At 61.8% G+C, this 56523-nt stretch carries 52 protein-coding genes (1 of these 52 only partly in view); 23 read left to right on the top strand and 29 right to left on the bottom strand.

Annotation, left to right across the window (positions count from 1 at the left end):
- From ABM562_RS13090 to rpsU, 4 genes are all read right to left on the bottom strand, one after another.
- On the bottom strand, positions 1-2372 hold the 5' portion of the coding sequence (locus tag ABM562_RS13090; RefSeq protein ID WP_115085019.1) for an EAL domain-containing protein. It extends 1372 nt beyond the left edge of the window; 2372 of the gene's 3744 nt are visible here — the first part of the coding sequence; its start codon is at positions 2370-2372; its stop codon lies beyond the left edge, outside the window.
- Positions 2373-2500: 128 nt separating this feature from the next.
- Entirely contained in the window at positions 2501-4348 is a 1848-nt protein-coding gene (gene rpoD / locus ABM562_RS13085; RefSeq protein ID WP_115085020.1) for an RNA polymerase sigma factor RpoD, read from the bottom strand.
- A 67-nt stretch (positions 4349-4415) separates the two neighbouring features.
- On the bottom strand, positions 4416-6386 hold the full coding sequence (gene dnaG / locus ABM562_RS13080; RefSeq protein WP_115085021.1) for a DNA primase: 1971 nt from the start codon (positions 6384-6386) through the stop codon (positions 4416-4418).
- 304 nt (positions 6387-6690) lie between these two features.
- The gene (rpsU, locus tag ABM562_RS13075) at positions 6691-6906 is read right to left on the bottom strand and encodes a 30S ribosomal protein S21 (RefSeq protein WP_002551877.1); all 216 of its coding nucleotides are present in this window, start codon (positions 6904-6906) and stop codon (positions 6691-6693) included.
- A gap of 201 nt (positions 6907-7107) precedes the next feature.
- Between rpsU and tsaD the strand changes: the two genes are divergently transcribed.
- On the top strand, positions 7108-8133 hold the full coding sequence (tsaD, locus tag ABM562_RS13070; protein WP_115085022.1) for a tRNA (adenosine(37)-N6)-threonylcarbamoyltransferase complex transferase subunit TsaD: 1026 nt from the start codon (positions 7108-7110) through the stop codon (positions 8131-8133).
- Between the two features lie 26 nt (positions 8134-8159).
- Here the strand turns inward: tsaD and plsY are convergent, their stop codons facing one another.
- Positions 8160-8729 carry a glycerol-3-phosphate 1-O-acyltransferase PlsY gene (gene plsY, locus ABM562_RS13065; protein WP_166675631.1) on the bottom strand — a complete coding sequence of 190 codons (570 nt, stop codon included), beginning with the start codon at positions 8727-8729 and terminating at the stop codon, positions 8160-8162.
- A 74-nt stretch (positions 8730-8803) separates the two neighbouring features.
- Between plsY and folB the strand changes: the two genes are divergently transcribed.
- A complete protein-coding gene (gene folB / locus ABM562_RS13060; protein WP_115085024.1) occupies positions 8804-9157 on the top strand; it encodes a dihydroneopterin aldolase in 354 nt (117 codons plus the stop codon).
- Complete coding sequence (folK, locus tag ABM562_RS13055) at positions 9148-9657, top strand: 2-amino-4-hydroxy-6-hydroxymethyldihydropteridine diphosphokinase (protein ID WP_115085025.1); 510 nt, start codon at positions 9148-9150, stop codon at positions 9655-9657. The genes folB and folK overlap by 10 nt, the downstream gene beginning before the upstream one ends.
- A gap of 87 nt (positions 9658-9744) precedes the next feature.
- Here folK and ABM562_RS13050 read toward each other — a convergent pair whose 3' ends face one another.
- From ABM562_RS13050 to ABM562_RS13000, 11 genes are all read right to left on the bottom strand, one after another.
- A complete protein-coding gene (locus ABM562_RS13050; protein ID WP_460422259.1) occupies positions 9745-10974 on the bottom strand; it encodes a multifunctional CCA addition/repair protein in 1230 nt (409 codons plus the stop codon).
- Positions 10975-11029: 55 nt separating this feature from the next.
- Positions 11030-12592, bottom strand: coding sequence for a SpoVR family protein (locus ABM562_RS13045; protein WP_038998436.1), 1563 nt, complete (start codon positions 12590-12592; stop codon positions 11030-11032).
- A complete protein-coding gene (locus ABM562_RS13040) occupies positions 12589-13860 on the bottom strand; it encodes a YeaH/YhbH family protein (RefSeq protein ID WP_460422257.1) in 1272 nt (423 codons plus the stop codon). The genes ABM562_RS13045 and ABM562_RS13040 overlap by 4 nt, the downstream gene beginning before the upstream one ends.
- 135 nt (positions 13861-13995) lie before the next feature.
- Positions 13996-15918, bottom strand: a complete 1923-nt coding sequence (locus ABM562_RS13035) for a PrkA family serine protein kinase (protein WP_028942155.1) — start codon at positions 15916-15918, stop codon at positions 13996-13998.
- A gap of 281 nt (positions 15919-16199) precedes the next feature.
- Complete coding sequence (glpE, locus tag ABM562_RS13030; RefSeq protein WP_460422255.1) at positions 16200-16529, bottom strand: thiosulfate sulfurtransferase GlpE; 330 nt, start codon at positions 16527-16529, stop codon at positions 16200-16202.
- A gap of 14 nt (positions 16530-16543) precedes the next feature.
- The gene (locus ABM562_RS13025; RefSeq protein ID WP_115085029.1) at positions 16544-17419 is read right to left on the bottom strand and encodes a symmetrical bis(5'-nucleosyl)-tetraphosphatase; all 876 of its coding nucleotides are present in this window, start codon (positions 17417-17419) and stop codon (positions 16544-16546) included.
- The gene (gene apaG, locus ABM562_RS13020) at positions 17419-17799 is read right to left on the bottom strand and encodes a Co2+/Mg2+ efflux protein ApaG (protein ID WP_115085030.1); all 381 of its coding nucleotides are present in this window, start codon (positions 17797-17799) and stop codon (positions 17419-17421) included. The genes ABM562_RS13025 and apaG overlap by 1 nt, the downstream gene beginning before the upstream one ends.
- Before the next feature lie 104 nt (positions 17800-17903).
- A complete protein-coding gene (rsmA, locus tag ABM562_RS13015) occupies positions 17904-18710 on the bottom strand; it encodes a 16S rRNA (adenine(1518)-N(6)/adenine(1519)-N(6))-dimethyltransferase RsmA (RefSeq protein WP_115085031.1) in 807 nt (268 codons plus the stop codon).
- Positions 18707-19696 (bottom strand): 4-hydroxythreonine-4-phosphate dehydrogenase PdxA, encoded by a 990-nt coding sequence (gene pdxA / locus ABM562_RS13010; protein ID WP_115085032.1) that lies wholly within the window; start codon positions 19694-19696, stop codon positions 18707-18709. Before pdxA ends, rsmA begins: the two co-directional genes overlap by 4 nt.
- Positions 19693-21012 (bottom strand): peptidylprolyl isomerase, encoded by a 1320-nt coding sequence (locus ABM562_RS13005; protein WP_115085033.1) that lies wholly within the window; start codon positions 21010-21012, stop codon positions 19693-19695. Before ABM562_RS13005 ends, pdxA begins: the two co-directional genes overlap by 4 nt.
- Positions 20993-23803, bottom strand: a complete 2811-nt coding sequence (locus ABM562_RS13000) for an LPS-assembly protein LptD (RefSeq protein WP_346617701.1) — start codon at positions 23801-23803, stop codon at positions 20993-20995. Before ABM562_RS13000 ends, ABM562_RS13005 begins: the two co-directional genes overlap by 20 nt.
- Before the next feature lie 130 nt (positions 23804-23933).
- Between ABM562_RS13000 and ABM562_RS12995 the strand changes: the two genes are divergently transcribed.
- The 3 genes from ABM562_RS12995 to ABM562_RS12985 are packed head-to-tail and all read left to right on the top strand — an operon-like array spanning position 23934 to position 26393.
- On the top strand, positions 23934-24959 hold the full coding sequence (locus ABM562_RS12995; protein ID WP_115085035.1) for an aminoglycoside phosphotransferase family protein: 1026 nt from the start codon (positions 23934-23936) through the stop codon (positions 24957-24959).
- Complete coding sequence (gene murU / locus ABM562_RS12990; RefSeq protein ID WP_115085036.1) at positions 24956-25627, top strand: N-acetylmuramate alpha-1-phosphate uridylyltransferase MurU; 672 nt, start codon at positions 24956-24958, stop codon at positions 25625-25627. Before ABM562_RS12995 ends, murU begins: the two co-directional genes overlap by 4 nt.
- Position 25628: 1 nt before the next feature.
- Positions 25629-26393 carry a TerB family tellurite resistance protein gene (locus tag ABM562_RS12985; protein WP_115085037.1) on the top strand — a complete coding sequence of 255 codons (765 nt, stop codon included), beginning with the start codon at positions 25629-25631 and terminating at the stop codon, positions 26391-26393.
- Here ABM562_RS12985 and ABM562_RS12980 read toward each other — a convergent pair.
- The gene (locus tag ABM562_RS12980; RefSeq protein ID WP_460422252.1) at positions 26390-27394 is read right to left on the bottom strand and encodes an alpha/beta hydrolase family protein; all 1005 of its coding nucleotides are present in this window, start codon (positions 27392-27394) and stop codon (positions 26390-26392) included. The genes ABM562_RS12985 and ABM562_RS12980 overlap by 4 nt on opposite strands.
- A 94-nt stretch (positions 27395-27488) precedes the next feature.
- Between ABM562_RS12980 and ABM562_RS12975 the strand changes: the two genes are divergently transcribed.
- The 9 genes from ABM562_RS12975 (at position 27489) to trpE (ending at position 38334) form a co-directional block, all read left to right on the top strand.
- A complete protein-coding gene (locus tag ABM562_RS12975; protein WP_460422250.1) occupies positions 27489-29879 on the top strand; it encodes a PAS domain-containing sensor histidine kinase in 2391 nt (796 codons plus the stop codon).
- A gap of 9 nt (positions 29880-29888) precedes the next feature.
- Entirely contained in the window at positions 29889-30518 is a 630-nt protein-coding gene (locus ABM562_RS12970; protein WP_115085040.1) for a response regulator, read from the top strand.
- A 280-nt stretch (positions 30519-30798) separates the two neighbouring features.
- Positions 30799-31923 (top strand): ABC transporter ATP-binding protein, encoded by a 1125-nt coding sequence (locus ABM562_RS12965; RefSeq protein WP_038998451.1) that lies wholly within the window; start codon positions 30799-30801, stop codon positions 31921-31923.
- Between the two features lie 40 nt (positions 31924-31963).
- The gene (locus tag ABM562_RS12960) at positions 31964-32998 is read left to right on the top strand and encodes an ABC transporter substrate-binding protein (RefSeq protein WP_010221457.1); all 1035 of its coding nucleotides are present in this window, start codon (positions 31964-31966) and stop codon (positions 32996-32998) included.
- Positions 32999-33062: 64 nt separating this feature from the next.
- Positions 33063-34310 carry an ABC transporter permease gene (locus tag ABM562_RS12955; RefSeq protein WP_036995062.1) on the top strand — a complete coding sequence of 416 codons (1248 nt, stop codon included), beginning with the start codon at positions 33063-33065 and terminating at the stop codon, positions 34308-34310.
- An 11-nt stretch (positions 34311-34321) separates the two neighbouring features.
- Entirely contained in the window at positions 34322-35149 is an 828-nt protein-coding gene (locus ABM562_RS12950; protein ID WP_010221459.1) for an ABC transporter permease, read from the top strand.
- Positions 35150-35293: 144 nt separating this feature from the next.
- Positions 35294-35968 (top strand): ribulose-phosphate 3-epimerase, encoded by a 675-nt coding sequence (gene rpe / locus ABM562_RS12945; protein ID WP_115085041.1) that lies wholly within the window; start codon positions 35294-35296, stop codon positions 35966-35968.
- A complete protein-coding gene (locus ABM562_RS12940; protein ID WP_115085042.1) occupies positions 35965-36783 on the top strand; it encodes a phosphoglycolate phosphatase in 819 nt (272 codons plus the stop codon). The genes rpe and ABM562_RS12940 overlap by 4 nt, the downstream gene beginning before the upstream one ends.
- Positions 36784-36852: 69 nt before the next feature.
- A complete protein-coding gene (gene trpE, locus ABM562_RS12935) occupies positions 36853-38334 on the top strand; it encodes an anthranilate synthase component I (protein ID WP_115085043.1) in 1482 nt (493 codons plus the stop codon).
- 45 nt (positions 38335-38379) lie between these two features.
- Here the strand turns inward: trpE and estP are convergent, their stop codons facing one another.
- Complete coding sequence (estP, locus tag ABM562_RS12930; protein WP_460422246.1) at positions 38380-40302, bottom strand: esterase EstP; 1923 nt, start codon at positions 40300-40302, stop codon at positions 38380-38382.
- Between the two features lie 404 nt (positions 40303-40706).
- Between estP and ABM562_RS12925 the strand changes: the two genes are divergently transcribed.
- Genes ABM562_RS12925 through ABM562_RS12910 form a run of 4 tightly spaced genes read left to right on the top strand, consistent with a single transcriptional unit; the run spans position 40707 to position 43950 of the window.
- On the top strand, positions 40707-41300 hold the full coding sequence (locus tag ABM562_RS12925; protein WP_115085045.1) for an aminodeoxychorismate/anthranilate synthase component II: 594 nt from the start codon (positions 40707-40709) through the stop codon (positions 41298-41300).
- Positions 41301-41309: 9 nt separating this feature from the next.
- On the top strand, positions 41310-42359 hold the full coding sequence (trpD, locus tag ABM562_RS12920) for an anthranilate phosphoribosyltransferase (RefSeq protein WP_115085046.1): 1050 nt from the start codon (positions 41310-41312) through the stop codon (positions 42357-42359).
- Complete coding sequence (trpC, locus tag ABM562_RS12915; protein ID WP_115085047.1) at positions 42356-43192, top strand: indole-3-glycerol phosphate synthase TrpC; 837 nt, start codon at positions 42356-42358, stop codon at positions 43190-43192. The genes trpD and trpC overlap by 4 nt, the downstream gene beginning before the upstream one ends.
- Positions 43193-43245: 53 nt before the next feature.
- Positions 43246-43950, top strand: coding sequence for a lipoate--protein ligase family protein (locus ABM562_RS12910; protein ID WP_115085048.1), 705 nt, complete (start codon positions 43246-43248; stop codon positions 43948-43950).
- On the opposite strand, the gene crp is transcribed toward ABM562_RS12910, so the two are convergent.
- Positions 43947-44591 carry a cAMP-activated global transcriptional regulator CRP gene (crp, locus tag ABM562_RS12905; RefSeq protein WP_115085049.1) on the bottom strand — a complete coding sequence of 215 codons (645 nt, stop codon included), beginning with the start codon at positions 44589-44591 and terminating at the stop codon, positions 43947-43949. The genes ABM562_RS12910 and crp overlap by 4 nt on opposite strands.
- Before the next feature lie 192 nt (positions 44592-44783).
- On the opposite strand from crp, the gene ABM562_RS12900 reads away from it, so the two are divergent.
- The gene (locus ABM562_RS12900; RefSeq protein WP_115085050.1) at positions 44784-45206 is read left to right on the top strand and encodes an OsmC family protein; all 423 of its coding nucleotides are present in this window, start codon (positions 44784-44786) and stop codon (positions 45204-45206) included.
- Between the two features lie 48 nt (positions 45207-45254).
- Here the strand turns inward: ABM562_RS12900 and ABM562_RS12895 are convergent, their stop codons facing one another.
- The 8 genes from ABM562_RS12895 to hemJ form a co-directional block, all read right to left on the bottom strand.
- Positions 45255-45674 carry a hypothetical protein gene (locus tag ABM562_RS12895; protein WP_115085051.1) on the bottom strand — a complete coding sequence of 140 codons (420 nt, stop codon included), beginning with the start codon at positions 45672-45674 and terminating at the stop codon, positions 45255-45257.
- Positions 45674-46714 (bottom strand): DUF2157 domain-containing protein, encoded by a 1041-nt coding sequence (locus tag ABM562_RS12890; protein ID WP_233674567.1) that lies wholly within the window; start codon positions 46712-46714, stop codon positions 45674-45676. The genes ABM562_RS12895 and ABM562_RS12890 overlap by 1 nt, the downstream gene beginning before the upstream one ends.
- Before the next feature lie 8 nt (positions 46715-46722).
- Entirely contained in the window at positions 46723-47370 is a 648-nt protein-coding gene (gene coq7 / locus ABM562_RS12885; protein WP_038998467.1) for a 2-polyprenyl-3-methyl-6-methoxy-1,4-benzoquinone monooxygenase, read from the bottom strand.
- A gap of 65 nt (positions 47371-47435) precedes the next feature.
- Complete coding sequence (locus tag ABM562_RS12880; RefSeq protein ID WP_038998468.1) at positions 47436-47774, bottom strand: histidine triad nucleotide-binding protein; 339 nt, start codon at positions 47772-47774, stop codon at positions 47436-47438.
- A 73-nt stretch (positions 47775-47847) separates the two neighbouring features.
- Positions 47848-48621: an SDR family NAD(P)-dependent oxidoreductase gene (locus ABM562_RS12875; RefSeq protein WP_115085053.1), complete on the bottom strand. Its 774-nt coding sequence runs from the start codon at positions 48619-48621 to the stop codon at positions 47848-47850.
- Between the two features lie 75 nt (positions 48622-48696).
- On the bottom strand, positions 48697-49143 hold the full coding sequence (locus ABM562_RS12870) for a DUF805 domain-containing protein (protein ID WP_134061279.1): 447 nt from the start codon (positions 49141-49143) through the stop codon (positions 48697-48699).
- 31 nt (positions 49144-49174) lie between these two features.
- A complete protein-coding gene (locus ABM562_RS12865; protein ID WP_233674568.1) occupies positions 49175-50131 on the bottom strand; it encodes an NAD(P)H-dependent flavin oxidoreductase in 957 nt (318 codons plus the stop codon).
- Positions 50132-50164: 33 nt separating this feature from the next.
- A complete protein-coding gene (hemJ, locus tag ABM562_RS12860) occupies positions 50165-50590 on the bottom strand; it encodes a protoporphyrinogen oxidase HemJ (protein ID WP_115085056.1) in 426 nt (141 codons plus the stop codon).
- Positions 50591-50732: 142 nt separating this feature from the next.
- On the opposite strand from hemJ, the gene argC reads away from it, so the two are divergent.
- The gene (argC, locus tag ABM562_RS12855; protein ID WP_115085057.1) at positions 50733-51767 is read left to right on the top strand and encodes an N-acetyl-gamma-glutamyl-phosphate reductase; all 1035 of its coding nucleotides are present in this window, start codon (positions 50733-50735) and stop codon (positions 51765-51767) included.
- A 158-nt stretch (positions 51768-51925) separates the two neighbouring features.
- On the top strand, positions 51926-52276 hold the full coding sequence (gene erpA / locus ABM562_RS12850; protein ID WP_233674569.1) for an iron-sulfur cluster insertion protein ErpA: 351 nt from the start codon (positions 51926-51928) through the stop codon (positions 52274-52276).
- A 57-nt stretch (positions 52277-52333) separates the two neighbouring features.
- On the opposite strand, the gene ABM562_RS12845 is transcribed toward erpA, so the two are convergent.
- Together ABM562_RS12845 and ABM562_RS12840 are read right to left on the bottom strand one after the other, a co-directional pair.
- A complete protein-coding gene (locus ABM562_RS12845; RefSeq protein ID WP_115085058.1) occupies positions 52334-53425 on the bottom strand; it encodes an anhydro-N-acetylmuramic acid kinase in 1092 nt (363 codons plus the stop codon).
- 3 nt (positions 53426-53428) lie between these two features.
- Entirely contained in the window at positions 53429-54850 is a 1422-nt protein-coding gene (locus tag ABM562_RS12840) for a peptidoglycan DD-metalloendopeptidase family protein (RefSeq protein ID WP_346617706.1), read from the bottom strand.
- 210 nt (positions 54851-55060) lie between these two features.
- Between ABM562_RS12840 and tyrS the strand changes: the two genes are divergently transcribed.
- Positions 55061-56260: a tyrosine--tRNA ligase gene (gene tyrS, locus ABM562_RS12835; protein WP_460422240.1), complete on the top strand. Its 1200-nt coding sequence runs from the start codon at positions 55061-55063 to the stop codon at positions 56258-56260.
- The last annotated feature ends 263 nt before the right edge of the window (positions 56261-56523 follow it).

Here is a 56523-nt window from a genome sequence, read left to right as displayed (position 1 = left end):
GCGAACACCGCAACAAAGTGGGTGATGACCCGCTCGGTGTTGCGCACGGCGCTGATGGTCAGCCAGCTGGGGTAGATCTCGCCATTCTTGCGCCGGTTATGGATTTCACCCTGCCAATGACCTTCGGCAGTCAATTGGTGCCACATGGCCACATAGAAGGCGCTGTCGTGCTGACCCGAAGCCAGCAGGCGAGGGGTCTGGCCCAGAGTCTCGAACTCGCTGTAACCGGTGATCTCGCTAAAGGCGCGGTTGACCGCGCTGATGCGCTGGTCGGTATCGGTGATCAATACCCCCTCGGCGGTGTTTTCGAACACCGTGGCGGCCAGTTGCAGTTTTTCCTGCATGAGGTGGCGCTCGGTGATGTCGCGGGCAATGGTCAGCATGCAATCGACACCGGCGATTGGCAGCGGTCGGGCGGAAAGCTCGCACAAGCGAATCTGGCCATCGCTGCGGCGGATATGGCAACTGAAGTCGCGCACGAAACCATCGCGCTGAAGCATCTCCAGCAAGCGGCGACGCTCGTTGAGATCGACCCAGATGCCCAGGTCCAGCGAAGTGTGGTCCAGCGACATTTGGGTGTCGTAACCGGTCAGGCGGCAGAAACCTTCGTTCACCTCGATCAGCAGCCCGTCGCTCTGGCGCGACAGCAGCAGGCCGTCGGGGGAGGCGTGGAAGGCTTTGGCGAACTTCTCTTCGGAGGTTTGCAACTGCTCCTGGGTTTCTTTCAGTTGGCTGATGTCGCGTACCGCGACCACCAGCGCCGGCGTGCTGTCGAGCTGAAAGGTTTCGGCGGAGGTCAGCCCGGTGAACACCTGGCCGTTGCTGCGGCGAAAGAGCATTTCCAGGTTGCGGATACTGCCTGCCTGCAAGCGCTTGAGCAGGTCAGGGCCGACGCCGTCGATGCCCCAGATACTCAGTTCGGTCGCGGTGCGGCCCAGAACCTGCGCCGGGCTTAGGCCGATCTGCTCTTCGAAGGCTTCGTTTACTTCCAGCAGGCAGCCATCGCTCAGGCGGGCGATGACCAGGATGTCCGGGCATTGCTGAAACACCGAGGCGAACTTCTGTTCGGACAGGCGCAGGGCCTCTTCGGCGTTCTTGGTTTCGCTGATATCGATCATCAGCCCGCGCATCAACGGTTTATGCCCGTGTTCGATCAGGCTGACGATATCGCGTACCCACAGGCTGCGTCCGTCGGCGCGGATTACCCGGTAATCGAGGCTGTGATCGCGCCCAGCGGCGGTTTCGCTGTCGCAGAAGGCCTGGGCCCACAGCGCGTCGTCGGGGTGAATGATGCTGCGCCAGAAGCCCGGGCGCAGCCACTGGCTCAAAGGGTAGCCGAGCAGGTCTTCGGCATGGGGCGAAACGTAGCTGTAGGTAAAGTCGTTTGCATCGGCTTCCCAGGCAATTGCCGAGAGGCTTTCGACCAGGCCGCGGTAATGGTACTCGCTGCTGCGCAGCTCCTGTTCCAGGGCAATGCGCCGGGAGATTTCCGAACTCAGGCGCCGGTTCACGCGCATCACCGCGGCCAGAATCGCCACCATCAACAGCAAGGCGGGAAGACCGTAGATCAGCAGGTCGTACCACAGCGTGCGGTGATCGAGCACCTTGCCAACCCAGCGCTCCTGAATATTGCTGACCTCATTGGGGGTCATGTCGGCCATGACCTTGTCGAGGATCCCGACGAGGATTTTCTGCTCCCGGGGCACCGCCATGGCCAGCTGATAGCGGTAAGGGGTTTCGCCACTCACGTACAGGCCCTCGAGCTTGAGCTGGCGCAGGCTCCAGATGCTCGAGGCGAGGTCACCAACCACTGCATCCACCTCGTCGGTGGCCAGGGCCTGCAGCGCCGAGCTGACGTTGGGCAGGGCCACCAGGTTGAGATCCGGGTGATGGGTGCGCAACAGCTCATGGGGCGCGTAGTTCTCCACCACGGCGATTTTCAGCCCGTACAGGTCCTTGATGGTGCGCGGTTGCGGCCCGCCGTCATGGGCGAGGATGACGATCGGGAAATCCAGGTACGGGCGGGTGAAGGCCAGGTAACTCTGGCGCTCGGGGGTCGACATGATGCCGGGCAGCAAGTCGAGTTTGTTCTTGCGTGCCTGCTCGAGTACAGCGGTCCAGCTGATCGGTTCGATCGGCTTGAACTGCACCCCCAGGCGTTCCTGGATTAAGGCAATGTAGTCGGCGGCCAATCCCTGGTAGCGACCGTCCTGGTCCCGGTATTCGAAAGGTGGCCAGGATGCATCGACGCCCAGACGCAGCTGCGGATGCGCGCTGAGCCAGGCTTGTTCTTCTTCAGTCAGGGTCAGGGCGCCGGCCGTTGCACTCCAGATGAGCAGGAGAGCCAACAGAAGTGCCGGCATTGGGGGCATAGCGGCCTCGTCACACAGGTGGATTGATTCGAGTGTAGACGGGCATTCAAGCGGCGGGGTAGTGGGCAAAGGCTTAAAAGCGCCGTTCGCCGGAAAAGAAAAACCCCGGCCTGGGCCGGGGTTTGTCATCACTCGTCGAGGAAGGAGCGCAGATGCTCGCTTCGCGTCGGATGGCGCAGCTTGCGCAGCGCCTTGGCTTCAATCTGACGGATCCGTTCACGGGTCACGTCGAACTGTTTGCCGACCTCTTCGAGGGTGTGATCGGTGTTCATGTCGATACCGAAACGCATGCGCAGCACCTTGGCTTCGCGAGCGGTCAGACCGGAGAGCACGTCACGGGTCGCTTCCTTGAGGCTTTCGACCGTGGCCACATCGATTGGCGACTGCATGGTCGAGTCCTCGATGAAGTCACCCAGGTGCGAATCTTCGTCGTCACCGATCGGGGTTTCCATGGAGATCGGCTCTTTGGCGATCTTCAATACCTTGCGGATCTTGTCCTCAGGCATTTCCATGCGTTCACCCAGCTCTTCCGGGGTCGGTTCGCGACCCATTTCCTGCAACATCTGCCGGGAAATGCGGTTGAGCTTGTTGATCGTCTCGATCATGTGCACCGGAATACGGATGGTGCGGGCCTGGTCAGCGATCGAACGGGTGATCGCCTGGCGAATCCACCAGGTGGCATAGGTCGAGAACTTGTAACCACGACGGTATTCGAACTTGTCCACCGCCTTCATCAGGCCGATGTTGCCTTCCTGGATCAGGTCGAGGAATTGCAGGCCGCGGTTGGTGTACTTCTTGGCGATCGAGATAACCAGACGCAGGTTGGCCTCGACCATTTCCTTCTTGGCACGACGAGCCTTGGCTTCACCGATCGACATGCGACGGTTGATGTCCTTGATCTCGGCGATGGTCAGGCCGGTTTCGTTTTCGAGGTCGATCAGCTTCTGCTGGCAAGCAACGATAGCGTCGTTCTTCTCGCCCAGCGCTGCAGCCCACTTGGTGCTGCGCTTGGAAAGATCGCCGCTCCAGGTCTGGTCGGTTTCGTTGCTCGGGAACAGGCGCAGGAAGTCGGCGCGTGGCATGCGTGCGTCACGGACGCACAGCTGCATGATGGCGCGTTCTTGCTGACGCAGGCGATCCAGGGCACTGCGAACGCGCTCAACCAGGGCTTCGAACTGCTTGGGCACCAGCTTGATCGGCATGAACAGCTCAGCCAGGTCGAGCATCGCCTTGATGCTGTCCTTGTGGCTGCGGCCGTTCTTCTTCAGTACCTTGAGGGTAGCGTTCAGTTGTTCCTGAACGGCACCAAAGCGCTGCTGTGCAATGACCGGGTCGGGACCGCTTTCGGTCTCTTCCTCTTCCTCGTCACCTTCCTTCTCTTCGTCTTCGTCGTCAGCTTCGGCCTTGGCCGGTGCTTTCGGGTCGACTGGCGGCGGCACTTCGGCTGGCGGCGCAATGCCGTCGTCCGGGTCGATGTAGCCGCTGAGAACGTCGGACAGGCGGCCACCTTCGGTGGTGACGCGATCGTACTCGGAGAGGATGTGATCGACAGTACCCGGGAAGTGGGCGATAGCACCCATGACTTCACGGATACCTTCTTCGATCCGCTTGGCGATTTCGATTTCGCCTTCGCGGGTCAGAAGCTCGACGGTACCCATTTCACGCATGTACATGCGCACCGGGTCAGTCGTGCGACCAATATCGGTTTCCACAGCCGCCAACGCTGCGGCGGCTTCTTCAGCTGCGGCTTCGTCGGTGTCGGCTTCGGCCAACAAAAGGGCATCCGCATCCGGAGCACTCTCGAATACGTTGATCCCCATGTCGTTGATCATGCGGATGATGTCTTCCACCTGCTCCGGATCTGAAATATCCTCTGGCAGGTGGTCGTTGACCTCCGCGTAAGTCAGGTAGCCCTGCTCACGACCGCGGGTGATCAACTCTTTGATGCGAGACTGCTGTTGCGCTTTTCCGGACATAACACCCTATCCACTGAAGGTCTTGGCGGGCAAAAAACAAGCCGAGGATTATACCCGAGCTAGGACCTCACGCGCCAGTTGAGGTCGGGGTTTGTGCGGGAACATTCCGGCTTAACAGGTCACGCAGCTGATTTTTTTCCTCTGCGCTCAAGTCACTTTGACGTGCTTTCCTGAGCAGATGTTCCAGGCTGCGCTCGCGTTGGCGAGCGGACAAGCTAGTTATAGTGTCGAAAAACTGTTGTTCAAGGTTGTCGGCATCGATCAGCCATTCCTTCTCTGCCAAAGCCCTGAGCAGGCGGCCTTGTTCGGTGCCGTGCCAGCGGGCGATCAACTGTAGTGAGCGTAGTTCAGGATTTTTCTGCAGCGCCTCCAGCAGGGCCACCAGCAGCTGGGCGTAGACGTGTTCTTCGGCCGCCAATTGGCTGGCATCCTCGACCTTTTTCGCCAGCTGCGGGTGATGCAGCAGGGTGCGCAGGGCGCTCAAGGTCGGCGGTTCTACCGAGGTCGGTACCCGTGGCGGCGGATCCTGGCGCTGGCCATTGCGCTCCCAGGGTTTGCCCTTCTTGTCCCAGGGCTTGCCGTCCCATTTTTTCTTGCCGCCCTTGTTCGGCGTCCACTGCTGTTGCGCTGGCGCGTACTCGGGCTGATGAAAATCGCCGTAATCCGGCGTGTAGTCGGGAATGGCGTCGTAATCGATGCCCGGGTCGTAACTGGGTGGTGCTTCTGCCGGCGCACTGTGCGCCAGTTGTTCGACCTGCTGGTTGTCCAGCCCGGTGATTTCCTTGAGGCGATTGCGCATCAGTGCACGCAGGTTGGCCCCGGGCACTTTTTCGATCAACGGTGCAGCGAGGGTGGCCATGTGCGCCTTGCCCTCGAGCGAGCGCGGGTCGGCTTCCTCGGTCAACTGCTGGAAAAAGTAATCGGCCAGCGGCTGTGCATGCTGGTTTATGCGGGCGCGGAAGGCGTCAGTGCCTTCCGCGCGTACCAGGGTGTCCGGGTCTTCGCCTTCGGGTAAAAACAGAAAACGCGCCTTGCGTCCATCCTGCAGGCTCGAAAGCGTTGCTTCCAGGGCGCGCCAGGCAGCATTACGGCCGGCCTGGTCGCCGTCGAAACAGAACAGCACGTTCGGCACCACGCGAAACAGGCGCTTGAGGTGTTCTTCGCTGGTGGCCGTGCCCAGGGTGGCCACCGCATTGCGCAAGCCTTGCTGCGCGAGGGCGATGACGTCCATGTAGCCTTCGACCACGATGATCTCATCGAGGTTGCGGTTGAACTTGCGCGCCTCGTAAAGCCCGTACAGCTCCTGGCCCTTGTGGAACACCGGGGTTTCCGGGGAGTTCAGGTACTTGGGCTTGTCGTCGCCCAGCACCCGGCCGCCGAAGGCAATGACCCGGCCACGGCTGTCGCGGATCGGGAACATCACCCGGTCACGGAAGCGGTCGTAGCGCTTGCCGGACTCGGCGTTCTCGACCAGCAGGCCGGCATCGATCATGGCCTTTTGCTGCAAGGTATCGCTGCTCAGGTGCTTGAACAGGTTGTCCCAGCCTGGCGGAGCAAAGCCCAAGCCGAAATCGCGGGCGATCTCACCGGACAGGCCGCGGCCCTTGAGGTAGTCGACGGCCGATTTGCGTGTCGGGTGGCTGCGCAGCGCCTGGCGATAAAAGTCGGCGGCGGCTTCAAGCAGCGGGTACAGGGGTGAATCGACCGGTTGCCGGGGTTTGTGGCTGCGCCCGCTTTCTTCGCGGGGGACCTCCATGCCGGCGGCCTTGGCCAGTTCCTCGACAGCCTGGGGGAAATCCAGGTTGTCGTGGTCCATGATAAAGCCAAGGGCGTTGCCGCCCGCGCCGCAGCCAAAGCAGTAATAGAACTGTTTGTCGGGGCTGACGCTGAAGGACGGGGTTTTTTCCTTGTGGAACGGGCAGCAGGCCGTGAGGTTCTTGCCAGCTTTTTTCAGCTGCACACGCGAACTCACCACATCGACGATGTCGGTACGGTTAAGCAGGTCGTCGATAAAACTCTGGGGAATCAGCCCGGCCATGGCACTCTCATCATCAGGCGATAAGCAAGTGTAATCGCTAATGCGGCGGGAACGGCTGCGCGTTCGAGCGATGTCGAATGGCGTAACACAAAATACGGAAAGACGTGCTCGTCTGCAGCCGGTGAAGGCTCGTCAGGAAGGACGTGCACAGCTGGCGTTGAGGCCAGTTCTGACGATTCAGGCAGGTTGTCCATGCTGCAGGGCAGCAGGACGCCTTGGGCCCGAAGGCCAAAGGATCAAGCAACGACTGCCGGCAGCCCGGCTTTGGGCCGGGCGAGGCAGAAGCTTGCGACGGACGACTGTATTAGTACAGGCGAACGGCGCGGCGCTGTTCGCGCTGAACTTTCTTGGCGTGACGTTTAACAGCGGCTGCTGCTTTGCGCTTACGCTCAGAAGTCGGCTTCTCGTAAAATTCGCGGCTACGAACTTCAGCCAGAACACCGGCTTTTTCGCAGGAGCGCTTGAAACGACGCAGAGCTACGTCGAAGGGTTCATTCTCTTTAACTTTGACGGCTGGCATCCAGAGCTACCTTCATTCATTACCGGGGTCAACGAACTCGTGGCAAAAATGTGCGCTGGAGAACGTCGGTTTTTAAGGGTTGCGGATGTTAACCCTTAGCCGACCGGAATGCAAAGCCTCTGATCGAAAACCGCTGGTCGGCGTCGGGAGCGGGGACTATCATGCGCGCCTTCGAATTCAGCCTCAACAAGGCACGGACCCATGCTAGTACTGGGATTGGAAACATCCTGCGACGAAACCGGCGTCGCATTATACGACAGTGAGCGCGGCCTTTTGGCCGATGCATTGTTCAGTCAGATCGACCTGCACCGCGTTTATGGCGGGGTAGTGCCGGAGCTGGCCTCGCGTGATCACGTCAAGCGCATGCTGCCGTTGATCCGCCAGGTGCTGGCCGAAGCCGACTGCGTCGCCACCGAGATCGATGCCATCGCCTATACCGCAGGCCCTGGCCTGGTCGGCGCTCTGCTGGTGGGCGCTTCCTGTGCCCAGGCCCTGGCTTTTGCCTGGGGCATTCCGGCATTGGGCGTACACCACATGGAAGGCCATCTGCTCGCGCCGATGCTCGAAGAGCAGCCGCCGGAGTTCCCGTTCGTCGCCTTGCTAGTGTCGGGCGGGCATACCCAGTTGGTGCGGGTCGATGGTATCGGCCGTTACGAACTGCTCGGCGAGACCCTCGATGACGCCGCTGGCGAAGCTTTCGACAAGACCGCCAAGCTGATGGGCCTGAACTACCCGGGTGGCCCGGAGATCGCCCGCCTGGCGACCCAGGGCGTGCCTGGGCGCTTCGTGTTCCCGCGGCCGATGACCGATCGCCCCGGTCTTGATTTCAGCTTCAGTGGTTTGAAAACCTTCGCCCTCAACACCTGGCAGCGCTGCCAGAGTGCTGGAGACGACGGCGAACAAACTCGTTGCGACGTGTCGCTGGCCTTCCAGCAGGCGGTGGTGGAGACTTTGACCATCAAGTGCAAGCGTGCGCTGAAGCAGACCGGCCTCAAGCGCCTGGTGATCGCTGGCGGCGTCAGTGCCAACAAGGCTTTGCGCGCTTCGCTGGAAGACATGCTGGCCGGCATCAAGGGCAATGTGTACTACGCCCGGCCGCAGTTTTGCACCGATAACGGCGCAATGATTGCCTATGCCGGCTGCCAGCGTCTGGCTGCCGGGCAGCAGGAAAGCCTGGCGATCAGCGTGCAGGCCCGCTGGCCGATGGAGCAGCTGGCGCCGCTGTGAAGCTGAGCGTTGCTCATGCAGTGGATTCAGAAATGCCGTTCGCGTCCGGCGAAAAGGTCGCGTAGATTGCCGCGGTGGCGCCAGACGATCAGCACTGTCAGCACGCTGATCGGCAAAAGCGCTTCCGGTTCGCGCCAGGCTAGTAACGGCAAGGTCAGGGGCGTTGCCACCAGGGCCGCCAGCGAGCTGGTGCGGGTCAGGAGGAAGGTCAGCAGCCACGCGCTGATGGCCAGCAAGGCGGCTGGCGGGTAGAGCCCCAGCAGCATGCCGGCAGCGGTGGCGACGCCTTTGCCGCCGCGAAAGCGGAAGTACACCGGGAACAGATGGCCAATCACCGCGCACACGCCGATCCAGGCCTGTTGTTGCAGGTCGAGGCCAGCAAGATTGGCGATCAGCACGGGCACCAGGCCCTTGCACAAGTCGCCAAGCAGGGTCAGGACCGCCAGTTTGCGGCCGGCCAGGCGTAGCATGTTGGTTGCACCGGCATTGCCTGAACCGCTCATGCGCGGGTCCGGGCTGCCATTGAGGCGGCTGAGGACGATGGCAAAGGACAGAGAGCCGAGCAGGTAGGCGCACAGCGCCAGTAACCAAAACATGCTAACCATTCCGGGCGAGGACGCCCTGATTCTAACGGCGCAACGCGCCCTTGTCGTGCTGTGGAGAGAAGTGCTTGGACAGAGTGTTCATCGAGGGGCTGGAAGTCGATACCGTGATCGGCGCCTATGACTGGGAGCGCGGAATTCGCCAGTGCCTGCGTCTGGACCTGAGTTTTGCCTGGGACAATCGCCCCGCAGCAGCCGGTGACGACCTGACCAAAGCCCTGGACTACGCCAGCGTCTCGGCGCGCATCCAGGCATTTGCCGAGCAGTCCGAATTCCAGTTGGTAGAGACCTTCGCCGAGCGTCTGGCGGCGGTGCTGATGAGCGAGTTCCAGATCCCCTGGTTACGCCTGAAGCTGACCAAGCCAGGCGCGGTACCTGCCGCCAGTGGGGTGGGCGTGGAGATCGAGCGCGGATGTCTCTGAACAGGGTTTACCTCGGGCTGGGCAGTAATATCGAGCGCGAACGGCATCTGACTGCCGGGCTCGACGCCTTGGCCGGGATGCTTGCGGGCATGCGTTGCTCGGCAGTGTTCGAGAGTCAGGCGGTGGGGATCAAGAGCGGACCGTTCTTCAATCTGGTGGTCACCGGCCTGACCGAGCTGCCACTGATGGAGCTGGACCGCCGGCTCAAGTTCATCGAGGCCGACAATGGCCGCTATGCCCCCGAGCGCAAGGGCCTGCCGCTGGATATCGATGTGCTGATGTACAACGACCTGCATGGCAGCTTTGACGGGCTGGTGTTGCCGCGGGCGGAGATCCTCAGGAACGCATTTGTGTTGTGGCCGCTGGCGTTGATTGCGCCTGAGCTGATGCATCCGGGCGCCGGGAAAACCATGGGCCAGCTGTGGGTCGAGGCGCAGATCGAGCAAGTGCTCGCGCCGGTGCCCTTCGAGTGGCGTGGGCAGCAGCTAACCAGGTTTTGACCCCATCGCTGGCAAGCCAGCTCCCACAAGGTCCAGTGTAGGCAGGCCCTGTGGGAGCTGGCTTGCCAGCGATGAAGGCGACACGCATTACGGCTTGGCGCCGTCCTTGTACGCCTTCAACGCCTTCAGCCGCTCGCCCTTGAGCGCCTCGCCCAGCGCCTGCCCGGCCAGGCCCCTCTGCACCAGTGGCTGCACCTGCACCGCTCGCGCCGCCGCTGCCGCGCCGCGCAGATAGTCCGCCTGTGGATATTCACGTTGCTCCAGCCCTTTGCGGCCCCGGGCGTCCATCTCGCACGCAGCGATGAATTCCTCGAATCGCTGTGGCCGACGGTACACATCGAAGCTTTGCAGCAATTCCAGCAAGGTCGAGGCCCGCAGCTCCAGCGCCCGATGACAGTGTGTGTGGTACTCACCCACCAGCAAAGCCAGCTCCTGGCACTCGCGGGGGGCCTTGAAGCGCTGGTTCACCGCCTTGATCAATTTCAGCCCGCGTTGCTCGTGAGCGATGTGTCGCGGCCATTCCTCTTCAGGGGTAAGGCCCTTGCCCAGGTCATGCAGCAAACAGGCCCAGCGCACGCTCAGGGGCTGTTGGTGCAGGGCGGCTTGTTCGAGCACCGAGAGGGTGTGGATACCGCTGTCGATTTCCGGGTGATGAGCCTCAGGCTGCGGCACACCGAACAGCGCATTGAGTTCAGGCATCAGCTGCTTGAGGGCGCCGCAATCGCGCAGCACCTGGATGAACACCCGGGGTTGATCTTCCATCAGTGCCCGGGCGATTTCCTTCCAGCTGCGCTCGGCGGTCAGGGCCTGCAGCTCGCCTGATTCGCTGAGTTCGCGCATCAGCTCAATGGTTTCCGGGGCCACGGTAAACCCCAAGCCGGCATACCGCGCAGCAAAGCGGGCAACGCGCAGCACGCGCAATGGATCTTCGGCGAACGCCGGGGATACATGACGCAAGATGCGGGCTTCTAGATCCCTTTTGCCGTTATACGGATCGCAGACATTGCCCTGGTCATCTTCGGCCATGGCATTGATGGTCAGGTCGCGACGGATCAGGTCTTCTTCAAGGGTGACCTCGGGGCTGGCGTGAAAAGTGAAGCCGCCATAGCCGCGCCCGCTCTTGCGCTCGGTGCGCGCCAGGGCGTATTCCTCGCCGCTTTTGGGGTGCAGGAACACCGGGAAATCCGCCCCTACCGGGCGATAACCCAAGTTTTGCATTTGTTCCGCCGTGGCGCCGACCACGACCCAGTCGATATCACTGACCGGCCTGCCGAGCAGGCGGTCGCGTACGGCGCCGCCGACTTTGTAGATCTGCATGTAGAACCTCCGTTGATGCCACAGGATAACCTGTCTGGCAGCAACGGAGGGCGTGCTAGAGGTGCACTACAGCCAGGTCCAGGCGACCATAGTCCGCTTCGCCGTGCTCGCCTCTGGGCGGCACGTGGTGGGTTTTCATCACCTGGTCGCCCTGCAGGGTTTCCAGGTGGATATCAAAGCCCCAGAGGCGGTGCAGGTGCTTGAGAACTTCTTCGGTGGAGTCGCCCAGGGGTTTGCGGTCGTGTTGTTGGTGACGCAGGGTCAGGGAGCGGTCGCCACGGCGGTCGATGCTCCAGATCTGCACGTTGGGTTCGCGGTTGCCGAGGTTGTACTGGGCGGCCAGGGTCTCGCGGATGATCCGGTAGCCACTTTCGTCATGGATGGCTGGCACCAACAGGTCCTCGCGCTGGTCGTCATCGAGGATGCTGAACAGCTTGAGGTCGCGGATCACCGTGGGTGACAGGTACTGGAGAATGAAGCTTTCATCCTTGAAGCTGCTCATGGCGAACTTGATGGTCGACAGCCAGTCGCTGCCGGCGATGTCGGGGAACCAGCGGCGGTCCTCTTCGGTAGGGTGTTCGCACATGCGGCGGATGTCGCGGTACATGGCGAAACCCAGGGCGTAGGGGTTGATGCCACTGTAGTAGGGGCTGTCGAAGCCGGGCTGGAACACCACGCTGGTGTGTGACTGCAGGAACTCCATCATGAAGCCTTCGGTGACCAGGCCTTCATCGTACAGGTCGTTCATCAGGGTGTAGTGCCAGAAGGTCGCCCAGCCTTCGTTCATCACCTGAGTCTGGCGCTGCGGGTAGAAGTACTGGGCGATCTTGCGCACGATGCGCACGATTTCACGCTGCCAGGGCTCGAGCAATGGCGCGTGTTTCTCGATGAAGTAGAGGATGTTCTCCTGGGGTTCGGCCGGGAAGCGTGCGTTGTCGCGATCGCTATTCTTGTCGGCGCCCTTGGGAATAGTGCGCCACAGGTCGTTGATCTGTTTCTGCAGGTGTTCTTCGCGCTCCTTCTGCCGGCGCCGCTCTTCTTCGGCAGAGATAGGGTAGGGCCGCTTGTAGCGGTCAACGCCGTAGTTCATCAGGGCGTGGCAGGAGTCGAGCAGGTCTTCCACGGCATCGATGCCGTGGCGCTCTTCACACTGGGTGATGTACTGCTTGGCGAACACCAGGTAATCGATGATCGAACTGGCGTCGGTCCAGGTACGGAACAGGTAGTTGCCCTTGAAGAAGCTGTTGTGCCCGTAGCAGGCATGGGCGACCACCAGCGCCTGCATGCAGATGGTGTTTTCTTCCATCAGGTAGGCGATGCAGGGGTCGGAATTGATCACGATTTCGTAGGCCAGGCCCATCTGACCGCGGCTATAAGACTTTTCAGTGCTGAGGAAGTGCTTGCCGTAGGACCAGTGGTGATAGCCCAGGGGCATGCCGACGGAGGCGTAGGCGTCCATCATCTGCTCGGCGGTGATCACCTCGATCTGGTTGGGGTAGGTGTCCAGGGCATAGCGCTCGGCCAGGCGGCTAATTTCCCGGTCATAGGCCTGGATCAGTTCGAATGTCCATTCGGACCCGGTAGAAATGGGATGGCGCTTCTGCTCTCTAGCGGTCATGTCACTAACCTGCGCTGGAAGAGTTCACGGAAGACCGGATAGATATCGCCGGCCGACACCAGCTGCTGCTGGGCGAACGTATCGGCATAGGCTTCGCCGATACGCTCATACTCGTACCACAATGCCTGATGTTCGCGAGGGGTGATCTCAACGTAAGTGTAATACTGGACGAACGGCATGATCTGATTGGTGAGGATCTCGCGGCAGATCGGCGAATCGTCGTTCCAGTTGTCACCGTCCGAGGCCTGGGCCGCGTAGATGTTCCATTCATTGGCCGGGTAGCGTTCAGCCATGATCTCCTGCATCAGCTTCAGGGCGCTGGAGACGATGGTGCCGCCGGTTTCCCGGGAATAGAAAAACTCCTCTTCGTCCACTTCGCGGGCGCTGGTGTGGTGGCGGATGAACACCACTTCGATCTTGTCGTAGTTTCGCTTGAGAAACAGGTACAGGAGGATGAAGAAGCGCTTGGCAATGTCCTTGGTGGCCTGGGTCATGGAACCGGAAACGTCCATCAGGCAGAACATCACCGCCTTGGAGCTGGGGTTGGGTTGCTTGACCAGCAGGTTGTACTTGAGGTCGAAGGTGTCGAGGAACGGCACGCGATGGATGCGCGCACTCAGTCGCTCTATTTCTACTTCAATTTCCTGAATATCGCCGAAGTTGTCTGGTTCTTCTCGTTTGAGTCGCGCCAGTTCCTCCTGGGCTTCACGTAGCTTTGCCCGGCTGCTGCCGGACAGGGCGATGCGCCGGGCATGGGCCGAACGCAGGGTGCGGATAATGTTGATGCGCGACGGGTTGCCTTCGTTGCTGATACCGGCGCGCACGGTTTTGAAGGTGTCGGTGCCGGTCAGGTGCCGTTTGACCAGGTTGGGCAGTTCGAGGTCTTCGAACATGAACTCGAGAAATTCTTCCTGGGTGATCTGGAAGACGAACTCGTCCATGCCTTCGCCTGAGTTGCCGGCCTTGCCACGGCCACCGCCACCCCCGCCCCCTTGCGGACGGGCGATACGCTCGCCAGCAGTGAACTCCTTGTTGCCTGGGTGCACAACCGTTTGCTTGCCGCCACGGCCATGGTGCAACACCGGCTCGTCGATGTCGCGACCGGGAATGCTGATCTGCTCGCCATGCTCCATGTCGGTGATGGAGCGCCGGCTCACTGCCTCCTCGACGGCCTTCTTGATGTGGTCACGGTAACGCCGCAAAAAGCGCTGGCGGTTGACCGTGCTCTTGTTCTTGCCGTTCAGGCGTCGGTCGATCACATAGCTCATAGGCCCCTCCGGGAGTAGGCGGTAGCTGCAAGCTGTAAGCTTCAAGCTTCAAGTTGGATCACCGCTGTCCCCGCAAGCACGGCACGCATTCGACATACGTGCGCGGCTTGCAGCTGACAGCTTGCCGCTTGCCGCTTATTGCGATTTCCTGACCCGCAGGTACCATTCCGAGAGCAGCCGAACTTGCTTGTCTGTGTAGCCGCGTTCCACCATTCGGGTGACGAAGTCGTTGTGTTTCTGTTGATCCTCTTTGCTGGCCTTGGCGTTGAAGCTGATGACCGGCAACAGGTCTTCGGTGTTGGAGAACATTTTCTTCTCGATCACCACCCGCAGTTTTTCGTAGCTGAGCCAGGTCGGGTTCTTGCCGTTGTTGTTGGCCCGGGCGCGCAACACGAAGTTGACGATCTCGTTGCGGAAATCCTTCGGATTGCTGATGCCGGCCGGCTTCTCGATCTTCTCCAGCTCTTCGTTGAGGGCGATGCGGTTAAGGATCTCGCCAGTTTCCGGGTCGCGGTACTCCTGGTCCTGGATCCAGAAGTCGGCATACAGCACGTAGCGGTCGAAGATGTTCTGCCCGTATTCGCTGTAGGACTCCAGGTAAGCGGTCTGGATTTCCTTGCCGATGAACTCGATGTAGCGTGGTGCCAGGTATTCCTTCAGATAGCGCAGGTAGCGTTCACGCACTTCGGCGGGGAATTGTTCCTGTTCGATCTGCTGTTCCAGTACATACAGCAGGTGTACCGGGTTGGCGGCAATCTCATGGGGGTCGAAGTTGAACACCTTGGAGAGGATCTTGAAGGCAAAGCGGGTCGACAGGCCGTTCATGCCTTCGTCCACCCCGGCCGCGTCGCGGTACTCCTGGATCGACTTGGCCTTGGGATCGGTATCCTTGAGGTTTTCGCCGTCATACACGCGCATTTTTGAGTAAATGTTCGAGTTTTCCGGTTCTTTGAGCCGCGACAGCACGGTGAACTGCGCCAGCATCTTCAGGGTGTCGGGGGCGCAATGGGCTTTGGCCAGCGAGCTGTTGAACAGCAGCTTGTCGTAGATCTTGATTTCGTCGCTGACCCGCAGGCAGTACGGCACCTTGACGATGTAGATCCGGTCGATGAAGGCTTCGTTGTTCTTGTTGTTGCGGAAGCTGTGCCATTCCGATTCGTTGGAGTGGGCCAGCAGGATCCCGGAGTAGGGGATCGCACCGAGGCCTTCGGTGCTGTTGTAGTTGCCTTCCTGGGTGGCCGTCAGCAACGGGTGCAGGACCTTGATCGGCGCCTTGAACATCTCGACGAATTCCATCAGGCCCTGGTTGGCCCGGCACAATGCGCCCGAGTAGCTGTAGGCGTCGGCGTCGTTCTGTGGGTATTCCTCCAGTTTGCGGATATCGACCTTACCCACCAGAGCGGAAATATCCTGGTTGTTCTCGTCACCCGGTTCGGTCTTGGCCACGGCGATCTGGTTGAGGATCGACGGGTAGAGTTTGACTACCTTGAACTGGCTGATATCGCCCCCGAATTCGGCCAGTCGCTTGGTCGCCCAGGGCGACATGATGGTGTTCAGGTAGCGCCGCGGGATGCCGAAGTCTTCTTCGAGAATGGCGCCGTCTTCGGTAGCGTTGAACAGCCCCAAGGGCGACTCGAATACCGGCGAGCCCTTGATGGCATAGAAGGGCACCTTCTCCATCAGTTGTTTGAGCTTTTCGGCCAGGGAAGACTTGCCGCCACCTACCGGGCCGAGCAGATAGAGGATTTGTTTCTTCTCTTCCAGGCCCTGGGCGGCATGGCGGAAATAGGACACGATCTGGTCGATGCATTCTTCCATGCCATGGAAGTCTTCAAAGGCCGGATAGCGGCGGATCACCTTGTTGGAGAAGATGCGCGACAGCCTTGAGTTGTTCGAGGTGTCGACCAGTTCTGGCTCACCGATGGCCATCAACAGGCGTTCGGCCGCCGACGCGTAAGCGCTGCGATCGCTTTTGCAGAGCTCAAGGTACTCTTGCAGCGAAAGTTCTTCCTGACGGGTGGACTCGAAACGTTGTTGGAAGTGGCTAAAAATACTCATGACGTCACCTCGCTCGATACGTGGAGCCGACGCCGGATCAGTCAGCTGATGCTGGCATGCAATCGGCACTGCCAATTGCTGTATACCCCCCAGAACACCTAGAACTCGCTACCGATGACCCGCACGCCGGTGTACCGGCTCTCCCCTTTTTGGATGGCCTGGGCTTAAGGATAGTTCGTAATCGGGGAGGTCAAGGCCGCTTGTACATGAAGTTCGCCATGACCGTTCGTCTGGTCAGGCGCGAGCCCGCACAGGACGCGGGCTGCGGGAGGTGAAAAAAATTATTCGGCAGTGCCCTGGGCGGTTTCCGTCGGGTAGGTGCCACGCCACAGCTCGAAGCCGCCGTCGAGGCTGTAGACGTCGGAAAAGCCCTGGCTGATCAGATAAGCGGCAGCGCTCTGGCTGGAGTTGCCGTGATAGCAGACCACCACGGTTGGCGCATCGAGATCAGCGGCGCGAATAAAATCCGCTACCGAATGGTTGTCCAGATGGTGCGCGCCAGTGATGTGGCCGGCGGCAAAGGCTTGCGGGTCGCGAATATCGACCACGACCGCACCTTGCTCGCGCAGCGCCTGGGCCTGCTCGGGAGGGATGCGTTTGAATTCGCTCATGGGTACGGTTTCCTTCAGGACTGGTCGTTCATTCTAGCCGGTTGTGCGGACGCAGGCTGCGCGCGCGGGGTGCCTTGGTCGGAACATTCGCAGCGATGGAATGCGCCGGTATCGACGTTGTACAGGGTCATCGCGCCGCCCCAGACGCAGCCGGTGTCCAGGGCAATGACCCCGGGCTCCTTGCAGCGGCCTTCAAGCGCCGCCCAGTGGCCGAAGATGATCTTCACATGCCGAGAGCGACGGCCCTTGTGGGCGAACCAGGGCTTGTAGCCAGGCGGGGCGGTATCGGCGCCTTCCTTGCCCTTGAGGTCGAGTTTGCCTTCGCTGGTGCAAAAGCGCATGCGGGTGAAGTAATTGGTGATAACCCGCAAGCGGGTGACGCCGCTGAGGTCCTTGCTCCACTTGTTCGGCTCGTTGCCGTACATGCCGTCGAGGTAGGGCTTTAAACGGTTGTCGTCGCGCAGCACTTCCTCCACTTCGCCTGCCAGCTCCAGGGCCTTGCCCAGGGTCCACTGCGGCGGGATGCCGGCGTGCACCAGCACTGCGCCGCGCTGCTCGTCGTAGTGCAGCAGCTTTTGCCGGCGCAGCCAGTCGAGCAGTTCACCGGCATCCGGGGCATCGAGGATTTCGCGCAGGGTGTCGCTTTTTTTCAAGCGCTCGATGTTGTGCCAGGCGGCCAGCAGGTGCAGGTCATGGTTGCCCAGTACGCACACCAGCGATTCGCGGATGGAATAAAGGAAGCGCAGGGTTTCCAGTGACTCCGGGCCGCGGTTGACCAGGTCACCGACCAGCCACAGGCGATCGACCTTCGGGTTGAAGGCAACCCGCTCGAGCAGGCACTTGAGTGGCTGCAGGCAGCCTTGCAGATCGCCGACTGCGTATACCGCCATCAGTGCAGGGCTCCAGGGACGGCGAGGCGGAACGGCGCGATGATGGCGTCGAAGCGCTTGCCGTCTTCAGCGAACATCTGGTAGCTGCCCTGCATGGTGCCGACCGTGGTGCTGATCACCGCGCCGCTGCTGTAGGTGTGGCTTTCGCCAGGTTCGATCAGCGGTTGCTGGCCGATAACGCCCGCGCCCTTGACCTCTTCGACATGGCCATCACCGTTGGTGATCAACCAGTGCCGCGACATCAACTTGGCGGGCACAGTGCCGTTGTTCTTCACCGTGATGGTATAGGCGAAGGCGAAACGGTCGTTTTCGGGGTCGGATTGTTCTTTGAGAAAGCGGGTCACGACGCTGACGTCGATCTGGTAACGGGGATCAGACATGCAAGGGGCCTTGGCAACAGACGCGGATACGGCGATGGCGTCAGTCTAGGCTATCGGCGGGGTAGCCGGCCAGTCATGCGGGCATGACTGGCCATTGGCGCACGTTACGCGGCGCCTTGTTGCTCGGCCAGCTTGTCGGCCAGGCGCACGAAGGCGGCCAGGTCGAGTTGCTCCGGACGTAGGCTGCCATCGACGCCGGCAGCCTCGATGGCGTCGCTGCTGAGCAGGGCCTTGAGAGTGTTACGCAGGGTCTTGCGGCGCTGGTTGAAGGCTTCGCGGACAATGCGCTCTAGCAGGCGATGGTCCTTGGCCGGGAACGGCAGGGTTTCGTGCGGTACCAGACGCACGATCGCCGAATCGACCTTGGGCGGCGGATTGAACGCGCCCGGGCCGACGTTGAACAGGTGTTCGACCCGGCAGTGGTACTGCACCATGATCGACAGGCGGCCCCAGTCACCACCGCCAGGGCCTGCGGCCAGGCGCTCGACCACTTCTTTCTGCAGCATGAAGTGCATGTCGCGGATCAGCTCGGCGTTGGCCAGCAAGTGGAAGATCAGCGGCGTGGAGATGTTGTACGGCAGGTTGCCGACCACGCGCAGGCTGTTCGGCGCCGCACCCAGGCTGGTGAAGTCGAACTTCAGCGCATCGCCCTGGTGCAGGCGGAAGTTGTCGCGGTTAGCGAACTGCTGGTTGAGAATCGGTACCAGGTCTTTGTCCAGCTCGACCACGTCCAGCTGTGCGCCGCTCGCCAGCAGGCCGGAAGTCAGGGCGCCCTGACCCGGGCCGATTTCCAGCATGCGCTCGCCGGCCTTGGCGTGGATCGAGCGCAGGATGCGGTCGATGACGCCGGCGTCGTGCAGGAAGTTCTGGCCAAAGCGCTTGCGCGCCTTGTGTTGGTATTGCTCGGTCATTTTCGGGTCTCGGCCATCTGGTAGGCGGTTTCCAGGGCGACCTGCAGGCTGCCGGTGTCGATCTTGCCGCTGCCGGCCAGGTCCAGGGCAGTGCCATGGTCGACCGAGGTGCGGATGATCGGCAGGCCCAGGGTCACATTGACCGCCGCGCCGAAGCCTTTGTACTTGAGCACGGGCAGGCCCTGGTCGTGGTACATCGCCAGCACTGCGTCGCAGTGCTCCAGATATTTGGGGGTAAACAGGGTGTCGGCGGGCAACGGGCCGCGAAGGTCCATGCCCTCGCTGCGCAGGCGCGCCAATGTCGGTTCGATGGTGTCTATTTCTTCATGGCCCAGGTGGCCACCTTCGCCGGCGTGCGGATTGAGGCCGCAAACCAGGATGCGCGGGTTGGCAATGCCGAACTTGTGTTGCAGGTCGGCATGCAGGATCCGCGTGACACGCTCCAGGCGTTCGCTGGTGATGGCGTCGGCAACGTCACGCAGGGGCAGGTGAGTCGTCACCAGGGCCACGCGCAGGCCGCGGGTTGCCAGCATCATCACCACTTGCGCGGTGCTGGTCAGGTCGGCGAGGAATTCGGTATGCCCAGAGAAGGCGATGCCGCTTTCGTTGATCACGCCCTTGTGCACGGGGGCGGTGATCATCCCGGCGAAATGCCCGTCCAGGCAGCCTTGCCCGGCGCGGGTCAGGGTTTCCAGCACGAACCCGGCGTTGGCCTTGTCCAGCTGGCCTGCTACCACCGGGTTTTGCAGCGGCGTATCCCAGACATACAGGCTGCCCGCGGGCGCGGGCTGGTCGGGGAGGGCGTCGAGGCTCACCGGCAACAGGCTGACGGCCACGCCCAGCTGCGCGGCCCGCTCGGCGAGCAGGTCACGGCTGGTAATGGCAATCAGGGGGTGTGGCTGGGCTTGCGTGGCGAGCAGCAGGCACAGGTCAGGACCTATGCCGGCCGGCTCGCCGGGTGTGAGGGCGAAGCGCTGAGGTTTCACTGCGCGGCCTGATCGGCGCCAGGAAGCTTGATTTCGACGTAGGCTTCGTCACGGATCTGACGCAGCCAGGTCTGCAGCTCTTCATCGTACTTGCGATTACGCAGCACGTTCATGGCTTGTTGCTCGCGGGCTTGCTCGGTGCTGTCGGTGGCACGCCGGCCCAGCACTTCAAGGACGTGCCAGCCGTACTGGGTCTTGAACGGCTTGGTCACCTGGCCCTGTTGGGCGTTGGCCATTTCTTCGCGGAACTCCGGCACCAGGGCGCTTGGATCGATCCAGTTGAGATCGCCGCCATTGAGTGCCGAGCCAGGGTCTTCGGAGAAGCTCTTGGCCAGCGTGGCGAAGTCCTCACCGTTCTGGATACGGTCATAGAGCCGTTGGGCCAGCTCCTGGGTCGCCGCTTCGCTGCGGATCTCGCTCGGCTTGATCAGGATGTGACGGACATGCACTTCGTCACGCATGGTGGCTCCGCCGCCGCCACGTTTTTCCTGCATCTTGATGATGATGAAACCGGTAGGGATACGGAGCGGCTGAGTGACGTCGCCGACGTCCAGGCTGCTGAGCAACTTGGCGAAGTCAGGCGGTAGCTGACCGGCTTTACGCCAGCCCATTTCACCGCCTTCCAGGGCGTTTTCGCTGGCGGAGCTGGCGATTGCCATCTGGCCGAAGTCGGCGCCGCTCTTCAGGCGCGTGTACACCTCGCCGGCCTTCTGGGCCGCCGCCTGGATCTGCGCCGAGTTGGCGCTTTCCGGCGTCGGGATCAGGATGTTGGCCAGTCGCCATTCTTCCGACAGTTGCATCTGGCCCTGCTCCGAAGCGAGGAAGTTCTTCACTTCCTGCTCCGAGACCTGAATGCGCTCGGCAACCCGGCGCTGACGTACGCGGCTGATGATCATCTCGCGACGAACCTGCTCGCGGGCATCTTCGTACGACAGGCCATCATGAGCCAGGGCAGCGCGGAACTGCTCCAGGTTCATGCCATTGCGCTGGGCAATGGTGCCGATGGCCTGGTTCAGCTCTTCGTCAGTGATGCGGATGCCCGAGCGATCGCCGATCTGCAATTGCAGGTTTTCGACGATCAGGCGTTCGAGCACCTGCTGGTCCAGCACGCCGGCGGGCGGCACGGAGCCACCACGCTTGGCGATGGTCTGCTGGACTTCACGCACGCGGCTGTCCAGCTGGCTTTTCATCACCACGTCGTTGTCGACGATGGCCACAACGCTGTCCAGGGGTTGCACGGCGGCGTGCGCCGTGCCGGTCAGCAATACCGCGCCCAGCAACAGCGGGCGCAGACAATCAGTAAGCTTGGTCTTCACGAGTACGATAACCTTGAATGCCCTGGTCGAGGAAAGACTCGACCTTGTTGCCCACTACGCCGCCGAGGCCTTTCAGCACAATCTGCAGGAAGACGCCGTGGTCGCCTTTTTCGTTTTGCGGAGTTGCCTGGCTGAAATCGTCGTAATCGATCCAGTAACGGTTGATCAGACGCAGCTTCCAGCAGCAGTTGTCATACTCGAAACCACCGAAGGCTTCCAGCGTGCGGTTGCGGTTGTAGTCATGCTGCCAGCGAGCAATCGCGGTCCACTGTGGAACGATCGGCCACATGACCGAGAAGTCATGTTGCTGGATCTTGTAGTAGTCCTTCACATAGTTATCGTCGCCCGGCTGACCATAGTCCCCGCCACCCACTTGCCAGCGGCCGGTGGTGCTGTTGTAGGTGACCATGTCGTTGCGGTAGCGGTAACCGAGGTTGACCACCTTGTTGACGTTGTCTTCAGGCTGGTAGTGGAACATTGCGCTGCCCGAGCGGGTGCTGCGGCTATCCGGATCCCAGTTGAAGTCGGAATTGAAGCGCCAGTCGCGGTTGAAGCGGTATTCGTATTCGAGAGCGTACGGGGACACATCTGAATGTGCGTCTTTGCGATCTTCGAAAGAGATACCCGGCAACTGGACCTTGCGGTCTTTGAAGTACAGCGCCTGACCGATGCTGAAGCGCTGGCGCTCGAAACCGTTTTCTTCAATCCAGCGATTGGTTACGCCCAGCGACAGTTTGTTCTCGTCGCCGATGCGATCGGAGCCGGAGAAACGGTTATCCCGGAACAACGAGCTGTAGTTGAACGTGTTTTCGCTGGTGTCAAAGATCGGGATGTCTCGCTGATCTTTGTAAGGGACATACAGGTAGTACAGGCGAGGCTCAAGGGTTTGGCGATAGTTCTTACCGAACCATTGAGTGTTGCGGTCGAAATACAGGCCACTATCCACGCTGAATATTGGAACGTCCCGATCCTGCGAACTGCTGAACTTGCCAAAGTCTGCAGGCGCCGCTGCAGCTTGCAGCTTGCCCTGGCTGTCCAGGTCGAGATCGTAATGGGTATACGCGTACTTGAGCGATGGTGTCAGGAAACCGTAGGTTGCAGTGAGCGGCAGGCTGATTTTCGGCGCTGCGTTCAGGCGGGTTCCGTTTGCACGAGCCAGGCCGAACACGTTCTGGTCAATCCGGCCACCGTCATCACGCACGCTGGTATCTGGAGTCCCATCCTTGTTGAATACGGTGCCACTCTTGAGATCACGATCGAAACGAACAGCTTCAGTTTCATAGCTGAAGTCCAGGCCGCCCGGGTGATAAGGGAGCATTCCGTTAAAGCTGACCTGAGGCAGCATATCGTACGGAGTGATCTGGGAAATAGTCGCCAGCTCGTACGCTTGCATGTTCAGTCTTGCGGTATAACCATCGCCGCGGTAGGTCAACGCGCCCTGCTGGTTGATGAAGTCACGACTTTCAACACCAATCTGATCCGACTCCAGGTCCTGGAAGTAGAACGGATCGCTGATGTCGGTGTAGTCGACTTCAGTCATCAGGCGCTCATCGAGGCCGCCCTTGTGCTGCCAGTTGATCATCCAGCGCTGGTCTTTGTAATCCGTCTGCAGCTTGCGCTCGTCTTCCTTGTCGTTCAGGTACGCACCACCAAACTGCCCTTCGCTGGACTTGGTCAGGTAGCGGAACTCGCCTTCCATCAACATGCCGCGCTTGGCCATGTAGCGTGGATACAAGGTGGCGTCGTAGTTTGGCGCCAGGTTGAAGTAGTACGGCGTGACCAGCATGAAGCCGGTGTCGCTGCTGGTGCTGAACGACGGCGGCAGGAAGCCGGACTGGCGACGATCGTCAATCGGGAAGTAGATGTAAGGTGTGTAGAACACCGGTACATCCTTGACCCGCAGGGTAACGTTGGTCGCGGTACCGAAGCCGGTGGCCGGGTTCAGGGTAATGTTGTTGCCCTTGAGCTGCCAGGCATTGCTGTTCGGCTCACAGGTGGTGTAAGTACCGTCCTTGAGGCGGATGATGGCGTTTTCGGCACGCTTGGCGTACAGCGCGCTACCGCGGATACGTGACTTGTGCATCACGTATTCGGCGTTGTCGACCTTGGCTTCACCGGTGTCCAGCTGGATGTCGGCGTGATCGCCCACGACCAGCGAGCCGTTGTCGCGAATCTTCACGTTGCCGCTCAGCTCGCCACGGTTCTCGGCCTGGTACAGGTTGGCTTCGTCGGCCTCGACCTGCATGCTGCCCTGGCGCATGACCACGTCACCGGCGAGGGTGGCGATCTGCTGCTCCTGCTGGTAGCGCGAGACCTTGGCGCCGATAAAGGTCGGCGATTCGTCTTTGGGTGTGGTGTCGTCCATGCCCGGACGCGTCGGTTCGATGTAGGCACCGGCGCAATAAGGCCCGGTTTCGGCGAGCTGGGCCGGGGTCAGCTGGTCGCGCGGCACCCAGTCCAGGTGGCTGGCGTCGGGGCTGCGGGACTTCAGCACGCGGCCTTTGGCTTCGGTGACCAGCACCGGGCCTTGACCCTGCTCCTGGGCAACCTCGCCGGTACCGGCTGGCGTTTCACCGGACGAGGGGGCAGCGGCACCGACATGCACCGGGCGTGGCGGCAGTGCGGCGGCTGGGGTTTTGGGCTTGCAGTCCCAGCCTCCGGCAGCAGACACTTGGCAGTCGAACTGCTCTGCGGCAACCACGTATGGGGTGGCCAGAGGTTGCATCGCCAGCAAACCGCCGGTGACCAGCAACGGGAATTTTTTACGAAACGCGGGGGATTTCAATGCCATCTTATTAGTCCGGGCTTCCTGCGTGCCATCTGCCCGCGTGTGGGGCCGCACGCCTCTCGATGGTCTGAAAAAGATGCTGGATAATAAAGCATGACCCGCTTGACGGCTAGGGCCGTCGGAGACCCTTGTAATGCCCGATCACGATGTACGCTTGCAACACCTGAATGTCTGGCTCGCCGAGCAGCTGGCAAACCTGTTCCATAAACAGGGCTGGGGCACGGTTCCCGCGGGTAGCCTGACCGCCGCCAGCAGCGATGCGAGCTTTCGCCGCTACTTCCGCTGGCAGGCCGAAGGCCACAGCTTTATTGTCATGGATGCGCCACCGCCGCAGGAAAACTGCCGGCCGTTCGTTGATATTGCTCATTTGCTGGCCACTGCCAAGGTCAATGTGCCGGTTATTCATGCCGAGGACCTTGAGCGCGGCTTCCTGCTGCTCAGCGACCTGGGCACCCAGACCTACCTCGATGTGATCAACGCCGAGAATGCCGATGGCCTGTTCAACGACGCCATCGAAGCGCTGCTGGCCTTCCAGCAGTTGCCGATGGACGCGCCGTTGCCAAGCTACGACGTGGCGTTGCTGCGTCGCGAGCTTGAGCTGTTCCCCGAGTGGTACGTGGGCCGTGAGCTGGGCCTTGGCTTTAACGACGCGCAACTGGCCGCCTGGCAGCGTATCAGCAGCCTGCTGATCGACAGCGCGCTGGCCCAGCCGAAAGTGCTGGTGCACCGCGACTTCATGCCGCGCAACCTGATGCACAGCGAGCCGAACCCCGGCGTGCTGGACTTTCAGGATGCGGTATACGGACCGACCACCTATGACATCACCTGCCTGTTCAAGGATGCTTTCCTGAGCTGGCCGCAGGCACGCGTGCAGGGCTGGCTGAAGGATTACTGGCAGCGCGCCCAGGCCAAAGGCATCCCGGTGCAGGCCGATTTCGAAGACTTCCACCGTGCCAGCGACCTGATGGGCGTACAGCGCCACCTCAAGGTCATCGGTATTTTCGCTCGTATCTGCCACCGCGACGGCAAGCCGCGCTACCTGGCCGATGTGCCGCGCTTCTTTGCCTATATAGATGATGTGATCGCCCGTCGCCCGGAACTGGCCGAGCTGGACGAGTTGATCGAGAGCCTTCAGGCCGCTGCCGGAGTGCGTCCATGAAAGCGATGATTCTCGCCGCGGGCAAGGGCGAGCGGATGCGCCCGCTGACCCTGCACACGCCAAAACCGCTGGTGCCGGTGGCCGACATGCCGCTGATCGAGTATCACCTGCGTGCCCTGGCGGCGGCCGGCTTCAAGGACGTGGTGATCAACCACGCCTGGCTTGGGCAGCAGATCGAAGATCACTTGGGCGATGGTTCACGCTGGGGCCTGAGTATCAGTTACTCGCCGGAAGGCGAGCCGCTGGAAACCGGCGGTGGCATCTTCAAGGCCCTGCCGTTGCTGGGCGATGAGCCATTTGTGCTGGTCAACGGCGATATCTGGACCGAATACGACTTTGCCCGCCTGCCCAAAAACCTGAACGGGCTGGCCCACCTGGTGCTGGTGGATAACCCTGACCATCATGGCAAGGGCGATTTTTGCCTGGATCAGAGCCAGGTCCGTGACGGTAATGCCGATGTCGACACGCTGACCTACAGCGGCATTGCCGTGCTGGCCCCGCAACTGTTCGCCGACTGCCAGGCGGGTGCTTTCAAGCTGGCGCCGCTGCTGCGTCAGGCGATGGCGGCCGGGCAAGTCAGTGGCGAGCATTTCAGTGGGCACTGGGTGGATGTCGGCACCCTGGAACGTCTGGCTGAAGTCGAGCAACTGCTCGCCGAGCGCCGCTGACATGTTGTGGCCGAGCACAGTGATAGGTGCCGGGGCAGGCTTTGCCATCGCCAGTATTCCAGGGGCTTTGCTGGGGGCGTTGCTGGGTCAGGCGATGGACCGCCGTTTGCAGTTGCACAGTTGGGCGCATGTGCGCGAACGCCTGGGAGGGCGGCCGGTGTTGCGCGACGACGAAGTACTGTTCGTGCTGCTCGGGCGCCTGGCCAAGAGCGACGGGCGCGTGGTCGATGGCCATATCCAGCAGGCGCGGGTGGAGATGCAGCGGCTGGAGATGAACGAGCCGGCCAGGCGCCGCGCCATTGCTGCCTTCAATCGCGGCAAGCGCGGCAAAGAGCGCCTGGGTGCGCACTTGCGGCGTCTGAAGCAACAGCCTCATGCCGCCGAAGGCATGTTGCGTGCTTGCTGGCGCATGGTCTGGGCCGATGGCCAGGCCGGCCGGCACGAGCGTGAGCTGTTACTGGCGTGGGGCCAGGCCCTGGGCTGGTCGTCGGCCAAGGTCCAGGCCCTGGCGCTGGACTACGAACCGCAGAAGGCGGCGCTGGCCGACGGTATCCTGGGCTATCCGCAGGCCTTGCGGATGCTCGGGGTCAGTGCAGAAACCGACGCCGGGCAGATCAAGCAAGCCTATCGGCGGCTGCTCAGCCGCCACCATCCGGACAAGCTGGTGGGCAATGGCGCCAGCCCTTTGCAGATTCGCGAGGCAACCGAACGTACCCGCGAGCTGCATCAGGCCTACGCCGTCATTCGCAAGCGCCGCGGCTTCTAGTCGAGCTTTTCCGGGCTCAGCCAGCCACGGATGCGGCGGAACAGTTGTTCCTGTTCCGCTGCGCTGTTGCCCGGCACGGCGGTCAGGCTGACCTGGCGGTAGTTGGCGTCCTTCAAGCGTTTACTGGCTTGCAGGCGCTGTTCGGCCGCGCGCTTGGCCTGAGGCAGGGTGGCATAGAAAAAGTCTGCAGTCGGCACTTTCAACGTCGGCGCCAGGCTGTCCAGGCCGTGTTCGGCCTGAGTCGGCGTCTGTGCGGCGACCATCACCAGCTTCTGTACCTGCGCCGGTTGCCGCTCGCTCAGGTAGCGGGCTGCCCAATAAGCACCGCTGCCGTTGCCGAGCAGGACGATACTGCGAGCATTTTGCTGCTGGGCGTAGGCAACGGCGGCATCGAGGCGATTGAAGATACGTTCGGCATCGGCCTTGTCATTCTCGACCGGCGCCTTTGCCTGCTCGACGCTTTCGCTGTTGTCGTTTTCGGCGGCCGTGGCCTGTTCGATACTGGCATTGGCATTGGCCGGGGTGTCCTTGACCGGCGCGCTTTCGCCTTGCTCGGCCTTTTGCGCCGGCGCCGGCGCTGCTTCGATGCGCGCTTGCGGGCTGTTGGTCAGCAGGTCTGGCAGGGCCAGGCTCAGGCTGTGCCAACCGGCATCGGGAAACTTGCGCCGCAACGGGCCGACAGTCTTTGGCCAATCGGCATTTTCGCCGGCACCGGCGAGAATAATCAGGGCGCCTTCGGGGTCGGCGGTGTTGGCTGGCTTCCACAGGGCCAGGAAGTTGTCGCTGCCGGCCTGCAGGGTTTGCTGTTCAGCCTGAGGAACCTGGCGCTCCAGGGCCAGGGCATCTTCCTGGCTGCGTTCGGCCAGCGGTTGGCGTTCGACAGCGGCAGGTTTGCTGTCGGCGGCAGCTTCTGGCGTTTCGCCAGCTGCCGCTTGTGCGGTACAAGGTAGTATCAGTGACAGGCATAACGCCGGCAGCGTCGTGCGATAAAGTGCGAACATGGATCGATCCAGGCCAGATTAATACCGGCAGCCTAATAGTATTTGCTCGGGACGGCCATGCTCGGTGGCCGTCCTACCCTTGATGAGAGTGCAGATGAAACTTTTGCGCTGCCTGTTGCTTATCGGCTGTTTTTGTCTGCCCTTGATCACGGGGGCAGCTTCGGCTGCCGCGCCTGCGCAGGTTGTGCTGGAGCCTGCCCAGCAACAGTGGCTTGAGCAGCATCGCAGCCTGCGGGTCGGGCTGGTGCTGCAAGCACCCTTTGCCCAGTTCGATCGGCGTTTGCAGCAGCTCTACGGGGTTAACGTCGAGCTGATGAACTGGCTCGGCCGCTCGCTGGGGCTGGACCTCACCTGGCGCAACTTTCCTGACCAGGCGGCACTGGAGCATGCGCTGCTGGCCGGTGAAGTCGATCTTGCCCCGGGTCTGACCCAGACACCGGCCAGCTTGCGTCTGTGGTTGTTCAGCGACCCTTACATGCGGGTACCGCAACTGATCGTCGGGCCGCGTACCGGCGCAGTGGCGGTGGATCTGGAGAAACTGGCCAGTACCGATCGGGTCGCCGTGCGCATGCCCAGCACCGTTGCCGACTATCTGCGTGCCACCTATACGAACCTGAATTTGCAAGGGGTGCCTCAAGAGCGCCAGGCCTTGCAGTTGGTGCTCAGCGAGCAAGCAAGATTTGCCGTGGTGGATGAGGCGCAATTGAGCCGCCTGTCACGGGAAAGCGAGTTCAGCGAACTGGTGGTGGTCGGTGATATCGGCCTGCCGCAATTGTTACGGGTGGGCTCGCGGCGGGACTGGCCCGAGCTTGCCGGGATTGTTGAACGCGGCCTGCAGGCTGTTCCGGCCAAGGACCTGGAACAACTGCACCAGCGCTGGCTGGAGCCAAAATACCCGCGCCTGAGCGAATCCCCGGGATTCTGGCAGAACCTCGGCCTGCTGCTGGCGGCACTGCTGCTCAGTTGTGTGGCCATCGTCATCTGGCAGCGTCGGCAACTGCATCAGCTCGAACACAGCCTGCTGGCCACCCGCGACACCCTGGCCCAGCGTCAGGCCCGCGAAGAAGCCCTGCGCCTGAGTCAGTTCTCCATCGACCAGAGCACCGTGGGTATTCTCTGGGTCAACTGGGACAGCCATGTACGCTACGCCAACCGGGCCGCTGAAAGCATGCTTGGTTACGCTTCGGGGGCTCTGATCGATCGGCCGCTGATCGATTTCGAGCCGACCCTGCACATGGACCGCTGGCTCGACCTGTGGAAGCGCGCCCGAACCAGCGATGAAGCCCCTCAGCACTTTGAAACCCGGTGCCTGCGCGCCGATGGCAGCCTGTTGCCGGTGGATGTGTCGCTGAGCTTCCTGCGTTTTCGCGATGCCGAGTACCTGGTGGTGTTTCTCGCCGACGTCACCGAGCGCCGACGGGCATTGGCGGCATTGCGCGAGAGCGAGGCGCGGCTCAAGGGCATCGCCGGTAACGTGCCGGGCCTGGTGTTTCGCCTCGAACGCAACCCGGCCGAAGGCGAGCTGGAATTCCCCTATATCAGTGAAGGCAGCGAAGCCCTGGTGGGCTATCCGCCTGCGGCGTTGCAACACCCGGACATGGGCCTGCGCAACCTCGTGCACCCGGACGATCGCGCCGAGTATCACCGGGTCCAGGACCTGGCCCTGGCCACTGACAGCGATTGGTCCTGGCAGGGGCGGATCCTGACCCGCCAGGGCGAACAGCGCTGGGCCGATATCAAGGCCAGCACCCGGACGTTGGTGGATGGCCGGGTGGTCTGGGACGGGGTGGTCTGGGATATCAGCCAGAGCAAGCGCGTCGAGCTCGAACTGGCCCGCTCCCAGGAACAGCTGCGTGAACTGTCGGCGCACCTGGAAAGCGTTCGTGAGGAAGAAAAAGCCCGTATAGCGCGGGAAGTGCACGATGAACTGGGGCAGATGCTCACAGTACTGAAGCTGGAAACCTCCATGTGCGAACTGGCCTACGCCGAGCTGGATCCCGGCCTCAACGAGCGCCTGGGCAGCATGAAACGCCTGATCGCCCAGCTGTTCCAGCTGGTGCGCGATGTGGCCACCGCCCTGCGTCCGCCGATCCTCGATGCCGGCATCGCTTCGGCCATTGAGTGGCAGGCCCGGCGCTTCGAAGCGCGCACGCAGATCCCTTGCCTGGTGCAAGTGCTGGAAAACCCGCCACCCTTGAGTGATGCCAAGGCCATTGGCCTGTTCCGCATCCTGCAAGAGGCGCTGACCAATGTCATGCGCCATGCCCAGGCGCATACTGTGCAGATCAGTTTGAGCCTCGACGGCCAGACCCTGCGGCTGACGGTGATCGACGATGGCGCAGGATTTGTCCTGGAACAAAGTAGGCCAAGCTCATTTGGCCTGGTCGGCATGCGTGAGCGGGTGCTGATGCTGGGCGGCCGCATGACCCTGGAAAGCGAACCGGGCGAGGGCACCAGCCTGAGCGTTGCCATCCCTCTGGATTAGGAGCATTGCGTGATTCGAGTACTGGTTGCCGAAGACCACACCATTGTCCGTGAAGGCATCAAGCAGTTGATTGGCCTGGCCAAGGACATGCAGGTAGCGGGGGAGGCCGGCAATGGCGAGCAACTGCTGGAAACCCTGCGCCATACCGCGTGCGAGGTGGTCCTGCTGGATATTTCCATGCCTGGGGTCAACGGCCTGGAGGCGATTCCACGGATTCGCGCCTTGAACAACCCGCCGGCGATCCTGGTGTTGTCGATGCACGACGAAGCGCAGATGGCGGCGCGGGCGCTGAAGGTCGGCGCTGCCGGTTACGCTACCAAGGACAGCGATCCGGCCTTGTTGCTGACCGCCATTCGTCGGGTGGCCGGTGGCGGGCGTTATATCGACCCGGACCTGGCCGATCGCATGGTCTTCGAGGTCGGCCTGACCGATGCACGGCCGTTGCATTCGTTGCTGTCGGAGCGCGAGTTTTCGGTGTTCGAGCGTCTGGCCCAGGGCGCCAACGTCAACGACATTGCCCAGCAACTGGCCCTGAGCAACAAGACCATCAGCACCCACAAGGCGCGGCTGATGCAGAAGCTCAACGTGAACTCGCTGGCGGAATTGGTGAAGTATGCGATGGAGCACAAACTGTTGTGAGTGTTCCAGAAGCGACATCGTGCTTACCTTCATCGCTGGCAAGCCAGCTCCCACAGAAAACCAACAGGCATGGCTCTTGTGGGAGCTGGCTTGCCAGCGATAGCGATGGTTGTGGCGATGAAGTTTTCAGCTCTTATCCAAAAACGCCACCCTTGTAGGGAAATCCCTACCCCAAGCCTTCCATCGCGCTGATATCAATCTCTCTCCACCCCCGATTTGCGCCGCTTGCCGCCTTCACTAGGCTTTGGATACAGCAGTCATCCAATAAAAAGGTGCGGGTATGAGTGAGGTGAATTCGAGCGCTGCAACCGGCGAAGTGCTGGTCAGCTTCCGTGGTGTGCAGAAGAGCTACGACGGCGAGTCGCTGATCGTCAAAGACCTCAACCTGGATATCCGCAAGGGTGAGTTCCTCACCTTGCTCGGCCCGTCCGGTTCTGGCAAGACCACCAGCCTGATGATGCTGGCCGGCTTCGAAACGCCGACCGCAGGCGAGATTCAGCTGGCCGGCCGTTCGATCAACAACGTGCCGCCGCACAAGCGCGACATCGGCATGGTGTTCCAGAACTATGCGCTGTTCCCGCACATGACCGTGGCCGAGAACCTGGCTTTTCCCCTGAGCGTGCGCAACCTGAGTAAGACCGACATCAGCGAGCGGGTCAAACGTGTGCTCAACATGGTCCAGCTCGACGCCTTCGCCCAGCGTTACCCCGGCCAGCTTTCCGGTGGCCAGCAGCAGCGGGTGGCCTTGGCCCGCGCGCTGGTGTTCGAGCCGCAACTGGTACTGATGGACGAACCGCTGGGGGCCCTCGACAAGCAGTTGCGCGAACACATGCAGATGGAGATCAAGCACCTGCACCAGCGCTTGGGCGTCACCGTGGTCTACGTCACCCACGACCAGGGCGAAGCGCTGACCATGTCCGACCGCGTCGCGGTGTTCCACCAGGGCGAGATCCAGCAGATCGCCGACCCGCGCACCCTCTATGAAGAGCCGAAGAACACCTTCGTTGCCAACTTCATCGGCGAAAACAACCGCATCAATGGTCGTCTGCTCAGCCACGACGGCGAGCGCTGCCAGGTGCTGCTGCCGCGCGGCGAAAAGGTCGAGGCACTGGCGGTCAATGTCGGTCAGGCCGGCGAACCGGTAACCCTGTCGATCCGCCCCGAGCGCGTGCGCCTCAATGGCCACAGCGAAAGCTGCGTCAACCGTTTCTCCGGGCGGGTAGCCGAATTCATCTACCTGGGCGACCACGTGCGGGTTCGCCTGGAAGTCTGCGGCAAGGCCGATTTCTTCGTGAAGCAGCCGATTGCCGAACTCGACCCGGCCCTGGCCGTGGGCGATGTGGTACCGCTTGGCTGGCAGGTGGAGCACGCCCGCGCGCTCGATCCTTTGCTGGAAGCCAATTGAAGGTTTGCTTCACCAACCCTGTACTGTGGAGAGAATAATAATGCGCAAACACTTGAAGTTGACCGCCCTGACCCTGGGCCTGTTCGCGGCAACCCAGGCCATGGCGGCGGCCGACCTGACCGTGATTTCCTTCGGCGGCGCCAACAAGGCGGCCCAGGTCAAGGCGTTCTACGAGCCATGGGAAAAGGCGGGCAACGGCAAGATCGTCGCTGGCGAGTACAACGGTGAAATGGCCAAGGTCAAAGCCATGGTCGACACCAAGAGCGTGTCGTGGAACCTGGTGGAGGTCGAATCGCCAGAGCTTGCCCGTGGTTGCGACGAAGGCATGTTCGAGGAGCTTGATCCTGCACTTTTCGGTAACGAATCCGACTACGTTCCCGGCGCTATCCAGCCTTGCGGTGTTGGCTTCTTCGTCTGGTCCACGGTCATGGCCTACAACGCCGACAAGCTGAAGACTGCGCCGACCAGTTGGGCGGATTTCTGGGACACCAAGCAGTTCCCGGGTAAGCGCGGCCTGCGCAAAGGCGCCAAGTACACCCTCGAATTCGCCCTGATGGCCGACGGTGTTGCGCCCAAGGACGTTTACAAGGTACTCGCCACCAAGGAAGGCCAGGACCGTGCCTTCAAGAAACTCGACGAACTCAAGCCGAGCATCCAGTGGTGGGAAGCCGGTGCGCAACCACCGCAATACCTGGCCTCGGGTGACGTGGTCATGAGCTCGGCCTACAACGGCCGCATTGCCGCCGTGCAAAAAGAGAGCAACCTGAAAGTCGTCTGGAACGGCGGTATCTACGACTTCGACGCCTGGGCCATCCCGAAAGGCGCCAAAGATGTCGAGCAGGCTAAGAAGTTCATCGCCTATTCGGTCCAGCCTGATCAGCAGAAGACCTACTCGCAAAATATCGCCTACGGCCCGGCCAACTCCAAGGCTGTTGCGCTGCTGTCCGACGAGATCAAGAAAGACATGCCGACCACCCCGGAAAACATCGCCAACCAGGTTCAGATCGACGTGGCGTTCTGGGCGGACAACAGCGAGCAACTCGAGCAACGCTTCAACGCCTGGGCTGCCAAGTAAGGGCCGCTGATGGGGCGTCGGCTTGCCGCCGGCGCTCCTTGTTCTCAAGATTTCGGAGTTCGCTATGGCCATCGCAGTGCCCCTGAATGAAGGCGCCGGTTCCAACCTCAAGCAGCGCCTCAAGCGTGCCGAGCGGGTCAACCGCTGGAAGGCGCAAGCGCTGATCGCGCCACTGGCGCTGTTTCTGCTGTTGGTGTTCCTCGTGCCGATTGCCGCGCTGTTGTACAAGAGCGTGGGTAACCCGGAAGTGGTGGGCGGCTTGCCGCAGACCGTGACCGCCGTGGCCGAGTGGGATGGCAAGGGCCTGCCAGGGGAGGCGGTGTACAAGGCGCTGAGCGAAGACCTTGCCCAGGCGCGCAAGAACCAGACCCTGGGCGATACCTCCAAGCGCCTGAACATGGAGCTGGCCGGCTATCGCAGCCTGCTGGCCAAGACCGCCCGGGCGCTGCCGTTCAAGACCGAGCCGGCTTCCTATAAAGAAGCCCTGCAGGAACTGGACGAGCGCTGGGGCGATCCGGCCTACTGGCAGGCGATTCGCCGTAACACCAGTAGCGTTACCCCGTTTTACCTGCTGGCGGCCCTCGACCATCGTATCGATGATCTCGGCGAGCTGGCCAAGGCCACCCCGGACCAGGCCATCTACCTGGATATCTTCACCCGTACCCTGTGGATGGGCTTCGTCATCACCGCTATCTGCCTGGTGCTGGCTTATCCCCTGGCCTACCTGCTGGCCAACCTGCCGACCCGGCAGAGCAACCTGCTGATGATTCTGGTGCTGCTGCCGTTCTGGACTTCGATCCTGGTTCGGGTTGCGGCCTGGATCGTGCTGCTGCAATCGGGCGGGCTGATCAACAGCGCGCTGATGGCCATGGGTATCATCGACAAGCCGCTGGAACTGGTGTTCAACCGCACCGGGGTGTACATCTCCATGGTGCATATCCTGCTGCCGTTCATGATCCTGCCGATCTACAGCGTGATGAAGGGCATATCGCCGACCTACATGCGTGCGGCGATTTCCCTCGGCTGTCATCCGTTCGCCAGCTTCTGGCGGGTGTACTTCCCGCAAACCTACGCTGGTGTAGGCGCGGGCTGTCTGTTGGTGTTCATCCTTGCCATCGGCTACTACATCACCCCGGCGCTGCTTGGCAGCCCCAACGATCAGATGGTCAGCTACTTCGTGGCCTTCTACACCAACACCAGCATCAACTGGGGCATGGCGACCGCGCTGGGCGGCTTGCTGTTGCTGGCCACCGTGCTGCTTTACCTGATCTATAGCTGGCTGGTCGGCGCCAGCCGCCTGCGCCTGAGCTGAGGAGCGTTGTCATGCTGAGTCCCTACATGTCGCCCGTCGAACGGGTCTGGTTCTACAGTTTGCGCATCCTTTGCGGGCTGATCCTGCTGTTCCTGGTGTTGCCGGTGCTGGTGATCATTCCGCTGTCGTTCAACTCCGGCAGCTTCCTGGTCTACCCGCTGCAGGGCTTCTCGCTGCAGTGGTACCACGATTTCTTCGCCTCGGCCGAGTGGATGCGGGCGCTGAAGAACAGCATCATCGTGGCGCCAGCCGCCACGGTGCTGGCGATGGTCTTCGGGACCCTGGCCTCGATCGGCCTGACCCGGGGTGATTTCCCGGGCAAGTCGCTGATCATGGCCCTGGTGATTTCACCCATGGTGGTGCCGGTGGTGATCATCGGTGTGGCCAGCTACCTGTTCTTTGCCCCGCTGGGCATGGGCAACAGCTTCATCTCGCTGATCCTGGTGCATGCGGTGCTCGGCGTGCCGTTCGTCATCATCACCGTCTCGGCGACCCTGCAGGGCTTCAACCATAACCTGGTGCGCGCCGCCGCCAGCCTGGGTGCTTCGCCGCTGACCACGTTCCGTCGGGTGACCTTGCCGCTGATTGCGCCGGGGGTGATTTCCGGGGCGCTGTTCGCCTTCGCCACGTCTTTCGATGAGGTGGTGGTCACCCTGTTCCTCGCCGGTCCCGAGCAGGCGACCCTGCCCCGGCAGATGTTCAGCGGCATCCGCGAGAACCTCAGCCCGACCATCGCCGCAGCGGCAACCTTGTTGATTGCCTTCTCGGTGGTGCTGTTGCTGACCCTGGAGTGGTTGCGTGGGCGTAGCGAGAAGTTGCGTACCCAGCAGCCGGGTTGAGGCCTTTTCGCAGGGCAAGCCCGCTCCCACAGGAGCGGGCTTGCCCTGCGATGAACATCCGTCGACCGCCTTGATACCGGTCAGCCCTAGACTGTTTCCCTGAGGTACAATGCGCGCCACTGTGATTCTGCCTACAGGTGCGCCATGCAGCCCTACGCTATTGCCCCCTCGATTCTTTCTGCCGACTTCGCCCGCCTGGGCGAGGAAGTCGACAACGTCCTGGCCGCGGGTGCCGACATCGTTCACTTCGATGTGATGGACAACCACTACGTGCCCAACCTGACCATCGGCCCGATGGTCTGCACCGCCCTGCGCAAGTACGGCATCACCGCGCCGATCGATGTGCACCTGATGGTCAGTCCGGTCGACCGCATCATCGGCGACTTCATCGAAGCGGGCGCCAGCTACATTACCTTCCATCCGGAAGCCAGCCTGCACATCGATCGTTCGCTACAGTTGATTCGCGACGGCGGTTGCAAGGCCGGCCTGGTGTTCAACCCGGCGACCCCGCTCGACACCCTCAAGTACGTGATGGACAAGGTCGACATGATCCTGTTGATGAGCGTCAACCCGGGCTTCGGTGGCCAGAAGTTCATCCCCGGCACCCTCGACAAGCTGCGCGAAGCCCGTGCACTGATCGATGCCAGTGGCCGTGACATCCGTCTGGAAATCGACGGTGGTGTGAACGTCAACAACATCCGTGAAATCGCCGCCGCGGGCGCCGACACCTTCGTCGCCGGTTCCGCGATCTTCAACACCCCGGACTACCGTGAGGTGATTGCCAAGATGCACGCCGAACTGGCCCTGGCCCGCCCATGAGTGGCTTCGAGCAGCTGTTCCCCGGCGCCCTGCCCAAACTGGTGATGTTTGATCTGGACGGTACCCTGATCGATTCGGTACCGGACCTGGCAGCGGCGGTGGACAACATGCTGCTCGCAATGGGGCGTCAGCCCGCCGGCCTTGAGGCGGTGCGCCACTGGGTCGGCAATGGTGCGCCGGTGCTGGTGCGTCGCGCCCTGGCTGGCGGCATCGACCACGAAGCGGTCGATGACGACGAAGCCGAGCGGGGCCTGGAGTTGTTCATGCAGGCCTACGCCGAAAGTCATGAGCTGACGGTGGTCTACCCCGGCGTGCGCGACACCCTCAAGTGGTTGCACAAACAGGGCGTGGAAATGGCCCTGATCACCAACAAGCCCGAGCGCTTCGTTGCACCCTTGCTCGATCAGATGAAGATCGGCCGCTATTTCCGCTGGATTATCGGCGGCGATACCCTGCCGCAGAAAAAGCCCGACCCTGCCGCCTTGCTGTTTGTCATGAAAATGGCCAGCGTTGCGCCTGAGCAGGCCCTGTTCGTCGGCGACTCGCGCAGCGATGTGCTGGCGGCCAAAGCGGCTGGAGTCAAGTGCGTCGGCCTGACCTATGGCTACAACCATGGCCGGCCGATCAGCGAAGAGGCGCCGTGCCTGGTCATCGACGACCTGCGCGCGCTGTTGCCTGGTTGCTTAGATCCGGCCACTGGGATAACGTTGGCGGACGTTCAATCCCCCTCAGATCGAGATTCCATCGTGGCGGTTACCGGCAAACTCTGGATGAAAGTCATCAAGGCCCTGGCCCGCTGGCGTTGGCGCGCCTGACTGCCATCTGCCGGCACATGCCGGCCTGCTTGCCTGCCTGACCCATCTGCTGCTTGCCACGAGGCTATCATGACCCGCGAAGAATTCCTGCGCCTGGCCGCTGCCGGCTACAACCGCATTCCCCTGGCCTGCGAAACCCTGGCCGACTTCGACACGCCACTGTCGATCTACCTGAAACTGGCTGATCAACCCAACTCCTACCTGCTCGAATCGGTGCAGGGCGGCGAGAAGTGGGGGCGTTACTCGATCATCGGCCTGCCGTGCCGTACGGTGTTGCGGGTGCATGATCACCAGGTCCGGATCACCCACGACGGTGAACTGATCGAACAGCATGAAGTAGAAGATCCGCTGGCCTTCGTCGAAGCCTTCAAGGAGCGCTACCAGGTGCCGACCATCGCCGGCCTGCCGCGCTTCAATGGTGGCCTGGTCGGATACTTCGGTTATGACTGCGTGCGCTATGTCGAGCGGCGCCTGGGCAAGTGCCCGAACCCTGATCCGCTGGGCGTACCGGACATCCTGCTGATGGTGTCCGACGCGGTGGTGGTGTTCGACAACCTGGCCGGCAAGATGCACGCTATCGTGCTGGCCGATCCGGCTCAGGAACAGGCCTATGAAAACGGCCTGGCCCGTCTCGAAGGCCTGCTCGAACAGCTGCGCCAGCCCATCGCCCCGCGTCGCGGGCTGGACCTGGGCGGCCCGTTGCCGGCAGAGCCGGCGTTCCGCTCCAGCTTTACCCAGAGCGACTACGAGCGTGCGGTCGATACCATCAAGGAGTACATCCTCGCTGGCGACTGCATGCAGGTGGTGCCATCGCAGCGCATGTCCATCGACTTCAAGGCCGCGCCGATCGACCTGTACCGGGCACTGCGCTGCTTCAACCCGACGCCGTACATGTACTTCTTCAACTTCGGCGACTTCCATGTAGTGGGCAGCTCGCCAGAAGTGTTGGTGCGGGTCGAGGACAACCTGGTCACCGTTCGCCCGATCGCCGGAACCCGCCCACGCGGTGCCACCGAAGAAGCCGATCGCGCGCTTGAAGAAGACCTGCTGTCCGACGACAAGGAAATCGCCGAGCACCTGATGCTCATCGACCTGGGCCGTAACGACGCTGGCCGGGTCTCGGAAACCGGCTCGGTCAAGGTCACCGAGAAGATGGTGATCGAGCGCTACTCCAACGTCATGCACATTGTTTCCAACGTCACCGGCGAGCTGAAGCAGGGCCTGAGCGCCATGGATGCACTGCGCGCGATCCTGCCGGCGGGCACCTTGTCCGGGGCGCCGAAGATCCGCGCCATGGAAATCATTGACGAGCTGGAGCCGGTCAAGCGCGGGGTCTACGGCGGTGCGGTGGGGTACTTTGCCTGGAACGGCAACATGGACACCGCGATTGCCATCCGTACCGCAGTGATCAAGGACGGTGAGCTGCATGTGCAGGCCGGTGGCGGTATCGTTGCCGACTCGGTGCCAGCGCTTGAGTGGGAAGAAACCATCAACAAGCGCCGGGCCATGTTCCGTGCGGTGGCGCTGGCCGAGCAGACACCACGTAGCTGAGCCTGATCCACGGCGCCTGCTTGTGGCAGGCGCCGTATCCCTTCCTTAGAACTCCAGGCTCAACGCCAGGTTGATCCCTTGCTGGGTCAGCTCGTCACTCTTGCGCCAGTTGTAGCTGCCGCGCAGGGCCAGCCCCGGTGCGAGGGTCTGGCTCAAGCCCAGGGTTGCCCGATTCAGATTGCTCTGCGGGGTATAGCCGGTCAGGGTGAAGTCGTTGCCCGGCAGGCTGTTGAGGTGGATGGTCAGGTCCTGGCGGTCGTCTTCGAACTCGTGCTCGTGAGCCACTTCGGCGAACAGCAAGGTGCTTGGTCGTGCCTGATACTTGCCCTGCAAACCCAGGCCCAGACGCCGCGATTCACGGTCCTGATCGTCATAGCTCAAGGCCGTGGCGCGGGTGCCTTTCTCCGAATACCCATCGACTTTCACCCGCGCATAGTCGGCGCTGACGAAAGGCGACAGGCTCCACTGGCTGCCGGGAGCCGCGAGGTCATACCCCAGGCGCGCGGCGAACGCCCACAGCTCGCCATCGGTATCACCTTTCTCGCTGCGATCGTTCACCCCCAGAGCGAAGGTGCGTTTCAGGTCGCTGTAGTCCAGGTGCCCGCCGGTCAGGGCCGCATCTGCCCACCATTGGTTCTGCTGGAACTGCACGAAGGCGGTGGCCAGGTAGCTGTCGAGCTTGTAGTCGGAGTCTTGCTCGCCGGCTTCGAGCTTCTGCTGGTAAACGCCGGTAGCAATACCAATACGCCAGGCGTCATCCAGGCGGTAGCTGCCGCCCAGGGTCAGGTTGTAGCCATGGCCATCGGCGCTGGCGGAACTGCGCTGGCTGTCGATATCCAGATTCTGCCCACCAGCAGCCACGATTGCCTGCCACTGGCCAACCGGTTGCCAGTGGCCTTGCCACTGGTTGCGCAGTTCATCCTGGTGCGCGCGCAAGCTGGCGTGGGCCATTTCTGGTAGCAGCGTCAGCTCCCATGGTGCGGAGAGGATCGAAAAGGCGTAGTCGGCAATCAGCTCCTGCCCGGCAGTGGTGGGGTGGACCGAATCGTTGAACAGCAACTTGCTCGGATCGGGCGTGGCGCTGTTGATGCCGTAGGTCGCGTTCTGCACGCAGCCGTTGCCACTGAAGCAGGTGCCGACCAGGTTCTGACCGCTGGCCAGGCCGAACTGCGCCGGAGTGGCCAGGGCTTCCTGGAGCAGCAGTGGCACGTTGAGCGGAATGATTTGTGCGTCGATCTGGCTCAGTTGGCCGACCAGTTGCTGGTTGAAGAGGCTGCTCAGCTGCGAAGCCGGGCCTTGCATCGGGGTGCCATTCATCGCCGGGGTCAGGCCCAGGTCGGGCAGCAACCAGACCATGATGTACTGCGCGCCGCCCTGCTGCAGGGCCTGGGCGCTGGCGGCCAGGCGATTGGCGGCGGCTGCGGCGCTGGCCGGGCTGGTGATCTGCCCCTGGAGGAAGTCGTTGCCGCCGCCGGTCAGGTAGTAAAGCGCGTTGGGATCGGCGCGCAGTCCGCCGGCCAGATACCCCGGGCGTTCGCGCAGCACGGTGCCGGCACCGGGGTTGCCTGGTGGAATGATCACGTCGGAAGTGCCGGTGATCGAGTCGAGAATCTGGTCGGTGCGGTAGCCGCCCACTGCCCAGTTGTTGCCGTCAGGACGACCGAGTGCGGCATTGACCGGTGAAGTCGAAGCGCCCAGGTCAGTCGGAGCAATACCCAGCTGCGCCCCGAGCAACATGGGCGATACCGCGCCGAAGGCCTCGCCGTTGCCATAGGTCGGGCCGATACGGTTGGTAAAGCGCTGGGTAGAGCCCGGCGCACCGTTACCGTCGGGGAATTGCCCGGCATCGGCAAGGCTGTCGCCGAAGACAATCAAGGTCGAGTAGGGGGAGGGGGCCGCATGGGCGCTGGAGCAGGCCAGGGCCAGAAGCGAGAATGCACAGGGCAACAGTGAGCGCGCTTTCAACATCGCAAAGATCCTTTTTCGTTGTTGTTATCGGATGACGCCTAAAGACGTTAGCAAAACATTCCGCGCGTCTTCCATCGCTAAAGCGTTTCGGCATGCCTCGGTCATATTGCGTGGACCGCGCCGGTAGGCTACTGTGCGGGAACGTATGAACGAGACCTACCCCGTGTTGATCGTCAGCAAACTCTTGATGCGCGTTATCAAGGCCCACGCCCGTTGGCGTTGGCGCGCCTGACTTTATCTCTTGCCGGTTCGCCGGCCCTGTACCGCTTTGCCTTTCTGAACGCTTTACCTGCTGTAGCCGGCTGTGGCTGGTGCGCACAGGCGAACTAGCACCTGTTGCACAGCGCACAGGCACTTCGAAAGGCATGTATTCAAAGTCAGTAGATGCAAGAGGTTGAACCCAGATGTTACTGATGATCGACAACTACGACTCCTTCACCTACAACGTCGTGCAATACCTCGGCGAGCTGGGTGCAGAGGTCAAGGTCATTCGCAATGACGAACTGACCATCGCCCAGATCGAAGCCCTGAACCCCGAGCGCATTGTCGTCTCCCCCGGCCCGTGCACCCCGACTGAAGCCGGTGTGTCGCTGGAGGCCATCAAGCACTTTGCCGGCAAGCTGCCGATCCTCGGCGTATGCCTGGGCCACCAGTCCATTGGCCAGGCCTTCGGTGGTGATGTAGTGCGCGCCCGCCAGGTGATGCATGGCAAGACCAGCCCGGTGTTGCACAAGGACCAGGGCGTGTTCGCTGGCCTCAATAACCCGCTGACCGTCACCCGCTACCACTCGTTGGTGGTCAAGCGCGAAACCTTGCCCGAATGCCTGGAACTGACCGCCTGGACCGTCCTTGAAGACGGCTCGGTGGACGAGATCATGGGCCTGCGCCATAAAGAGCTGAATATCGAAGGGGTGCAGTTCCACCCCGAATCGATCCTCACCGAGCAGGGCCACGAGCTGTTCGCCAACTTCCTCAAGCAGACCGGCGGCCGCCGTTAAGGATTGAACATGGATATCAAGAGCGCGCTGAGCCGTATCGTCGGTCACCTGGACCTGAGCACCGAAGAAATGCGCGATGTCATGCGCGAAATCATGACCGGCCAATGCAGCGAGGCGCAGATCGGCGCCTTCCTGATGGGCATACGCATGAAGAGCGAGAGCATCGATGAAATCGTCGGTGCCGTCTCAGTGATGCGCGAGCTGGCCGACAAGGTCGAGCTCAACACCCTCGACCAGGTGGTCGACGTGGTCGGCACCGGCGGCGATGGCGCCAACATCTTCAACGTGTCCACCGCTTCGGCATTCGTCGTTGCCGCCGCCGGCTGCACCGTGGCCAAGCACGGAAACCGTGCGGTCTCGGGCAAGAGCGGCAGTGCCGACCTGCTGGAAGCAGCCGGTATCTACCTGAACCTCACGCCGGTACAAGTGGCACGCTGCATCGACAGCGTCGGTATCGGCTTCATGTTTGCCCAGACCCACCACAAGGCGATGAAATACGCCGCCGGCCCACGTCGTGACCTGGGCCTGCGTACCTTGTTCAACATGCTCGGCCCGCTTACGAATCCGGCCGGGGTCAAGCATCAGGTCGTCGGCGTGTTCACTCAGGCGCTATGCCGTCCGTTGGCTGAAGTGCTGCAGCGCCTGGGCAGCAAGCATGTGCTGGTGGTGCATTCGAAAGACGGCCTGGACGAATTCAGCCTGGCGGCGCCGACGTTCGTTGCCGAACTGAAGAATGACCAGATCACGGAGTATTGGGTCGAGCCCGAAGACCTCGGCATGAAAAGCCAGAGCCTGCACGGCCTGGCCGTGGAGAGCCCGGCCAAGTCGCTGGAGCTGATCCGCGATGCCTTGGGCCGGCGCAAGACCGAGAACGGCCAGAAGGCTGCGGAAATGATCGTGCTCAACGCCGGCGCCGCGCTTTACGCTGCCGACCACGCCATGAGCCTCAAGCAAGGCGTCGAGCTCGCTCATGATGCATTGCACACCGGTCTCGCCCGGGAAAAACTCGAAGAACTCGGTGCCTTTACCGCGGTATTCAAGCAGGAGAATGAAGGATGAGTGTGCCGACGGTTCTGGAAAAGATCCTTGCCCGCAAGGTCGAGGAAGTGGCCGAGCGCAGCGCCCGGGTCAGCCTGGCCGAGCTGGAGCGCATGGCTGCAGTCGCCGATGCCCCGCGCGGCTTTGCCAAGGCCCTGATTGAGCAGGCCAGGCGCAAGCAACCGGCAGTCATTGCCGAGATCAAGAAAGCCTCGCCCAGCAAGGGTGTGATCCGCGAAAACTTCATTCCGGCCGACATCGCCGTCAGCTACGAGAAGGGCGGGGCGACCTGCCTGTCGGTGTTGACCGATGTCGACTACTTCCAGGGTGGCGACATCTACCTGCAACAGGCGCGCGCCGCGTGCAAGCTGCCGGTGATCCGCAAGGACTTCATGATCGATCCTTACCAGATCGTCGAAGCCCGGGCCCTGGGCGCTGACTGTGTGCTGCTGATCGTTGCGGCGCTGGATGACGTGAAGATGGCCGAACTTGCCGATACCGCCAAGCGCGTCGGCCTCGACGTCCTGGTCGAAGTGCACGACGGCGACGAGCTGGAGCGGGCGCTGAAGACTCTCGACACGCCACTGGTCGGCGTCAACAACCGCAACTTGCACACGTTTGAAGTCAGCCTGGAAACCACCCTCGACCTGCTGCCGCGCATCCCTCGTGACCGCCTGGCCATCACCGAGAGCGGCATCCTCAATCGCGCCGACGTCGAGCTGATGGAAATCAACGAGGTGTACTCCTTCCTGGTCGGCGAAGCGTTCATGCGTGCCGAGCACCCGGGGCTGGAGCTGCAGCGCCTGTTCTTCCCGGAGCGCGTGGTGCAGAACCCGGTGCAAGGCCTGGACTGATTCAACTCTGAAGCCGGCGATGCCGGCTTTTTTGTCTCTACAAGGTTTATGCGATGACTGATCAAGTGCTTGATGTCACTGTCGAGGCCGGGCTGCACGCCGAGCAGGAGTTGTTGGCGGCTGTATGCAAAGGCGAAAAGGATCATGGCCTGTTGTTCTGGCGTCCGACTGACCGCGCCTTGGTCATGCCCCGGCGCATGAGCCGCCTGGACGGTTTCGAGGCTGCCTGCGCGGAGCTTGCGATTGCCGGCTGGCCGGTGCTGCTGCGCGAAACCGGTGGCGAGCCGGTGCCGCAGTCACCTGCGGTGATCAACATCGCGCTGGTATACGTAGCACCAAAAAGCGAAGGTGATCACGGCCGCATAGAAAGCGCCTACGAGCGCCTGTGCCTGCCGTTGTGTGATGTGCTGCGTGAATGGGGTGGGCTGGCGTCGGTGGGGGAAATCGAAGGGGCGTTCTGTGATGGGCGCTACAACGTCAACCTCAACGGCCGCAAGCTGGTCGGCACTGCCCAGCGCTGGCGCCAGGGCCTGGGAGGCAAGCGCCCGGTGGTGCTGGTGCATGGTGCGTTGTTGCTGGATAACGAGCGCGAATCAATGGTGGCAGCGGTCAACCGCTTCAACGAATGCTGCGAACTGGAGCAGCACTGCCTGGCTGACAGCCACATCGCCCTGCACGAAGTGGTGCCCCAGGCGCCGCTGCTCGAGCGGCTGGGCCAGGCCTATGCCGAGGTGATCAAGGGCATCGCCCGCGATTAACGGGTGCCAAAGACCACCATGGTCTTGCCCTTGACGTGTACCAGGCTGCGCTCTTCAAGGTCCTTGAGGACGCGGCCGACCATCTCCCGTGAGCATCCAACGATCCGGCCGATTTCCTGGCGGGTGATCTTGATCTGCATACCGTCGGGGTGGGTCATTGCATCCGGCTGCTTGCACAGCTCCAGCAGGCAGCGGGCTACCCGGCCGGTGACGTCGAAGAATGCCAGGTCGCCGACCTTGCGCGTGGTATTGCGCAGACGCTGGGCCATCTGGCTGCCCAGTGCGTAGAGGATCTCCGGGTCGTGGCGTGCCAGCTCGCGGAATTTCTCGTAGCTGATTTCCGCAACCTCACATTCGCTTTTGGCCCGGACCCAGGCGCTGCGCTGTTGTTCCTGCCCGGCCGGTTCAAACAGACCGAGCTCACCGAAGAAATCACCACTGTTGAGGTAGGCGATGATCATTTCGTGGCCATCGTCGTCTTCAATGAGAATGGTCACCGAGCCCTTGATGATGAACGACAGGGTTTCGGCCTTGTCGCCGGCGCAGATGATGTTGCTCTTGGCCGCATAGCGGCGGCGCTGGCAATGGACCAGCAGCTTGTCGATGTTCTTGATCTTGGCTGGAAGGGCTGATGCAACCATGGCTGGATCCCGGTCAGGAGGCGACGCTTCATTTACTTTTATAGGTAGTCTGGCGATAAGCGCCAGTGATTTGGCGTCAGCTTATCAGACGCTTGCCCTTCTATCGGCAGATTTACTCATGCGCTTGAGCTTTTCCACCGGGCCCGCAGGGTCTAAGCTGGCAGCCTTTTTTCAAACAAGGGAGTCCAGGTAATGAAGGCGCGTATCCAGTGGGCAGGTGAAGCCATGTTTCTGGGCGAATCGGGCAGTGGCCACGTGGTCGTGATGGACGGCCCGCCCGAGGCCGGTGGCCGCAACCTGGGTGTACGGCCCATGGAAATGCTGTTGCTGGGCCTGGGTGGCTGCAGCAACTTCGATGTGGTCAGCATCCTGAAGAAATCCCGCCAGGCGGTGGAGAGCTGCGAAGTGTTTCTTGAAGCAGAGCGCGCCGGTGAAGACCCGAAGGTGTTCACCAAGATCCACCTGAACTTCGTGGTCAAGGGCCGTGGCCTTAAAGAAGCCCAGGTCAAGCGCGCGGTCGAGTTGTCGGCAGAGAAGTATTGCTCGGCCTCGATCATGCTCGGCCGGGCCGGTGTCGAGATCACCCATGGCTACGAGATCGTCGAGCTCGGTTGATGGTCAGCAAGCCCGCTTCTGTAGGAGCGGGCTTGCCCCACGCTCAGGCTAAACGCGCAGGCGCTCCAGCCCAATCAGCCAGGCCAGCCCTGGAACCAGCGCCAGCAAAAACCAATGCAGGTTAAAGCCAAGCAAGCCGAAGATTTCTGCTGTGCTCCAGGTATTGCCAAAGGCATCGGCAAACAGCAGGCACTGCAGCAAGGCAATCAGCGCGGCAAACAGCGCAAAGACCCCGCCGAGCAGTCGCCGCCTGTGGATAAAACAGCCGACCAACACGAACAGCAGTTGCCCGGGCAGTGAGAACAACAGCAGGTCGAAAGCACTGTTGCCATCAGGTTGGGAGATTTCTGGCAGCGTCAGGCTGAAGGGCGCTTCCCTCATGCTGGCGGTCATCAGGCACACGAACAGGTAGGCCACCAGCGCCAGACCCAGGCTTTGCAACAAGCGAACACAAAACAGCCTGATCATCAGCGACGCAGTCCTGGCAATAGATTGAGTAAACCCTCCGGCACTTGTGCACGTAGCCAACGGCTCAGATTATCGCGGTGTTTCTGATACAGCAGGCCCAGGCCAATCACGCCCAGGCCGATAAAGGTCAGTACCACCGGGAACAGCAGCGATTCGGCAAACACCTGGTAAGACAGATAACCCAGGTACATCGCCACGCCCATGCCGCCAAAGACCATGAACAGCGGTCGGCGCAGCAGCAGCGCAACGCCCATCAGGCCGAGGTTGATCAGGCAGTACAGGGCTTTGTCCCATTCACTGTCGGTGTCCAGCAGCGGCAAGCCGAACCAGAAGGCCAGCAATCCGGCCAGATAACCCCAGAACGCGTGGTCCTGGCGAGTGCGACCGTCGACCACCAGGAATACCAGCAACGTCGCCAGGCCAAACCACAGTGACACCGTGCGCCGCTGATTCCAGTCGAAGGCTTCGCCGTAGAACCATTCGCTCAGGTCCATGGACATGAACCACAAGGCCACGGCGATCGGCATGACGATGAACGGGAAAGGGATCAGCCGCAGCATCAACAAGCCGGCCAGTACCGTCGCCGCCTCCATCAGCAGCCAGCCGCCCTGCACATAGGTGTAGTAGTTGTGGTAATTGCCCTGGGCATCGTCCAGTGGCCAGAAACCGGTGATACGTTCCACCGCGAACACCGCCAGCGGCACGATACTCACCGCCACCGCGGCGAGCACGCCAGCGGGGATGATCTGGCCGCGGCGCTGCATGAGTAAGCCACCCAGGGTCAGCACGCCGATGTAGATCAGGGCAACCAGCAGCAGGGCGCTGTCACCGACGCGCATCCAGGCTTCGCTGAGCAACCAGCCCATGGCGGCCATGATCAGCAAGGCGCCGAAGTAAAAAGCCACATGGGCCAGCTGAAAACTGGCCTGGGCTTGCGGCTGGCGCTTGAGAAACTCAATCAGGGCCTGGTCCTGGCCCGGGTTCAGAACGCCGGCGCTGACTGCGCGGGCCAGGTCCTTGGCATCGAAGCGTTCCGTCATCGGCGGTCCTAGATACGATAGGTGCTTTTGGTCATGACCTTGGCCATCAGGCTCATGCCGAACTTGACTGGTGCCGGGAAGCGGAAGCCGCCAGCATCCAGTGCGGATTCGGCATGTTGCTCTTCGTCGACGCGCATCTGCTCGAGAATTGCCCGGGACTTTTCATCCTCGGCCGGGATCTGCTCCAGGTGTTCGTCCAGGTGCTTGCAGACCTGATGCTCGGTGGCGGCGACAAAACCCAGGCTGACCTTGTCGCTGACCAGGCCGGCGAGGGCGCCAATGCCAAAGGACATGCCATAGAACAACGGGTTGAGCACGCTGGGGTGGCTGCCAAGCTGGCGAATACGCTGCTCGCACCAGGCCAGGTGGTCGATCTCTTCTTCGGCGGCGTGTTCCATGGCCTTGCGTACCTGGGGCAGCTTGGCGGTCAGAGCCTGGCCCTGGTACAGCGCCTGGGCGCAGACTTCGCCGGTATGGTTGATGCGCATGAGCCCGGCCACATGGCGGGTCTGCGTTTCGTCCAGAGTGACGTCTGGCTGAATGATCGCCGGCGACGGTCGGGAAGGCTGGCCGCTGAAGGGCAGCAAGGTGCGCATGGCGGTGTCGGCCTGCAGCAACAAGCGGTCGAGCGGGGAATAGTGACGTTCGGTAGCCATCGGGCACCTCCGCAAGAATGTGCCCGACAGTTTACCCCAATCGCGAAGTCGGGGCTTGCCCTGGATCAGCCCGGTGGCCAGTGCATCTGACGCTGGCCAAGTACGTGCATATGAATGTGGTAGACGGTCTGCCCACCTTGCTCATTGCAGTTCATGACCACCCGAAAGCCGTCTTCGCAGCCCAGCTCTTTGGCCAACCGCTGAGCGGTGAAGAGGATATGCCCGGCCAGGCCCTTGTCTTCTTCGGTGAGGTCGTTGAGCGTGCGGATCGGTTTTTTCGGGATGACCAGAAAATGTACCGGTGCCTGCGGGGCGATATCGTGGAAGGCCAGAACCTGGTCGTCCTCGTAGATGATCTTGGCCGGGATTTCCCGGTTGATGATCTTGGTAAACAGAGTTTCCACTTACGGTTGCTCCATGAGGGTAATCGGACTTGAGTGTACGCAGGCCAGGCGCTTGCGCCCAGCTCTGTGCAAATTAGCGAGGGCAATAGGCCTGGTTGATGGCGCCGGCCAGCTTGCGCGTTACCCAGCGCGACAGCAGGCGCGGGCTGAAGGCCAGCCAGCGGTTACGGCGGCCGGGGATGATCAGGGCGCGGTTCTTGTCCAGGGCACGCACGGTGTACAGGGCGACTTCTTCCGGGCTGAGGCAGCGCTGGCCTTTCTCCAACCGTGGGATGCGCCGCAACGGCGAGCGCACCGGGCCTGGGCAAAGTACCGAGACCTTGATGCCCGTGCGCTTGAGCTCTTCGCGCAGGCCTTCGGAAAAGTGCAGTACATAAGCCTTGCTCGCCGCATAGCTGCTCATCCACGGCCCGGGGGCGAAAGCAGCAAGGGAGGCAACGTTGAGGATCTGCCCGCCACCTTGCACCGCCATGGCATTGCCCAGGGCGTGGCAGAGACGGGTCAGGGCAAGAATGTTCACCTCGATCAGGTCCTGTTCATCGCTCCACTCCTGGGCGAGGAAATGCCCGTAGGAACGGATACCGGCGCAGTTGACCAGCAAGTCGATGTGCCGTTCGCTTTCTTCGAGTTCCAGAAGGAACCCCGACAGGCGCAGGGGCTCGCCCAGGTCGCAGGCGCGGAACAGCACTTCGACGCCAAAACGCTGGGTCAGCTCGATGGCGATGCTTTCCAGCGGGTCACGCTGGCGGGCCACCAGGATCAGATTGCGTCCCCGACGTGCCAGCGCCTCGGCCAGTGCCAGGCCCAAGCCGCTGGAGGCACCGGTGATCATGGCGTAACGGGTCATGCAGTTCTCCAGTCGGGAAGGGTGGCCAAAGTGCGCAGTTTACAGCTAGCGGGCTTGAGGTGCTGCCGGTGTGATTCAGATACCGGGCCTGAACACGGTCAAAACCACTGCGACAACGATCACTACCAGCCACATCGAGGCCAGTATAACGACGGACATGCTGTTGGGCGGTGGGGCAGGTCCGAAGCGATTGTTGCCTCGATTGCCAGGTATCAGCAGCAGGAGCAGCAGCAGGAAGTTGCCGACCCAGGGCAACAACACTGCCCAGCAGAACCAGCCACTCCAGTTCAGGTCGTGCAGGCGCTTGACGAAGAAGATCATGCTCATGATTCGAGCGATAAGGGCGGCAATCAGGATTAGGCCGGCAGCGTCTTTCCACACTGCACTAGTCACCCAGCCCAGCAACAGCGCAAAGGCCACGGTGGCCGCAATCAAACCCAGGCTCCAGGCCAGAAGGCGGAGCCGGCCGATTCGGCCTTGAGGGCTCATCAGCTCGTTTGCGAAGGTGAGGGTGTTGTTCATGCAGGCTTCCTTTGCCGTGATAAAGCGTAAATCAGCCCGGCCAGTGGCGGCTCAGGGCTGTGGCCGAGGCGTGTGCCTGGCGGTACTCGGCATCCAGGCGGGCAATCAGTTGCTCGACCGAGCACAGCTGGTCGATCGCACCGACACCTTGTCCGGCAGACCAGACGGTCTTCCAGGCCTTGGCCTCGTCGTCGATGGGTTTGAGCTTGGTCTCGGTGTGGCTGCGCAGGGCGGCCATGTCGAAACCGGCGTTTTCCAGGCTCTGGCGCATGAAGCTGGCAGGCACCCCGGAAACCGCAGCGGTGTGGATGATATCGGCTGCCTTGGCTTCAAGCATCATTTCTTTGTAGGGCCCCGGCGCCTGGCTCTCGTGGGTGGCGATAAAGCGCGTGCCCAGGTAGGCAAGGTCGGCGCCCAGCAGTTGCGCGGCAAGGATTTCCTGGCCACGGTTGATGCAGCCGGCCAGCAGTAATGTCTTGTCGAAGAACTGGCGAATTTCGGCAACAAGGGCGAACGGGCTCCAGGTCCCGGCATGGCCTCCAGCGCCCGCCGCCACGGCAATCAGACCGTCGACGCCGGCTTCGGCGGCTTTCTCGGCATGCCGGCGAGTGGTCACATCATGGAACACCAGGCCGCCGTAGCCATGTACGGCATCGACCAGCTCCTTCACCGCTCCGAGGCTGGTGATGACGATTGGCACCCGGTGCTCGACGCACAGCGCCAGGTCCGCCTGCAGGCGCGGGTTGCTCTGGTGCACGATCAGGTTGACCGCATAGGGCGCAGGCTTGTCGAGGGTTGCCAGGCCGGTTTCGATTTCTTCGAGCCAGGCCTTGAAGCCAGCGCTATCGCGCTGGTTCAGCGCCGGGAAACTGCCGACCACGCCATTGGCGCAACAGGCCAGTACCAGTTGCGGGTTGGAGATCAGAAACATCGGTGCCGCTACGACCGGCAGACGCAGGCGTTGTTCGAGCAGGGCAGGCAATGACATGGCAGGTTTCCCGAGGCTGAGTATGGGCTTAGGTTAGAACGGTTTGACCACCACCAGAATTACCACGGCCAGCAGGACCAGCACCGGCGCTTCATTGAACCAGCGGTAGAACACGTGGCTGCGTTTGTTTTCACCACGGGCGAAGCGCTTGAGCTGTGCGCCGCACATATGGTGATAGCCGATCAGCAACACCACCAGGGTGAGCTTGGCGTGCATCCAGCCCTGGCTGAGAAAGCCCGGGGTAAGGCTCAGCAGCCAGATGCCGAAGACCAGGCTGGCGATCATCGCTGGCAGCATGATGCCGCGGTACAGCTTGCGCTCCATGATCACGAAGCGCTCCTGGCTGATGCTGTCCTGGCTTTGTGCGTGGTAGACGAACAAGCGCGGCAGGTAAAACAGGCCGGCGAACCAGCAGACTACGCTGACGATATGCAGCGCTTTGATCCAGAGAAAAAGCATGGGGTTGAGTTCCTTCAGGGTTCACGGTCGTCAGATAGTAGAGGCTAGGGGGGGCGCGAGCCATCGCAACAGTTGTGGGCGTGTTTCAGCGCCCCTATTATCGTGGGCTTTCCTGTTGGTTCGTTGATAAGGGGCACGCGTTATGGTCAAGGTCGGTATCGTTGGCGGCACGGGTTACACCGGGGTCGAGCTGCTGCGTCTGTTGGCACAGCATCCACAGGCCGAGGTGGCGGTGATCACCTCGCGCTCCGAAGCCGGCCTGGCGGTTGCCGATATGTACCCGAACCTGCGCGGTCACTACGACGGTCTGGCCTTCAGTGTGCCGGACGTGAAGACCCTGGCTGCCTGCGACGTGGTGTTCTTCGCTACCCCGCACGGTGTCGCCCATGCCCTGGCGGGCGAGTTGCTGGCCGCTGGCACCAAGGTCATCGACCTGTCCGCTGACTTCCGCCTGCAGGATGCCGATGAATGGGCCAAGTGGTACGGCCAGCCCCACGGTGCGCCAGAGCTGCTCAAGGACGCGGTGTACGGCTTGCCTGAAGTGAATCGCGAGCAGATTCGCCAGGCGCGCCTGATCGCCGTGCCGGGTTGCTACCCTACCGCTACCCAGTTGGGCTTCCTGCCACTGCTCGAAGCCGGTATCGCCGATGCCTCGCGCCTGATCGCCGACTGCAAGTCCGGTGTCAGCGGCGCCGGTCGTGGCGCGGCGGTTGGTTCGCTGTTCTGTGAGGCGGGCGAGAGCATGAAGGCCTACGCGGTCAAAGGGCACCGTCATCTGCCGGAAATCACCCAGGGCCTGCGCCGTGCAGCGGGTACTGATGTCGGCCTGACCTTCGTGCCGCACCTGACCCCGATGATCCGCGGTATCCATTCGACCCTGTACGCGACCGTCGCCGATACCTCGGTCGATCTGCAGGCGCTGTTCGAGAAACGCTATGCCGATGAACCGTTCGTCGACGTAATGCCGGCTGGCAGTCACCCGGAAACCCGCAGCGTGCGCGGCGCCAACGTTTGCCGGATTGCCGTGCACCGTCCGCAAGGCGGCGACCTGGTCGTGGTGCTGTCGGTGATCGACAACCTGGTCAAGGGCGCGTCGGGGCAGGCGGTACAGAACCTCAACATCCTCTTCGGCCTGGACGAGCGCATGGGGCTTTCCCACGCCGGCCTGCTGCCTTAAACGGTAGGTTTCAAGCTGCAAGTCAAAGGCGGACGCGATCCGCTTATAGCTTGCAGCCAACCCCTTGCAGCTTTTGTATTGTTGACCGCTTTTCTCGGAGAAGCGGATAATGCGCGTCATCACGCATTATGGCGGCATAGCGCCGGGAGATAGTCAGCATGAGCGTCGAATCCTTCACCCCTGTGGCATTGCAGTTCACTGAGGGTGCAGCGCACAAGGTGAAGACCCTGGTCGATGAAGAAGGCAATGAACGCCTGAAGTTGCGAGTATTCGTGACCGGCGGCGGTTGCTCGGGTTTTCAGTACGGTTTCACTTTCGATGAAGATGTTGCCGAAGACGACACCATCGTCGAGCGCGAAGGCGTGGCCCTGGTGGTCGATCCGATGAGCTTTCAGTACCTGGCAGGAGCCGAGGTGGATTACCAGGAAGGCCTGGAAGGCTCGCGTTTCGTCATCAAGAACCCGAACGCCACCACGACCTGTGGTTGCGGCTCTTCGTTCTCGATCTGATCGCAAGGGCAGTACCGCAAACGCCGCGCCGATGCGCGGCGTTTTGCTATCTGCGGTTTATGCCGGGTAGATCGCGCCCAGCACCCGCAGGCCACGAGCAGCAGTGACGCTGGGGCGGTTGGCGGGGATGTGCTCCAGGCAGCAGTGGGCCAGCCAGGCGAAGGCCATGGCTTCGACCCAGTCAGGGTCGACCCCGCAAGCGGCAGTGCTGCTGACCCGGGCGTTGGGTAGCAGTGTTGCCAGGCGCTGCATCAGCACGCTGTTGTGCGCGCCGCCACCGCAGACCAGCAAGGCCTGGGTATCGTCCTGCGCCGCCTGCAACGAGCTGACGATACTGCGGGCGGTCAGCTCCAGCAGGGTGGCCTGCACGTCTTCATCCCGATAGCCCGGCTGAGACGCAAGATGCTGGTTCAACCAAGGCAGGTTGAACACTTCGCGGCCGGTACTTTTCGGCCCGGTACCGGCGAAGAACGGGTCACTGAGTTGGGAGGCGAGCAAACCGGGGATCACCTGGCCGGTGCCAGCCCAGGCACCGTCGGCGTCGTAGCTGTGGCCCTGTTTCTGCTGGATCCAGGCATCGAGCAGCACGTTACCCGGCCCGCAATCGAAGCCGCTGACTTGCTTGTCCTGTTCGATCAGGCTGAGATTGCTGAAACCGCCGACGTTGAGCACTGCCAGGCGTTGGCCCTGGTGGGCGAACAGCGCTTCGTGGAAGGCCGGTACCAGCGGCGCACCCTGGCCGCCAGCAGCAACGTCGCGGCGGCGAAAGTCGCTGACTACGCTGATGCCGGTGAGCTCAGCCAGCAACGCCGGATTGCCGATCTGCACGGTGAAACCGCGCGCCGGTTCGTGACGAATGGTCTGGCCATGGCTGCCGATGGCGCGAATGGCCTCAGGCTTGAGGTCTTGGGCGGCCAGCAGGTGCTGGATGCCTTCGGCGGCAAGGCGCACCCACTGGTTCTCTGCCAGGGCCGCGCGGGCGATCTCGTCAGGCCCGCTGGCGCACAGGTCCAGCAGGTCCTGGCGCAGGCTGGCGGGCATGGGAATGTAATGGGTAGCGAGCAGCTTGAGGTGCTGCTCCTGTTCGATCAAGGCGATGTCCAGGCCATCGAGGCTGGTCCCGGACATCACACCCAGATAGAGCGGCATTGCTTAACGCTTGCTCGAGGCGAGCAGGGTGGCCTTTTCCTGCTCCATGCGCGCGACCAGTGGCTGGCTTTGCTGCAGGAAACGCTGGCGCTCGGCCTTGGCGATCGGGTCGGCCATTGGCAGCTTCTGCCCGAGCGGGTCGACGTGTACGCCGTTGACCTGGAACTCGTAGTGCAGGTGCGGGCCGGTGGACAGGCCGGTGGTGCCGATGTAGCCGATGATCTGCCCTTGCTTGACGGAACCGCCGGTCTTCACGCCCTTGGCGAAGCCCTGCATGTGCCCGTACAGGGTCTGGTAGCGGTTGCCGTGCTGGATGATCACGGTGTTGCCGTAACCACCGCGGCGGCCCGCCAGCAGGACCTTGCCGTCACCGGCCGCCTTGATCGGTGTACCGCGTGGTGCTGCGTAGTCGACACCTTTGTGTGCGCGGATCTTGTTCAGGATCGGGTGCTTGCGGCCTGCCGAGAAGCGCGAGCTGATACGGGCGAAATCAACCGGAGTACGGATGAACGCCTTGCGCATGCTGTTGCCGTCGGCGGTGTAGTAGTTGGTGTTGCCCTGCTTGTTGGTGTAGCGCACCGCGGTGAAGCTCTTGCCGCGGTTGGTAAAGCGCGCGGACAGGATATTGCCGGTGCCGACGACCTTGCCGTTCATGACCTTCTGTTCGTAGATCACGTCGAATTCGTCGCCCTGGCGGATATCCTGGGCGAAGTCGATGTCGTAGCCAAAAATACGTGCCATATCCATGGTCAGATTGTGATTCAGGCCGGCGCGTTGGGCCGAGGCCGACAGCGAGCTCTTGATCACGCCATGAACATAGGCGGAACGCACCACTGGCTTGCTGATTTCACGGTTGAACGCGTAACCGTTTGCGCTCTTGGTCAGGCGAATGGTTTCGAGGTCGCTGAGCTTGCTGTGCAGGCTGGCCAACTGACCGTCCTTGTCGAGCTCGATCTTCAGCACTTGGCCGTGTTTGAGTTGGCTGAACTGCTTGGCCTGCTTGTTGCTGGTCAGCACTTCATGCACGGCGGTAGCCGGCAGGCCGACCTTGGCGAACAGGGTCGACAGGGTATCGCCACGGCTCACGGTAACTTCGCGGTGGCTTGGGTCCTTGCTGGCTGGCGCAGCTTCGGCAGCGGCAGGCGCCGGCTCGACCTTGGCGGTTTCGGTCGGTGCGGCGCTGTTGTCGATCTGCGCAAACGGCGAGGGCGCGGCGTCAGTGTTCTGGGTAAGTGGGGCGTCCTGTTCCTGCTTGAGTTGCTCGGCCGGGCTTTCCAGCTCCAGGTTCAGGGTGGTTTTCTTGGCTTCGACCTCGCTGGATGGGAACACCAGCAAGGCCAGGCTGAGTAAGGCGGCGATGCCGCTGGCGGCCAACAGGTGGCTCTTCGGATAAAGCGGGGGCGCTTTAGGCGGTTCGTTGGTCATAGATGAATTGACTTTGAAATAGATGAAGTGGAAAAGATGAATGACATGATGAAGATGAAATAACTGTATAAAATATAACCAAATCCCCTTCAGCGCAAGCGCGCAGACGTCATCAGTCGGCTTCGAGGTCACACTCGGGGCAAAAACTTGTATTTGATGGCTGATCTTGTATGGTTGGGTCCCTTTGAATCTGAGCCTTGCGGGTCTGTTATGAAGTCGGTTGAAGAGCAGCTAGCGCTGATCAAGCGTGGAGCGGAAGAGGTACTGGTCGAGTCCGAGTTGGTCGAGAAGCTCAAGCGCGGGCAACCGCTGCGGATCAAGGCGGGTTTTGACCCGACTGCGCCTGACCTGCACCTGGGGCATACCGTCCTGATCAACAAGCTGCGCCAGTTCCAGGATCTGGGTCACCAGGTGATCTTCCTGATCGGTGACTTCACCGGCATGATCGGTGACCCGAGCGGCAAGAGTGCCACCCGTCCGCCGCTGACCCGCGAGCAGGTGCTGGATAACGCCGAGACCTATAAACAGCAGGTGTTCAAGATTCTCGACCCGGCCAAGACCGAAGTCGCGTTCAACTCCACCTGGATGGACAAGCTCAGTCCTGCCGATTTCATTCGCCTGGCGTCGCAGTACACCGTGGCGCGCATGCTCGAGCGCGACGACTTCGACAAGCGCTACACCACCAACCAGCCGATCGCGATCCACGAGTTCCTCTACCCGCTGGTGCAGGGCTATGACTCGGTGGCACTGAAGTGCGATGTCGAGCTCGGCGGTACCGACCAGAAGTTCAACCTGCTGATGGGGCGCGAGCTGCAGCGTGCCTACGGCCAGGAAGCGCAGAGCATCGTGACCATGCCGTTGCTCGAAGGGCTCGACGGCGTGAAGAAGATGTCCAAGTCGCTGGGCAATTATGTCGGCATCCAGGAAGCCCCCGGAGTGATGTACAGCAAGCTCGTGTCGATTCCTGACACCTTGATGTGGCGCTACTTCGAGCTGCTGAGCTTCCGTTCCATGGAAGAGATCGAGCAGTTCCGTGCGGATGTCGCCAATGGCGCGAACCCGCGTGACATCAAAATCAAGCTGGCGGAAGAGATCGTTGCACGCTTCCATGGTGAGGAGGCTGCCGCCAATGCGCACCGCGCGGCAGGTAACCGTATGAAAGAGGGCGAGTTGCCGGAGGACCTGCCTGATGTCGAGGTTGCTGCGGCTGAAGGCTTGCCGATCGCTGCCGTGTTGAACCGGGCGGGCCTGGTGAAGAACTCGGCGATGGCGCGGGATCTGCTCAATGGCGGCGCCGTGAAAGTCGACGGTGCGGTGGTTGATCGCGACTTCATGTTTGCGCTTGGTGCGACCCATGTGTGCCAGGCGGGCAAGAAGGCATTTGCCCGGGTTACCCTCAAGGCTGAGTAATCGCCTGCTGGTGTAGCTATATATATATATATATATATATATATAGACGGGGAGGCCGGCAGGCCTCCCCGCTTTGTTTTTCAGCAATGTTAAGGTTTATTGAAATTAAGCCTTGACGGGCTTTCGAATCCCCTTATAATGCGCACCACTTCCGGCGCAGTCGGAGCTGAAAACTCCTTGAGTTTCAAAGAGTTAGCGGTTCCAGGGCCATCCGGAAGGGCTTCGATCGAAAGATCGACAGCGGTGAAAAAGGCAGTTGACAG

The sequence above is a fragment of the Pseudomonas sp. ZL2 genome, assembly GCF_054788455.1.
The sequence above is the reverse complement of the archived record's forward strand: the minus strand, read 5'-3'. Positions and strand labels throughout refer to the sequence as shown.

Bases quoted from the DNA above. Each gene is read 5' to 3' on its own strand.
- ABM562_RS13035 (WP_028942155.1), bottom strand. From the start codon at position 15,918: ATGAGTATTTTTAGCCACTTCCAACAACGTTTCGAGTCCACCCGTCAG.
- ABM562_RS13045 (WP_038998436.1), bottom strand. From the start codon at position 12,592: ATGACCGCTAGAGAGCAGAAGCGCCATCCCATTTCTACCGGGTCCGAA.
- ABM562_RS13050 (WP_460422259.1), bottom strand. From the start codon at position 10,974: ATGCAGATCTACAAAGTCGGCGGCGCCGTACGCGACCGCCTGCTCGGC.
- dnaG (WP_115085021.1), bottom strand. From the start codon at position 6,386: ATGGCCGGGCTGATTCCCCAGAGTTTTATCGACGACCTGCTTAACCGT.
- rsmA (WP_115085031.1), bottom strand. From the start codon at position 18,710: ATGACCGAGCAATACCAACACAAGGCGCGCAAGCGCTTTGGCCAGAAC.
- hemJ (WP_115085056.1), bottom strand. From the start codon at position 50,590: ATGCTTTTTCTCTGGATCAAAGCGCTGCATATCGTCAGCGTAGTCTGC.
- ABM562_RS13040 (WP_460422257.1), bottom strand. From the start codon at position 13,860: ATGAGCTATGTGATCGACCGACGCCTGAACGGCAAGAACAAGAGCACG.
- rpe (WP_115085041.1), top strand. From the start codon at position 35,294: ATGCAGCCCTACGCTATTGCCCCCTCGATTCTTTCTGCCGACTTCGCC.
- ABM562_RS12950 (WP_010221459.1), top strand. From the start codon at position 34,322: ATGCTGAGTCCCTACATGTCGCCCGTCGAACGGGTCTGGTTCTACAGT.
- crp (WP_115085049.1), bottom strand. From the start codon at position 44,591: ATGGTTGCATCAGCCCTTCCAGCCAAGATCAAGAACATCGACAAGCTG.
- ABM562_RS13025 (WP_115085029.1), bottom strand. From the start codon at position 17,419: ATGGCGGTATACGCAGTCGGCGATCTGCAAGGCTGCCTGCAGCCACTC.
- ABM562_RS12910 (WP_115085048.1), top strand. From the start codon at position 43,246: ATGACTGATCAAGTGCTTGATGTCACTGTCGAGGCCGGGCTGCACGCC.
- ABM562_RS12995 (WP_115085035.1), top strand. From the start codon at position 23,934: ATGCCCGATCACGATGTACGCTTGCAACACCTGAATGTCTGGCTCGCC.
- ABM562_RS12925 (WP_115085045.1), top strand. From the start codon at position 40,707: ATGTTACTGATGATCGACAACTACGACTCCTTCACCTACAACGTCGTG.
- estP (WP_460422246.1), bottom strand. From the start codon at position 40,302: ATGTTGAAAGCGCGCTCACTGTTGCCCTGTGCATTCTCGCTTCTGGCC.
- plsY (WP_166675631.1), bottom strand. From the start codon at position 8,729: ATGTTTTGGTTACTGGCGCTGTGCGCCTACCTGCTCGGCTCTCTGTCC.
- ABM562_RS12875 (WP_115085053.1), bottom strand. From the start codon at position 48,621: ATGACCCGTTACGCCATGATCACCGGTGCCTCCAGCGGCTTGGGCCTG.
- erpA (WP_233674569.1), top strand. From the start codon at position 51,926: ATGAGCGTCGAATCCTTCACCCCTGTGGCATTGCAGTTCACTGAGGGT.
- murU (WP_115085036.1), top strand. From the start codon at position 24,956: ATGAAAGCGATGATTCTCGCCGCGGGCAAGGGCGAGCGGATGCGCCCG.
- ABM562_RS12840 (WP_346617706.1), bottom strand. From the start codon at position 54,850: ATGACCAACGAACCGCCTAAAGCGCCCCCGCTTTATCCGAAGAGCCAC.
- ABM562_RS12980 (WP_460422252.1), bottom strand. From the start codon at position 27,394: ATGTTCGCACTTTATCGCACGACGCTGCCGGCGTTATGCCTGTCACTG.
- ABM562_RS12955 (WP_036995062.1), top strand. From the start codon at position 33,063: ATGGCCATCGCAGTGCCCCTGAATGAAGGCGCCGGTTCCAACCTCAAG.
- apaG (WP_115085030.1), bottom strand. From the start codon at position 17,799: ATGTCTGATCCCCGTTACCAGATCGACGTCAGCGTCGTGACCCGCTTT.
- coq7 (WP_038998467.1), bottom strand. From the start codon at position 47,370: ATGGCTACCGAACGTCACTATTCCCCGCTCGACCGCTTGTTGCTGCAG.
- trpC (WP_115085047.1), top strand. From the start codon at position 42,356: ATGAGTGTGCCGACGGTTCTGGAAAAGATCCTTGCCCGCAAGGTCGAG.
- ABM562_RS13000 (WP_346617701.1), bottom strand. From the start codon at position 23,803: ATGGCATTGAAATCCCCCGCGTTTCGTAAAAAATTCCCGTTGCTGGTC.
- ABM562_RS12960 (WP_010221457.1), top strand. From the start codon at position 31,964: ATGCGCAAACACTTGAAGTTGACCGCCCTGACCCTGGGCCTGTTCGCG.
- tsaD (WP_115085022.1), top strand. From the start codon at position 7,108: ATGCTAGTACTGGGATTGGAAACATCCTGCGACGAAACCGGCGTCGCA.
- ABM562_RS12845 (WP_115085058.1), bottom strand. From the start codon at position 53,425: ATGCCGCTCTATCTGGGTGTGATGTCCGGGACCAGCCTCGATGGCCTG.
- trpD (WP_115085046.1), top strand. From the start codon at position 41,310: ATGGATATCAAGAGCGCGCTGAGCCGTATCGTCGGTCACCTGGACCTG.
- ABM562_RS12895 (WP_115085051.1), bottom strand. From the start codon at position 45,674: ATGATCAGGCTGTTTTGTGTTCGCTTGTTGCAAAGCCTGGGTCTGGCG.
- rpsU (WP_002551877.1), bottom strand. From the start codon at position 6,906: ATGCCAGCCGTCAAAGTTAAAGAGAATGAACCCTTCGACGTAGCTCTG.
- ABM562_RS12890 (WP_233674567.1), bottom strand. From the start codon at position 46,714: ATGACGGAACGCTTCGATGCCAAGGACCTGGCCCGCGCAGTCAGCGCC.
- ABM562_RS12965 (WP_038998451.1), top strand. From the start codon at position 30,799: ATGAGTGAGGTGAATTCGAGCGCTGCAACCGGCGAAGTGCTGGTCAGC.
- trpE (WP_115085043.1), top strand. From the start codon at position 36,853: ATGACCCGCGAAGAATTCCTGCGCCTGGCCGCTGCCGGCTACAACCGC.
- folK (WP_115085025.1), top strand. From the start codon at position 9,148: ATGTCTCTGAACAGGGTTTACCTCGGGCTGGGCAGTAATATCGAGCGC.
- ABM562_RS12865 (WP_233674568.1), bottom strand. From the start codon at position 50,131: ATGTCATTGCCTGCCCTGCTCGAACAACGCCTGCGTCTGCCGGTCGTA.
- ABM562_RS12870 (WP_134061279.1), bottom strand. From the start codon at position 49,143: ATGAACAACACCCTCACCTTCGCAAACGAGCTGATGAGCCCTCAAGGC.
- argC (WP_115085057.1), top strand. From the start codon at position 50,733: ATGGTCAAGGTCGGTATCGTTGGCGGCACGGGTTACACCGGGGTCGAG.
- glpE (WP_460422255.1), bottom strand. From the start codon at position 16,529: ATGAGCGAATTCAAACGCATCCCTCCCGAGCAGGCCCAGGCGCTGCGC.
- rpoD (WP_115085020.1), bottom strand. From the start codon at position 4,348: ATGTCCGGAAAAGCGCAACAGCAGTCTCGCATCAAAGAGTTGATCACC.
- ABM562_RS12940 (WP_115085042.1), top strand. From the start codon at position 35,965: ATGAGTGGCTTCGAGCAGCTGTTCCCCGGCGCCCTGCCCAAACTGGTG.
- ABM562_RS12900 (WP_115085050.1), top strand. From the start codon at position 44,784: ATGAAGGCGCGTATCCAGTGGGCAGGTGAAGCCATGTTTCTGGGCGAA.
- ABM562_RS12985 (WP_115085037.1), top strand. From the start codon at position 25,629: ATGTTGTGGCCGAGCACAGTGATAGGTGCCGGGGCAGGCTTTGCCATC.
- tyrS (WP_460422240.1), top strand. From the start codon at position 55,061: ATGAAGTCGGTTGAAGAGCAGCTAGCGCTGATCAAGCGTGGAGCGGAA.
- ABM562_RS12975 (WP_460422250.1), top strand. From the start codon at position 27,489: ATGAAACTTTTGCGCTGCCTGTTGCTTATCGGCTGTTTTTGTCTGCCC.